50 protein-coding genes and 1 riboswitch (1 of these 51 running past the window's edge) are annotated in these 57671 nt (G+C 60.9%); of the genes, 26 read left to right on the forward strand and 24 right to left on the reverse strand.

Features of this window, described 5'->3' with window-relative positions; all coding sequences use genetic code 11:
* Nucleotides 1-798: 798 nt before the first annotated feature.
* Genes RF641_RS04875 through RF641_RS04885 form a run of 3 tightly spaced genes read right to left on the reverse strand, consistent with a single transcriptional unit; the run spans nt 799 to nt 5837 of the window.
* Complete coding sequence (locus RF641_RS04875) at nt 799-2427, reverse strand: HsdM family class I SAM-dependent methyltransferase (RefSeq protein ID WP_424572666.1); 1629 nt, start codon at nt 2425-2427, stop codon at nt 799-801.
* 17 nt (nt 2428-2444) lie between these two features.
* Complete coding sequence (locus tag RF641_RS04880; RefSeq protein WP_424572857.1) at nt 2445-5612, reverse strand: type I restriction endonuclease subunit R; 3168 nt, start codon at nt 5610-5612, stop codon at nt 2445-2447.
* A gap of 12 nt (nt 5613-5624) precedes the next feature.
* Nucleotides 5625-5837, reverse strand: a complete 213-nt coding sequence (locus RF641_RS04885; protein WP_424572667.1) for a helix-turn-helix domain-containing protein — start codon at nt 5835-5837, stop codon at nt 5625-5627.
* An 806-nt stretch (nt 5838-6643) separates the two neighbouring features.
* Between RF641_RS04885 and RF641_RS04890 the strand changes: the two genes are divergently transcribed.
* From RF641_RS04890 to RF641_RS04905, 4 genes are all read left to right on the forward strand, one after another.
* Nucleotides 6644-7900: a hypothetical protein gene (locus RF641_RS04890; protein ID WP_424572668.1), complete on the forward strand. Its 1257-nt coding sequence runs from the start codon at nt 6644-6646 to the stop codon at nt 7898-7900.
* A 1725-nt stretch (nt 7901-9625) separates the two neighbouring features.
* Nucleotides 9626-9805, forward strand: a complete 180-nt coding sequence (locus tag RF641_RS04895; protein WP_424572669.1) for a hypothetical protein — start codon at nt 9626-9628, stop codon at nt 9803-9805.
* A gap of 620 nt (nt 9806-10425) precedes the next feature.
* Nucleotides 10426-10659 (forward strand): helicase associated domain-containing protein, encoded by a 234-nt coding sequence (locus RF641_RS04900; protein ID WP_424572858.1) that lies wholly within the window; start codon nt 10426-10428, stop codon nt 10657-10659.
* 305 nt (nt 10660-10964) lie between these two features.
* Nucleotides 10965-11675 (forward strand): transposase, encoded by a 711-nt coding sequence (locus RF641_RS04905; protein ID WP_424572670.1) that lies wholly within the window; start codon nt 10965-10967, stop codon nt 11673-11675.
* A gap of 223 nt (nt 11676-11898) precedes the next feature.
* Here the strand turns inward: RF641_RS04905 and RF641_RS04910 are convergent, their stop codons facing one another.
* From RF641_RS04910 to RF641_RS04925, 4 genes are all read right to left on the reverse strand, one after another.
* Entirely contained in the window at nt 11899-12843 is a 945-nt protein-coding gene (locus RF641_RS04910) for an HNH endonuclease (protein WP_424572671.1), read from the reverse strand.
* A 490-nt stretch (nt 12844-13333) separates the two neighbouring features.
* Nucleotides 13334-14695, reverse strand: a complete 1362-nt coding sequence (locus RF641_RS04915; protein WP_424572672.1) for a purine-cytosine permease family protein — start codon at nt 14693-14695, stop codon at nt 13334-13336.
* Between the two features lie 284 nt (nt 14696-14979).
* Entirely contained in the window at nt 14980-16971 is a 1992-nt protein-coding gene (locus RF641_RS04920) for a hydantoinase B/oxoprolinase family protein (protein ID WP_424572673.1), read from the reverse strand.
* A 1-nt stretch (nt 16972) separates the two neighbouring features.
* Nucleotides 16973-19027, reverse strand: a complete 2055-nt coding sequence (locus RF641_RS04925; RefSeq protein ID WP_047120312.1) for a hydantoinase/oxoprolinase family protein — start codon at nt 19025-19027, stop codon at nt 16973-16975.
* Nucleotides 19028-19237: 210 nt separating this feature from the next.
* On the opposite strand from RF641_RS04925, the gene RF641_RS04930 reads away from it, so the two are divergent.
* A complete protein-coding gene (locus tag RF641_RS04930) occupies nt 19238-20782 on the forward strand; it encodes a helix-turn-helix domain-containing protein (RefSeq protein ID WP_424572674.1) in 1545 nt (514 codons plus the stop codon).
* A gap of 888 nt (nt 20783-21670) precedes the next feature.
* Here RF641_RS04930 and RF641_RS04935 read toward each other — a convergent pair.
* Nucleotides 21671-22999 carry an MFS transporter gene (locus tag RF641_RS04935; protein WP_047120309.1) on the reverse strand — a complete coding sequence of 443 codons (1329 nt, stop codon included), beginning with the start codon at nt 22997-22999 and terminating at the stop codon, nt 21671-21673.
* 185 nt (nt 23000-23184) lie between these two features.
* Here RF641_RS04935 and RF641_RS04940 point away from each other — a divergent pair, with 185 nt between their 5' ends.
* From RF641_RS04940 to RF641_RS04955, 4 genes are all read left to right on the forward strand, one after another.
* Nucleotides 23185-24105 (forward strand): LysR family transcriptional regulator, encoded by a 921-nt coding sequence (locus RF641_RS04940; RefSeq protein ID WP_160309106.1) that lies wholly within the window; start codon nt 23185-23187, stop codon nt 24103-24105.
* 52 nt (nt 24106-24157) lie between these two features.
* Complete coding sequence (locus RF641_RS04945) at nt 24158-25846, forward strand: amidohydrolase (RefSeq protein ID WP_424572675.1); 1689 nt, start codon at nt 24158-24160, stop codon at nt 25844-25846.
* 85 nt (nt 25847-25931) lie between these two features.
* On the forward strand, nt 25932-27590 hold the full coding sequence (locus RF641_RS04950) for a thiamine pyrophosphate-dependent enzyme (RefSeq protein WP_424572676.1): 1659 nt from the start codon (nt 25932-25934) through the stop codon (nt 27588-27590).
* Nucleotides 27591-27639: 49 nt separating this feature from the next.
* Nucleotides 27640-29013: an NAD-dependent succinate-semialdehyde dehydrogenase gene (locus tag RF641_RS04955; protein ID WP_424572677.1), complete on the forward strand. Its 1374-nt coding sequence runs from the start codon at nt 27640-27642 to the stop codon at nt 29011-29013.
* 314 nt (nt 29014-29327) lie between these two features.
* Here the strand turns inward: RF641_RS04955 and RF641_RS04960 are convergent, their stop codons facing one another.
* Nucleotides 29328-29804, reverse strand: coding sequence for a pyridoxamine 5'-phosphate oxidase family protein (locus RF641_RS04960; protein WP_113607136.1), 477 nt, complete (start codon nt 29802-29804; stop codon nt 29328-29330).
* Nucleotides 29805-29961: 157 nt separating this feature from the next.
* On the opposite strand from RF641_RS04960, the gene RF641_RS04965 reads away from it, so the two are divergent.
* Nucleotides 29962-30207 carry a hypothetical protein gene (locus tag RF641_RS04965; RefSeq protein ID WP_146955976.1) on the forward strand — a complete coding sequence of 82 codons (246 nt, stop codon included), beginning with the start codon at nt 29962-29964 and terminating at the stop codon, nt 30205-30207.
* 165 nt (nt 30208-30372) lie between these two features.
* Here the strand turns inward: RF641_RS04965 and RF641_RS04970 are convergent, their stop codons facing one another.
* Nucleotides 30373-30702 (reverse strand): hypothetical protein, encoded by a 330-nt coding sequence (locus tag RF641_RS04970; protein ID WP_231735887.1) that lies wholly within the window; start codon nt 30700-30702, stop codon nt 30373-30375.
* 693 nt (nt 30703-31395) lie between these two features.
* Between RF641_RS04970 and RF641_RS04975 the strand changes: the two genes are divergently transcribed.
* Nucleotides 31396-32052 (forward strand): cyclodeaminase/cyclohydrolase family protein, encoded by a 657-nt coding sequence (locus tag RF641_RS04975; RefSeq protein ID WP_424572678.1) that lies wholly within the window; start codon nt 31396-31398, stop codon nt 32050-32052.
* Here the strand turns inward: RF641_RS04975 and RF641_RS04980 are convergent.
* Together RF641_RS04980 and bcp are read right to left on the reverse strand one after the other, a co-directional pair.
* Entirely contained in the window at nt 32049-33434 is a 1386-nt protein-coding gene (locus RF641_RS04980; protein WP_424572679.1) for a cryptochrome/photolyase family protein, read from the reverse strand. The genes RF641_RS04975 and RF641_RS04980 overlap by 4 nt on opposite strands.
* A gap of 178 nt (nt 33435-33612) precedes the next feature.
* Nucleotides 33613-34125: a thioredoxin-dependent thiol peroxidase gene (bcp, locus tag RF641_RS04985; RefSeq protein ID WP_424572680.1), complete on the reverse strand. Its 513-nt coding sequence runs from the start codon at nt 34123-34125 to the stop codon at nt 33613-33615.
* 190 nt (nt 34126-34315) lie between these two features.
* On the opposite strand from bcp, the gene RF641_RS04990 reads away from it, so the two are divergent.
* The 4 genes from RF641_RS04990 to RF641_RS05005 all read left to right on the forward strand — a co-directional run bounded on the left by RF641_RS04990 (nt 34316) and on the right by RF641_RS05005 (nt 39012).
* Nucleotides 34316-35371 (forward strand): acyl-CoA dehydrogenase, encoded by a 1056-nt coding sequence (locus RF641_RS04990; protein WP_424572681.1) that lies wholly within the window; start codon nt 34316-34318, stop codon nt 35369-35371.
* The gene (locus RF641_RS04995; protein ID WP_047120298.1) at nt 35365-36738 is read left to right on the forward strand and encodes a PIG-L family deacetylase; all 1374 of its coding nucleotides are present in this window, start codon (nt 35365-35367) and stop codon (nt 36736-36738) included. The genes RF641_RS04990 and RF641_RS04995 overlap by 7 nt, the downstream gene beginning before the upstream one ends.
* Nucleotides 36731-37495 carry a glycosyltransferase gene (locus tag RF641_RS05000; protein ID WP_181728082.1) on the forward strand — a complete coding sequence of 255 codons (765 nt, stop codon included), beginning with the start codon at nt 36731-36733 and terminating at the stop codon, nt 37493-37495. The genes RF641_RS04995 and RF641_RS05000 overlap by 8 nt, the downstream gene beginning before the upstream one ends.
* Before the next feature lie 140 nt (nt 37496-37635).
* Nucleotides 37636-39012, forward strand: a complete 1377-nt coding sequence (locus RF641_RS05005; protein WP_047120296.1) for an NAD-dependent succinate-semialdehyde dehydrogenase — start codon at nt 37636-37638, stop codon at nt 39010-39012.
* Between the two features lie 68 nt (nt 39013-39080).
* Here the strand turns inward: RF641_RS05005 and RF641_RS05010 are convergent, their stop codons facing one another.
* Both RF641_RS05010 and RF641_RS05015 read right to left on the reverse strand, forming a co-directional pair.
* Nucleotides 39081-39338 carry a DUF4235 domain-containing protein gene (locus RF641_RS05010; protein WP_047120295.1) on the reverse strand — a complete coding sequence of 86 codons (258 nt, stop codon included), beginning with the start codon at nt 39336-39338 and terminating at the stop codon, nt 39081-39083.
* 37 nt (nt 39339-39375) lie between these two features.
* A complete protein-coding gene (locus RF641_RS05015) occupies nt 39376-41892 on the reverse strand; it encodes an ATP-dependent DNA ligase (RefSeq protein WP_424572682.1) in 2517 nt (838 codons plus the stop codon).
* Between the two features lie 115 nt (nt 41893-42007).
* Between RF641_RS05015 and RF641_RS05020 the strand changes: the two genes are divergently transcribed.
* The gene (locus tag RF641_RS05020; RefSeq protein ID WP_424572683.1) at nt 42008-42970 is read left to right on the forward strand and encodes a non-homologous end joining protein Ku; all 963 of its coding nucleotides are present in this window, start codon (nt 42008-42010) and stop codon (nt 42968-42970) included.
* Nucleotides 42971-42977: 7 nt separating this feature from the next.
* On the opposite strand, the gene RF641_RS05025 is transcribed toward RF641_RS05020, so the two are convergent.
* Both RF641_RS05025 and RF641_RS05030 read right to left on the reverse strand, forming a co-directional pair.
* Nucleotides 42978-44150, reverse strand: a complete 1173-nt coding sequence (locus RF641_RS05025; protein WP_047120292.1) for a zinc-dependent alcohol dehydrogenase — start codon at nt 44148-44150, stop codon at nt 42978-42980.
* 55 nt (nt 44151-44205) lie between these two features.
* Nucleotides 44206-44370, reverse strand: a complete 165-nt coding sequence (locus RF641_RS05030; protein ID WP_424572684.1) for a hypothetical protein — start codon at nt 44368-44370, stop codon at nt 44206-44208.
* A 148-nt stretch (nt 44371-44518) separates the two neighbouring features.
* Here RF641_RS05030 and RF641_RS05035 point away from each other — a divergent pair, with 148 nt between their 5' ends.
* On the forward strand, nt 44519-45718 hold the full coding sequence (locus RF641_RS05035) for a hypothetical protein (protein WP_424572685.1): 1200 nt from the start codon (nt 44519-44521) through the stop codon (nt 45716-45718).
* 68 nt (nt 45719-45786) lie between these two features.
* Here the strand turns inward: RF641_RS05035 and RF641_RS05040 are convergent, their stop codons facing one another.
* Entirely contained in the window at nt 45787-46683 is an 897-nt protein-coding gene (locus tag RF641_RS05040) for an SDR family oxidoreductase (RefSeq protein ID WP_424572686.1), read from the reverse strand.
* A gap of 317 nt (nt 46684-47000) precedes the next feature.
* Here RF641_RS05040 and RF641_RS05045 point away from each other — a divergent pair, with 317 nt between their 5' ends.
* From RF641_RS05045 to RF641_RS05055, 3 genes are read left to right on the forward strand one after another with little or no spacing between them, the layout of a single operon-like run.
* On the forward strand, nt 47001-47267 hold the full coding sequence (locus RF641_RS05045; RefSeq protein ID WP_047120290.1) for a Rho termination factor N-terminal domain-containing protein: 267 nt from the start codon (nt 47001-47003) through the stop codon (nt 47265-47267).
* 18 nt (nt 47268-47285) lie between these two features.
* The gene (locus RF641_RS05050) at nt 47286-47459 is read left to right on the forward strand and encodes a hypothetical protein (RefSeq protein ID WP_424572687.1); all 174 of its coding nucleotides are present in this window, start codon (nt 47286-47288) and stop codon (nt 47457-47459) included.
* 34 nt (nt 47460-47493) lie between these two features.
* Nucleotides 47494-47739 carry a hypothetical protein gene (locus RF641_RS05055; protein WP_152666901.1) on the forward strand — a complete coding sequence of 82 codons (246 nt, stop codon included), beginning with the start codon at nt 47494-47496 and terminating at the stop codon, nt 47737-47739.
* Nucleotides 47740-47815: 76 nt separating this feature from the next.
* Here RF641_RS05055 and RF641_RS05060 read toward each other — a convergent pair whose 3' ends face one another.
* A complete protein-coding gene (locus RF641_RS05060) occupies nt 47816-48115 on the reverse strand; it encodes a CBS domain-containing protein (protein WP_424572688.1) in 300 nt (99 codons plus the stop codon).
* A 141-nt stretch (nt 48116-48256) separates the two neighbouring features.
* Here RF641_RS05060 and RF641_RS05065 point away from each other — a divergent pair, with 141 nt between their 5' ends.
* The 3 genes from RF641_RS05065 to RF641_RS05075 all read left to right on the forward strand — a co-directional run bounded on the left by RF641_RS05065 (nt 48257) and on the right by RF641_RS05075 (nt 49678).
* Nucleotides 48257-48481: a hypothetical protein gene (locus RF641_RS05065; protein ID WP_047120287.1), complete on the forward strand. Its 225-nt coding sequence runs from the start codon at nt 48257-48259 to the stop codon at nt 48479-48481.
* A gap of 257 nt (nt 48482-48738) precedes the next feature.
* Nucleotides 48739-49335 (forward strand): cysteine hydrolase family protein, encoded by a 597-nt coding sequence (locus RF641_RS05070; RefSeq protein ID WP_424572689.1) that lies wholly within the window; start codon nt 48739-48741, stop codon nt 49333-49335.
* A 10-nt stretch (nt 49336-49345) separates the two neighbouring features.
* A complete protein-coding gene (locus RF641_RS05075) occupies nt 49346-49678 on the forward strand; it encodes a hypothetical protein (protein WP_053798956.1) in 333 nt (110 codons plus the stop codon).
* Nucleotides 49679-49784: 106 nt separating this feature from the next.
* On the opposite strand, the gene RF641_RS05080 is transcribed toward RF641_RS05075, so the two are convergent.
* The 3 genes from RF641_RS05080 to RF641_RS05090 are packed head-to-tail and all read right to left on the reverse strand — an operon-like array spanning nt 49785 to nt 52089.
* On the reverse strand, nt 49785-51101 hold the full coding sequence (locus RF641_RS05080; protein WP_424572690.1) for an APC family permease: 1317 nt from the start codon (nt 51099-51101) through the stop codon (nt 49785-49787).
* Nucleotides 51098-51553 carry a DUF421 domain-containing protein gene (locus RF641_RS05085; protein ID WP_424572691.1) on the reverse strand — a complete coding sequence of 152 codons (456 nt, stop codon included), beginning with the start codon at nt 51551-51553 and terminating at the stop codon, nt 51098-51100. Before RF641_RS05085 ends, RF641_RS05080 begins: the two co-directional genes overlap by 4 nt.
* On the reverse strand, nt 51553-52089 hold the full coding sequence (locus RF641_RS05090; RefSeq protein WP_047120282.1) for a hypothetical protein: 537 nt from the start codon (nt 52087-52089) through the stop codon (nt 51553-51555). The genes RF641_RS05085 and RF641_RS05090 overlap by 1 nt, the downstream gene beginning before the upstream one ends.
* A 181-nt stretch (nt 52090-52270) precedes the next feature.
* Here RF641_RS05090 and RF641_RS05095 point away from each other — a divergent pair, with 181 nt between their 5' ends.
* The 3 genes from RF641_RS05095 (at nt 52271) to RF641_RS05105 (ending at nt 53797) form a co-directional block, all read left to right on the forward strand.
* Nucleotides 52271-52921: a 4a-hydroxytetrahydrobiopterin dehydratase gene (locus RF641_RS05095; protein WP_424572692.1), complete on the forward strand. Its 651-nt coding sequence runs from the start codon at nt 52271-52273 to the stop codon at nt 52919-52921.
* A 149-nt stretch (nt 52922-53070) separates the two neighbouring features.
* Nucleotides 53071-53184: riboswitch (SAM riboswitch) on the forward strand.
* A 53-nt stretch (nt 53185-53237) separates the two neighbouring features.
* Nucleotides 53238-53564 carry a hypothetical protein gene (locus RF641_RS05100; protein WP_424572693.1) on the forward strand — a complete coding sequence of 109 codons (327 nt, stop codon included), beginning with the start codon at nt 53238-53240 and terminating at the stop codon, nt 53562-53564.
* A 14-nt stretch (nt 53565-53578) separates the two neighbouring features.
* The gene (locus tag RF641_RS05105) at nt 53579-53797 is read left to right on the forward strand and encodes a hypothetical protein (RefSeq protein WP_424572694.1); all 219 of its coding nucleotides are present in this window, start codon (nt 53579-53581) and stop codon (nt 53795-53797) included.
* Nucleotides 53798-53891: 94 nt separating this feature from the next.
* Here the strand turns inward: RF641_RS05105 and RF641_RS05110 are convergent, their stop codons facing one another.
* The 3 genes from RF641_RS05110 to RF641_RS05120 form a co-directional block, all read right to left on the reverse strand.
* Complete coding sequence (locus tag RF641_RS05110) at nt 53892-55397, reverse strand: AAA family ATPase (RefSeq protein WP_424572695.1); 1506 nt, start codon at nt 55395-55397, stop codon at nt 53892-53894.
* A gap of 97 nt (nt 55398-55494) precedes the next feature.
* On the reverse strand, nt 55495-56736 hold the full coding sequence (locus RF641_RS05115) for a Fic family protein (protein WP_113607123.1): 1242 nt from the start codon (nt 56734-56736) through the stop codon (nt 55495-55497).
* 114 nt (nt 56737-56850) lie between these two features.
* A protein-coding gene (locus RF641_RS05120; protein ID WP_424572696.1) for an alkaline phosphatase family protein crosses the window boundary here: on the reverse strand, nt 56851-57671 show its 3' portion. It continues 730 nt past the right edge of the window; only the last 821 of its 1551 coding nucleotides appear in the window; the start codon falls outside the window, past its right edge; its stop codon occupies nt 56851-56853.

The raw sequence follows: 57671 nt of genomic DNA on the forward strand, positions 1-57671 counted from the left end.
CGCTTGCATTCCTCGCTGGGCCACCAGACGCCGGAGGAATTCGAGCAAACCTACTATGATGAAAATTCCGGCTCGTTACCCGACGCTGCCGCACACAAGACGGCGGCATGATTTCCGGGACGGTTCAGTGATGCCGGCGCCGAATATACCTCGCAGTGGTACACCCGGACGCTGGCTGAGGAAGGGCTGGTCCCGTCGATCGGGTCGATCGGGGATGCATTCGATAATGCGGCTGCCGAGACCGTGATGGGGTTGTTTAAGAATGAGGACGTGGCCGGGGATTCCCCGTTCCATGCAGGGGCTTTGTCCACCAAGGCGGACGTGGATGATCTGGTGATGGAATGGGTGCAGTGGTAAAACAATACCCGGTTGCACTCGACCCTCGGCTATCGGACTCCGGTGGAGTTCGAGGAACTCTACTATGATGAAATCACCGGCACGTTACCCGATGTTGCCGCTTGTAAAATAGCGGCATGATTTCCTGGACGGTTCTTTGTGCTCTCGCGGAGTTCTGCGGGATATTTCGAGAGAGCCATGATTGGTGTGGTACACGCTTACTCCCTATCTATCCAAGGACACATCATTACATCCGTCGCTCTGGCAGCATAAACCATCATGTCAAGCAAACCTTCAGCAGACCCCTGATCTTGGCACTAAGATCGCGTTTGTGGGAACCAGTACGAATCCACAGAAAGTGGGTATTCTGCAAAGGTGAAGAACGGATAGGATCCGCCCACATCAACTGCGCTTGTGTTAAGTTTACCGGTCGTCTTCAGCGCTTTATGAGCAAGGCCGAGGTTATTCATATCGCACCCTACCGAGTTGATTCATGATTTCATCTTGTAAGTTCGTGCTTTTAGCGAAGAGCTCCTGAAGAGTATCTTGGTATTTGCCCATCTGAGCATGGAACTCCTCGGCCGTCAGATCTACGTACTTAATCTTAACGTCGAAGTACTGCCCAGCCGCCAGAGAGTAGTTTTTTGCTTTGATGTCGTCGTAGCTGACTGCAACTGAGAAATCGTCAATCACTTCCTGATTAGTGAAAGTCTCAACGATTTGGTCGATCTCTGGCGCCCGGAGACGACGCTTCTGAGTGTTACCTTCTTTGTACAGTTCACCTAACTTAGAGGCGTCGATTAGGATTACCCGGTCTGCAGCGCACGACTTATCGAAGAACAGCACAGATACATTTGTACCGGTGTTAGCAAAAACGTTTGATGGCATGCTTACGGCACCGTATACGATACGTTCATTGACCAGATGGTGCAACACATTCTTCTCTATACCAGTTTTCGCTGTCAGAAACCCGGTCGGTACAACGATTGCGCCTTTCCCCGCTGCTTTGAGCGAATTGATTACGTGCTGAATGAAGAGAGTGTAGATCGCCATAGACTCCTTCTTCTTCGCAGGCACTTTTGGTACGCCACCCCAGAAACGTTCGGGCATAGCGGAAAGTTTCTCTTGTGTGTCAGAGAAATCCATTTTGAAGGGAGGGTTCGACACGACATAGTCAAATTGACGAAGCTCGGAGCCGTCATCACTTTTGTGGTAAGGCTGGGCAAGCGTGTCACCCTGTACCGCGTGATCGAGCGAGGAGACCAACGAGTTGAGGATCAGGTTCAGCTTGAGCATCTTGTTGCTGCGTTGTGAGATGTCTTGGGCAAAGATTGTGCATCTGTCTTCACCGATGGCGTGACTGAGTGCCATGAGCAACGTCCCGGTTCCGGCTGATGGGTCGTAGCATTCTACGTTGTAGAGGTCGTGGTCATCACCAACAAGTAACCTGGCCATGATGGTCGCGATAGCGTGTGGTGTATAGTATTCGGCGTATTTGCCGCCTCCAGCAGTGTTGTAGTCTTTGATCAGGTACTCAAAAACTGCGGCGAAGAAGTCGTAGTGCTCGTTGAAAGATTTTTCGAACGAGAAATTTACGAGTTTATCCACGAGCGCTCGAGCGAAAGCGGCTCGTTGCGCATCATCGGTTACATAGATAGTGAGCCTCTCAAACAAGGGGATCTTAGTGCGTTCAGTCGTTTGAGTAGAGAAGATGTCAATGTTGTCGTTCGCGATATCCAACATGATCGCATCGAAGATCGCATCGAACTCACCCTTGGCTTGCTGGTTCCACAGGTTTGCGATGAGGTGTTCAGGTGATAGCCGCGGCACGTCAGGGGAAAGGAGATCAAGCAGGTCGAGACGGTCGTCCTCGTTCATCTGCGCATAGCTGACTTCCCAATGTTCAGCGTCGGCAAGCAGAGGGCTGAGCTTTTTAATTTCGTAGCCGAACTTGTCGTTGAGGAACTTGTATAGGAAGACTTGCGTGATGATCTTGTACTCGTTGCCGTCGTTGCCTAGCCCGTAGGTTTGGCAGGTGGCTTTGAGTGCGTCGATCAGTTCAGCGGTGTCGCGTTTAATGTCTTGGCTCATGGTGGTTGATCCTTTCATCATGAAAGCGTTTGTGCGCCGATGTACTGATCTCGGTACTGGCGTGTGATGCGCTCTTGCATGAATGTCTTATCGGCTCGAGTGCTGCTGAAGCTCAGCTTGGCTAGACCTAGAGCTAGTGTCTGCATGACGACCTGGGAGAAGTACCCATCCGTTCTCAGAATGTCTGCTCGTTCGTAGATCTTGAAGTCAATCTCGTTCTTCACGACGGTGAGGAACTCGACGAGCTCTTCATCGTACTCGAACTCCACTGGGGGCTGACCTAACTTTCGGCGCCGTTCGCCTTCTTCACGGATACGTTTGTGTACACGAACGAACTTGGGATCGCCCTTGTATCTACGCAGTAATGCGTCATTGCGTCGTTTAATTTCAATGAGGCGGTCCATTACCTGGTCGAGGGCGCGGTTTTCCTCGTCGAACGCACTCATTGAGTCGATGACGAAGCCACGCTCTTTGAACCGTTGCATGAAGGCATCGCGAAGGGTAACGAACTCGGGGTCTTCTTTGTCAACGTTCGCCGTGAATTCACGTATGGCACGTTTCCACTTTGATTGGAACTTGTCGCCTGCACCAGCGAGGATGTTCAGTTCCTCTTCGTTCTTCAGCCGGAATTTAAACTCAATATCGAGCATCGCCTCATTGATGACCCGCCGGGTTTCATCGGAGCTGCTGAAAGCTTCTTTCTGGTTGAGTATGCCAATGGCGTTCTCGACCTCAGAGAGCAGTGAAGGAAGCTTCTCAATGTTCATCCGTTCCATCGCGGCCTTGAGCTCGTCATCGCCGAAGGTACGCGCGAGGTTCATACCTTCACGGATTGCCTGCAATGCTTTCCTGAGTTTAAGGAGTGTCTCCTTGTCATCGATCCCTGCGAGCTGGCGACTGAACACTTCAGCGTTATTGAGGTCATAGGTGAAGAGTGTATTCCTGGCCTCGCGCACCTGCGCCACGAGAGCGGCAGGATCTTCGATGACCTGTTCAATCGCTGCGCGCCCGTCCTCCCCCGTTTCTTCTGGATCGTTGAACTTGTTGAGCTCTTTCAGATACGCCGCGTTGGTTTCGTCGAAGTTTTGCTTAATGTCAGCGAAGTCCACCACGTACCCGTACTTGTTATCTTTATAGGGGCGATTTACGCGGGTAAGAGCCTGTAGTAGGTTGTGGTCTTTGAGTTTTCGTCCGAGGTATAGGCGTTTGAGCCGTGGTGCGTCGAAGCCGGTGAGCAGCATGTTGAAGACGATCAGTATGTCTACGGTGTAGTTCTTCTTGAAATCTTTGATGATCTGCTTTTGGGTGTCCTTGTCATCGCTGTCGAAAAGGATCAAGCCAGCTCGAAGTTTTAGGCGGCTACCGCTCATCTCGTTGAGTTCGGTTTGGATTTCATCAAAATAAGCGTAGAGGTTCCGAGCTTGTTGGCTGGTTTCGCAGATCAACATGCCACCGAGACTGCCATCACCGTTGATGGTTCGGAATCGCTTGAAGTCAGTGATGACGTAGCGCAGGAGCTCTTTCACGTAGTGCTCGTGCTCGACGATTTCCTTCTTGCTGACCTCCTTCTTGAGAATCAGATGGTCGAGGCTGTCAAATATTTCGGAAAGCTTGTCCCTATAGGCGGTTTCAATGTCTTCACGGATGATCTTGAGGGTGTAGCCATCTTGTATTGACTTGTCGTAGTAGTACGTGTGTATGTAGTCGCCGAAGACTTTCCAGGATGCTCGCTCATCTTTGAGCAGGGGTGTACCGGTCAGAGCAATCTTGATTGAGCTCGGGTCAGATTCGAGCAAGTTGGCCAGGAAGCTACCTGTTGGGTTGTAGCCTCGGTGCGCCTCATCGATGATAAATATTCGTTGAAGGTTTGTTGCATACGCGGATGAATCGATTCTGGCTTTGTCTTCATCGAACCGTTGGATATTGACGACAGTTACTTCACGGCGGCCTGAGTCGCCCTCAAGTGATTGATTCGTTCGGAACTGTTCCATCAATTCTGTACGCGAGTTCGCGGTCTTCACTTCCAAACCGCGGGCCTCGAACTCTTGTGAAGCTTGCTCCAGGAGGTCAAGGCGGTCAACAATGAAGTAGAATTTGGCAACCTTGTTATGTGCGGCGTAATAGTCGGTCAGTACGTTATTAAGGTAGTACGACAAGGCGGTCTTGCCGCTACCTTGGGTGTGCCAAATGACCCCAGAAGTGACGCCCTCATTAAGCTTCTGACACACTGCGAGAGAGGCGAAAACCTGCTGGTAGCGCATGATGTGCTTCTGATCGGTGGATTCGATCTTCCCGTCAATCTCACGGTCGATCCGTACATAAGCGATCCCGTATTTGATGAGGAAGAGCAGACGCTCTGCGGACACCATCGAAGTCAAGGCGCGGTTCGTTGGCGTGAATTTATCCAAATTGGTGGCGTACTCAGGCGTGGTGCGGATAACTTGAACGTTATAGTCGTTCAGTATCTGTAGCTCGACGGCATTATCGATCTGCATGTAGGGGAACTGGGCGTGAAATGGCGCTTGACCGGATCCTGCTGGGTTGTCCTCCCGGAAAGCAGAGAACTTTGTGTCTTCGCGCGCGCCAGTGCAGTAGAAGACGCCCTGAATTGGGGTGATGCCGCCCTCTGCATCATAGTCCATGTTGTTGGAGAAGATCATCAACTGGGTGATGTTGATGAATCGACGGAATTTACGGTTTGGGAAACGCCCACGGTTCATGCGCGTGCTCTCTGCAACCATTCCGCCGCGATTATTCGGTTTCTTCACTTCTACGAAAGACAGGGGAAGGCCATTCACAAATAGTGTTATGTCCGGACGGAACTCGTCCTGCCCATTCTTGCACGTAAACTCTGCCGTGAAATGAAACGCGTTATTCGCTGGATTGTCGAAGTCAATCAGCCTCAGAGGACTTGAACTGGTCAGACGGTTGTGAAAGCTGCGTCCAAGGTCGTCATTGTCGAGTTCTTGGCGGACGCTACGGAGTACCTCGTCAGCGCGGCCACTGTGTTCGGGATTGAGTTTCTCGAACTGAGCTTTGAACACTTCGAGAAGGATGTTCGTAGTCGGGTCATAGACGGTGCCAGCCATGTCCTCTGTGAGCTTGCCGAAATATGTATATCCCAGCCGGGTCAGATGAATCAACGCAGGCATCTGCACTCTGGTCGCCTCGTTAAAGGTCCGCATTCTCGCCACAGTCTAGACTCCTTCGTTTTTAACAACCACGACGATATTTTGAATGTCACAACCCAGGGTTTCGCGGATACGCATGAGGACCTTGGTTTGCACAATTCCGCCTCGCCCAATTTTGCCCATGGTCGATGATGAGATCCTGGCCTCTGTCTGGAGCTGGTTTTTGCTCGTGTCCTTGTCAAAAAACAGTTTCCAGAGCTTATCGTAACTGATTCTCATCACTCGCCCCTCGTCCTTGGTGTTCCATATTCAGTAAACCGTCCCGGAATTCGTACCGCTAATCCACTAGGGATAAAATCGGGTAACAGGCCGTTGATTTCATCATAGTAGAGTAGCCCAAACTCCATCGGTGTCTGATAGGTCAAGGTCGAATGCAACCGAGTATGGGCGTACCAACGAGCCAGTCCATGACCGTGTCTTGTACATCCGACTTAGCGGACAAAGTCCAGGCATGGAACGGGGGTCCTAGCTAAGGCTTCACATTTACAACAAATCTCATGACGGTCACCGAGACCGCACTATTGAACGTACCGCCTATCGAACTGGTCTAGAGAACCAGCCCTTCTTTTCGACATCCGGAATCGCAGGGGACTGTGAGAAGTCACCGTCGGAGCAACACTGTGATGGGTCACACCCTGGTACGTGGACATTCTTCTGATCGGGCTACCGAGGTGGGTAGGGTAGGCGCCGGCCGGCCTATAACGTAGACAGACGATTCTCGCAAACGACACCTATCCGGTCAGCCTTACTTTGAGTCATGCCCACATCGGTGGGAAGCCTGGCATCTACCCTGCCAGCTGGTCCCAGACCAGCCACTACAAAACTCACAGCCATACTTATTCTGGGGACGCCACGCCAAAATCGAATAGCCCTAATAGTTCACTAGCCCTCGGAATCTCTAGAGTATCGACCAGCTCGATCTGTCACCGCGTTCGGTTTCCGACCTTACAGAGGTCGATTCTAAAGAATGGAGCAAGCGCAATGATCGATGCATTGAGAATCTTCAGATGTGGTTAACTGGGCCAGTGATTGAAATAACCCCTGATGCCCTCATGAAGGCGGTAATAGACCGGTATCTGAAGTCCGGCGACTATAACGGACTCCACCTGCGTTTGAATGTCGAGCCAGCGTTGCTTGACGAAGCAAAGAAGCTAGTAATAGATGGCAAACTTCAGGTGATGGTGTCAGACGTTGACTATCCCAATCCCCACATCCGGCCATGGCCTTCACAGAGAACCGTCGAGTCGCAAGTCGAGTCGCTCGATGAGTTGACAAGGGGAGGCTATGGTGCGGTGTTATATCCGACCCCGCTTGCTCTGAGAGGCGTGCGCGTTCCGGCACGCCTCCAGGAACAGCCCTTCGGCAAGGCAATGGCAAAAGGCCGTGGAACGTTAGAACTCGCATATTTCAGCTTGGACGTGCTCGAGCCCTATCGGAACGACCCGCGGTATCACTTCCGATACGGTGACTTCGGTGTTGACATGGGTATCAGCGACGAGGCCTACCTTGACGAGACCGAGCTTGATCGCGACAAGGTGTCGTTGAGTCATCTTGGGTTTGCCTACGATCTTTCCAACTACGATAGTTCTAACGTGACGTCACAGATCGTCCGACGTGTCGCTGCGTTCTATGGCGATCTCGAGAAGCTGACCCCGGAACACCAACAACGTTGGCGGTCATATCAGGTGCCAGACGCAGGTCTAGAACCTCATCCCGCATGGTGGGCGGCCAAGATGGGTCACTGGACCAACGACGTTGGGCCGTTCGAATACCTCTTCCTCAAACTAACCGACCTCGACGCGCTTTGGATGGGAGCCTTCGGAGAAGAGCTTTTCAAGCACACCAAGCGACCGCACGAGTTCGGTTGGCTGTTACGTCCATCGCAACGAGAATGGGACGAGTTCATTGTGCAGCTCGATAAGGTGCTTTCGGACAACATCCGGCATGACGGTCTAACCTCAGCAGGTGCACCCCGCAAGGACAAGAGTGGCCAGAATTTAGGCACTCTAACTCGCCTTGCTACTTTCCTTGAAGGCAGGGGCATCGATGTGGCAGTAGTCAAAGAACTGATGCGGCCTCTACGCGAGATACGTCATGCTAGGCAGAAGCCGGCTCATGCGCTCCGTGCAAACTTAACGGATAAGACATTCGTGCATCGTCAGGTTGCGCTACTTGCGGAGCTCAACGATACACTCCGGGAGTTGGTACGGTGGATGTCCACACACCCAAAAAATCGAGAGTGGTTGGCTGACTTTGAGCCGGACACGTACTACAGGATGTAGGGCTACCATGTCGTGAAAGCCTCGACGAGATACTTGTGCAACAAGTGCCGCTGACGCTTATGACGGGGAAACAATAGATTGTCCCCTAGAGCTGTGGTGCTCTTGGCTGCTGTGGGAACGGACGAGACCCTTGGTTGCATATCATCCATATCTCATCGCAGGTCAGCATGAGCCCATCTAATCGCGCGAAGTGATTCGTCACTAATCGGTTGTACTCGTGTCAAGCGAACTACCCGGTTCCTTCTAACAAGTAAGAGACTAACGTGCCCCGAGCTGATCGTTGCAAACCGGACATTATCTGAATCCACCAAATTATTTCGAGGTGCATACGTGAGTCGCCAGGCTCAGGTGAAAGCTGTTCAGCTAACCAGGGGCTCCGACCCGCAGAGAGAATGGACAATTAGCGTACTCCTGCCGAGGCTTCCACCGCTCGTGATCCCCGAGGGCGAAGAACGCAGCCTGATGGTGATGGCGGCTCATGTCATATCGGTCCTAATATGGTGCTTCGAGCCCGATGTTTGGTCTGACGTGTGAGTCTCCACGGGAACCGTGGATTGTTGTCAAGAGCACGAGTACTAGAATTATCTGCTTTACTCCTTGAACCGCCACAAATCGCCAACACCAGAAATGGTCGCAGATCACCGACCGAGAAAGAAGAAGGCGAAACGATCATGGACGTGCTGCATCAGCGCGCCGCAGGGATGGACATCTCCAAACGAGACGTCAAGGTCGCAGTGCGCAAACCGGCAAGCGTCGAGGAACCTATACGACCACGGTCCTCACCTTCGGTGCAACGACCAAGCAGGTCCTCGCGCTGGTTGAATACCTGAAGGAGGTGCAAGTTATCAACGGCGGTCATGGAAGCGACGAGCAACTACCGGAAGCCCTTCTATTACCTGATGGAAGGCCAATTGCAGGTGATGCCGGTCATCGCGAAACAAGCCAGGAACATCCCGAGACAAAATCCGGCGTGAACGAGAGTGACCCGGTTGGCCCAGCTGGCCGCGCACAACTTGTTGCATAGTTCTTTCATCCCTCTCAAATCGATCAGGCAATTGCGGGACCTGACCCGCACACGTTCCTCGTTGGTGCATGACCGCACCAAGGTCTACCAGCGGATGGAAAAGTTCCTCGAATCCTTGAAGGACCAAGTTTTCCGCGATAGTTTCCACCTTGACCGGCGTATCGGCCCGGCACATGCTCGACGCCCTGGTGGACGGGGAAGGTGGCCCTCAGGTGCTGGCCTACATGGCTCAGGACTGGGCTGCGCCAGAAAATCCCGGACCTCATAGACGCGCGGCAAGGCCGCTTCGCGCAGCATCATGAATTCATGATGTGTTGTTCCTGAAGCAAACCGACGGCTTGGAGGAAATGATCAGCGAACTCGAGGCACAGATCGAGGAAGCAATGACCCCTTTTCGGGAAGCGGCTTCGGCGATCTCCACGATCCCGGGCTTTCGGACACGTCATCCGAGGCGGTCATTGCTGAGATCGGAATGGACATGAGCGTGTTTCCCGATGCGGCGCACCTGGCCTCCTGGGCGGGGTCTGCTCGGGGCAGAACGAATCGGCCTGACGCAGTAAGTCATCGCACCCCGGGGCGGAGATTCCTCTGTGAAGGCTGCGCTGGGCACCGCGGCCCTGAGCGCGACCCGGTAGAAGAACACGTTCCTGGCCGCAGGGTTTAGACGGCTCTATCCACGCCGCGGCGGCAGCCGCGCGCTGGTGGCTATCGAGCACACGATCTTCAACGCGATTTGGCACATGTTGGCCTACGGCGAGGTATTCAACGAGCTGGGACCTGATTACTACCAGCAGTGCAACCGGAGCAAAGCGAAGAGTGGCGCGGTGAAGGAGCTGGAGCGTTTGGGCTTCGACGTTCATTTGGGAGTCGTTGGGGCTTAAATGACTTCATGAGTTATATCGGTGGATTCGTCAGCGATGATAGAAGTGGTGCTGAAGTTCTTGGTAGCGCCTGCGCCTCGGGGTCGGGTATGTGCGGGCTAGCTTCAGTATTCTCGCATTAGACAGCGGCTGTATTTATTCAGGATGTAGTGGATTCAATGTGCGAGGGGCTGTGGGAAATACTTCAAGCGATGCTGCCAGGAATTTCGTCATGAGGTAGCGTTGCTTCCATGGTGGGATGGGAAGTATCGAGACACCCCGAATGGGACCAAATGTACATTGCTGGTTTATCTGCAAGGGAAATCGCAGACAAATGCCATCAGAACGTGTCAACTGTACATTCACATCTCAGCAAGCGTGAGAAATACGAGCCTGGATTCAATGCAAAGCATGAAATTGCTTTCAACGCCAGAGGCGCCAACCGACCTTCGACTCAATGGCGGCAACGTGTCAAGATGGCTCTCGAGTTCCAGTCAGCATATGGGAGACTTCCACAATATCGCGGCAACTCTGAAGAACGCGCATTATATATTTGGATCGCACGGCAGCGACGGCTTTTCGAGAAGGGCCTACTCCCGAGGACTAAATTCGTGTTGCTTGAGAACTTGGTAGGTTGGCAGATGAATCCGCAGCAACTTCTGAACGAAGCATGGCTCCAAAGACTTGAATCAATATGCGAGTTTGTTGCGCTGAACGGCCGAATGCCACGTTACAAGCATCATTCTTCCGAGTATGAAAGAACTCTAGGGGTCTGGTTGCACAATCAGCATCAGAAGCGGGCTAGAGGTAATCTTTCGAGTTCAAGGCATAAAGCGCTTGATGCTGCACTGCCGGGGTGGAAAAGTCGGCAATGAATCTCGCCCATGGGTATAATCTGGTCAAGTTTCTTAAACGCGGTCCTTGGATTTATCAGATTCACTCAGGCTGTAAGGCCCAAAACATTCTTCGCCTCAATATGTATTATTAGTCTTCTGAGCGCCGAGCTGAGCCCATCGTAATCTGGATGCGTGCGCGTCCTGCTGTACCAATTCTCACTGATGGCCGTCACCGTAGACCTGGCGCTCGCTCGACGGGTGCATGCCCGGTGATGACGGTGAGTCGCACCGGGATCAAGCTCTCAGCCGTCGTATCGTCCCTTACCGGTGTATCGGCGCGGAACATGCTCGATGCCCTCGTTGCCGGAGAACGAGACCCGCAGTTCTTGGCCAATCTGGCCCACCGGCGGTTGAGGGCCAAGATCCCGGAACTCGTCGATGCGATGGAGGGGCGTTTCACCGAGCATCATGCGTTCATGATGCGCCTGTTCCTGAAGCAAATTGACGGACTGGGCGAAATGCTTGACGAGCTTGATGAACAGATCAATAACGCGATGCTTCCGTTCCAGGAAGCGGCCACAGCTATCAGCACTGTTCCGGGGTTGTCTGAATTGACAGCGCAGGCGATCATCGCGGAGATCGGTGTGGACATGAGCGTTTTTCCCGATGCGGCGCATCTGGCATCCTGGGCAGGCGTTTGTCCTGGTCAGAATGAATCGGCCGGTCGTAGCAAATCGTCGCGTACGCGAGGCGGTGATTCCTACCTGAAAGCCGCGCTGGGCGCGGCAGCATTGAGCGTCACCCATCCGAAGGATACGTTCCTTGCGGCACGGTTCCGACGGCTCTATCCGCGCAGAGGAGGAAGCCGTGCGTTGGTCGCGATCGAGCACACGTTGATCGTGGCTGTGTGGCATATTCTTGCCAATGGGGAGGGCTTCAAGGAGCTGGGAGCTGATTACTACCAGCAACGTAACCAGTCGCGTTCGAAGATTCGTGCTGTGAAGGACTTGGAACGCATGGGTTTTGACGTGCAGTTGACTCCGTCTGCCGCGTAGATTCTCCACTTGGCTCACGGGTCCATCAACCTAGGGTGCATTTTCAAGCTCAGCATTCCCGAGATGAGTAGCATCTCGGGAACGATAGGCCATGCAGACTTAAGGAGTGAAATGTAGGAGCGTAGGCTGAGGTATTCACGTATTAGATGTTGCGAGATTTTACACCCAGGCGCAAGAACAGGATTACCTTCAATCGCTATTCAGCACGCTGGGCCTGAAGGAATTAAGCCGACTGCTTCTCGAGGAACTCTTTATAGGTGACAGCAAGTAGTTCGCGATCAGGACGTTCTTTTATGGCGCTGGGCAGCATCATCAACTTTTGCTTGTGTCGCTGTTTTAAACCGTGCTCAAGCATCGGGCCATCGATTTCTTCGAGAAGATCCTGTCGGATCTCAACTGTGTAGTCAGGCGTGATTCCAAGGATCGAGGTGTCATACGCAGCGTGGTGGATCTTACATAGAGCGAGACCGTTCGTAACCGAAGGGATTCCATTTTCATGCGAGTCACGAATGATATGTGCTGCATCAAGTAGCTGCTCATGGCCCAGGTTGCATACGGCGCATCTAACGTTGTAGGCGCGAATGACTGATGCTCTGAAAACTGGCTGATGCAAACGCACTTTGGTTTCTCGGACTAGATACTTCTTGACGATTGTGCCCGGCCCGCTCGGAGAAGCTAACTCGGCAAGGGCTAGTCCCTCTTCCGAAGCGATTTCTAATACGAATCGCTGATGTTCGAGTTCTTCACCGACGATATTGACAGGGCAAAGAACATGAAACCGCATCGGCGAACCACCGACACCGATGAACCAGATGATAGGGAGTTTGCGTTCTTGGGCAAGTCGGAGCCCAGCATTCGTATTCTTATAGGGATCATTGCCTTCCCACATGTACCGGGGCAGACCGTCGTTTCCAACCTCATCGGCGTATGGCCGTTCTTCGCCAGGCTTTCTGAAGGAAGTCATGATGCTCAAAGCAGTATCTAGTACTTGTGGCTTCCGGATCCCTTTCATTGGATCTATGAGCTTGAAAGGTTCTCCATCGAAAAAGAAGTCGTTGATTTCTTCGCGGGTCAGTGAGTATTTACCATCATCCGTTCGAACTCTAAGCCACGCGATCGCTTCTTGGCGCAGACGCAAGTCATCAAAATGCGACCATTTACGAACCATTGGGCTTAGCTCCTCATCAGACGATATGCCTGAACATTATCAGTTTGAGAAGACAGGATATGTGAACGCGTGAACTGCCAAGAAGTTAGGTGGCGCGCTTTGACTGCCAAATACGTTTAGTCGTTACCACGAGTCAGGTTAGTCGGTGTGTAATCTCAGCACTTCGTGGACGCTGAATCTCACTACTTCGTTCACAACCGAACTCATGAGATTTCACACCAGGTAGTTGGAACCGGGGTACCGTTTCGCGCTATTCGGCAGCTACTGAACATTCGGAGGTTTGCGAGCCACCAAAATTGCCGATTGGGTCCACTTAATATCATCGTTCAGAGCCACCTGCGCGATTGCTGCACCGGTAAACGACTCGGCCTATATCGCTGCAAACGCTGTTCGCATTGATGCCTGGGGTATTTCGTCATACCAATTTGGTGCTGTTGGGCGCATTCAATGAATGCACCCAACAGCACCGCTAATCTTTCCCATGTGGGTACTACAACTGCTTCACCGATGCCAATGCATCGTGGTGTCGCTTGGCGCGGGCGCCAGGGTTCCAGATCGCGTAGATCGTGGCGGCTAGGACCGGAGTGATGAAGACACCCAGGTTTGCGCCCCATGCGCTTCCCGACTGGACCATGGCGATGCCCACCGCTGCTGAGATGACCCAGGCGCTGACGCCAGCTGCGTTGAATGCCGGGAACGTGCGGTCGGGCAGGTTCGGGCTGTCTGGCTGGAGCGAGAACTTCTTCTCGTAGCGGATGTGCACCAGGGCGATGGCGACCCAGCCGGTGACCAATGCGCCCTGCCAGGACAGCGCCAGCAGCAGGTACTGCACCACTGGCAACAGCATGAGCAGGTAGATGATGACTGCGCCGATGAACACCCAGGCCAGGCTCGGCAGCTTCAGACCCAATGCCCGAGCACCGAATTCCTTTAGGTTGGAAATGCCCAAGGCGTAGTTCGCGGTGTTGATGCGGGTCTGTGAAACGAAGATAACCAGCAGGCCCAGCGGGCCCATGAGCTGCACCAGTGCACCGGCGACGCCGGTTTCGGTGGCTTCGGCACCTGGGATGGTGAAGGTCAGGTAGATGCCGATCAGCGAGTTGGCGCCGAAGGCCAGGGTGTAGAACAGCCAGCCGAAGGTGTAGCGCTCGTGGACCTTGATGTCCTTGGCACGTCCCAGCGAGGCGAAGTCCACGGTGTACATCATCAGGATCCACACACCCATGAAGGCTGCGCAGGTGGCCAGCCAGCCGGGGCCGCCGGCAGTGAAGGGCAGGGGACCGGTGGAGTGGGTCAACCAGGAGCTGCCGCCCGGGTGGGCGATGGATGCCCAGATGACCGCGGTGAGCAGGCCGCCCCAATAGATCGGCAGCAGCCAGCCGTTGATCTTGTCCAGCCAGCGCTGGATGCCTCCGGCAATCAGCGGCAAGGTGTAGAGCACCACCAGCGCGTACCAAAGCTGGATCGGTCCGCCGAACTGCATCTGGAAGGCGTAGCCCAGGATGGCTCCTTCGAAGACCGCATAGTAGATGGCGGTGGCGGCGAAGATCAGGGTGGCCAGGACCGCGCCCTTGCGGCCCAGCAGCGTGCGGGAGAACTGGGCGACCGTCAGCCCGCTGCGCAGCGCGTAGCCTGCGAGGATGCGGTTGATGGCGCCGTAGATGACAATCGTGATGGCCAGGCCGATGAGCGTATCGATGGTGCCGTAGGCCTGGGCGAGCGATGCCCCGATGTAAATGAAGAACATGGCCGAAACCAGTCCGTACCAGGCCATGGACAGCGAGCCTGCGCTCATCTTCGCCGAGGTGGATTGCTCCATCTCGGGAAGATCCGTGGACGAGTTTGCTGACATAGAACTTCTCCTTTGAATATGGCGTGAGCCATCACATCCCGTAGCGAGTGCGCGAGTATGGCCGGGGCCTGATGTGGGTGGTGCAAGGAAAAACTGCCGGGGCCGGCGGGGAGCAGGGAATGTCCGGGCGGGCTTGCCGGGTGAAGCGTGTCCAACAATAGCCGCAGGTGGCGGCGGGTGAAACAGGGCGGTGCGGGAAATGATCTTCGTGGGATCTTCCCCGCACCGCCCGGGCTGCACCTAATGGTGCAATGGGTGGTGCAATAGTGCGTGCTCTGCCGGGACTAGGCGTCCCAGTGGGCTGCCGAGCGGCGCTGCATCAGCTGGCGGTACTCGGTGGTGGAGTTCTCCAGCAGTTCGCCGGTGCCCCAGTGCAGGATCACGCCGTGGCGGCGGATGACGTCCAGCATTCCGACCTTGCCTTCGCGGTAGCGTGCCGCCACCGCTTCGGCGTCCTCTTCCAGCCAGCCGCGGCGGTTGGCGCGGATCTGGGTGCGCAGTGCCTCGGTGTCCTCGGCCAGGATGCGGTAGTCGTCCAGTTCGGCGTCGACTTCCTCGATGACCACGCCGTAGTCGGCCGCGGCGCGGTCGATGGAGACATAGCCGTCAATGACGTCCTCCAGCACCTCTTCCGCGGTGCGCTGAAGCGGGTCGCCGAAACCGCCGCCGCCGGCGGATGGGCGGGTGAAGACATCGCCTGGCTGGATCGGAACCGAGGAGAAGATGGAGCCCAGGAAGCGCTCGTCCTCGGTGCCCTGGTTCAGCCACACGCCGTGCGGGATGGAGGGCAGGCCGCCCTCGATGCCCCAGGTGATGGAACGCGAGCGGTCGCAGCAGTAGCTCATGACGGTGGAGTGCGCATCGGTGAGCATGCCGCCCTTTTCGATGCCCAGGCCGCCGCGGAAGCGTCCCGGCCCTGCCGAGTCAATGGCGATCTCGTGCTTGGTGGTCAGCACGGGGGACAGGCGTTCCTGGCCTTCGACCGGCTGCACCGCCAGGCCCGGACCGAAGACCGGTGCAGTGGCCGAAGCACCGTCCTTGGAGGAGCGTCCGCCCCAGCCGCCGGCCATCCAGTCGTACCACATGAAGTAGTTGTCCTCGCTGGTGCGGGCATCGCGGCCGCCCACCAGCAGGTACTCCAGGTTGAAGGCGCAGGCCATGGCGCGCTCCGGCATGATCTGGCTCCACAGCTCGAAGATGCCGTTCATGATCTTCTCGTACGGGCCGGAGCAGAAGCCGGTCACCGCGTGCGGCCAGCCGGCGTTCACCACCGAGCCCTCCTCGCCGATCTCCGCCTGCACCGCGGCGTAGAAGCCGGAGTTCAGCGGCACCTCGGGGAAGAAGGTCTTGGTTCCCGCATAGATGGCCGAGTGGCTGGTGCCGTAGCCGGAGTTCAGGAAGGTCGCCACCGCCGGGGCGGATTCGGACAGGTCGTAGTGGATGCCCGTGCCGTCCAGGGTCAGCTTGATCTTGATCGGCACCAGGCCTTCGCCCTTGCCCGGGTCCACGTCCAGGTAGTCGGTGGTCTCCCAGGTGCCGCGCGGCAGGTCCTCCAGCTGGCGCAGCACGATGCGCTCCACGTAGTCCTGGGTTTCCTGCATCGCGGTGACCACGGTGTCCTTGCCGTACTTCTCCACCAGGCGCAGGATCTCGCGCTCGCAGACCGCGGTGGCCTCCGACTGCGCGTGCAGGTCTCCCATGGCCTGTTCCGGGGCGCGGGTGTTGGAGACCAGCAGCTGCGCCACGTCGTGCAGGAACACGTGCTTGGAGTAGACGCGCACCGGGGTGATGCGCAGGCCCTCGCCGAAGTGCTCCTTGGCGTTCACATCGAAGGAACCCGGCACGTTGCCGCCGATATCAGCCCAGTGCCCCTTGTTCTGGGCGAAGCCGATGATTTCCCCCTGGGAGAAGATCGGGCGGATAAAGGAGACGTCGTTGAAGTGGGTGCCGCCGCGGTACGGGTCGTTGATCGCGAAGACGTCCCCGTCGTGGATGTCGGTGCCGAACTGTTCCAGCACCGCCTTGCACTGGAAGTGCAAGGTGCCCACGTGCACCGCGATGTCGCCCGAGCCCTGCATCACCGTGTTGCCCGCCGCGTCGCACAGGGCGGAGGAGAAATCGCGGGAGTAGATGACGAACGAGTAGCAGGTGCGCAGGATCTGTTCGCTCATCAGGTCCACGGAGGTGGCGAACGCGTTCTTCAGCACCTCGAAGGTGACCGGGTCCAGCGCTGGGCCGGAACTGCGGACAGCTGGGGTCTGGATAATCTGAGTCACTTTAACCCTCCGAAGAATTCTCTAGGTTGTGCAGGTGGATGCGGATGTTGCCCCAGCCGTCGATTTCGGCGGTGGTGTGCGGCGGGACCACGGTGGTGGAGTCCAGCTGGTCGATGATCGCAGGGCCTTCGAAGGTGGCGCCGGCCGGAAGCAGGCTGCGCTCGTAGACCGGGGTGTCCACCCAGCCGTCGGCGCCGAAGTACACCTCGCGGCGGGAGGCCGGTGCGCCCGGATCCGCGGTGAGCTCGGTGGCAGGCACGAAGCCCGGCTTCGGGGTCTTGCCGATGGCGCTCAGGCCCAGCTGGTAGATCTCCACCGGCTGGTCTTCCTGGCTGAAGGCGAATTCCTTCTCATGCTGCTGGTGGAAGGTCTGAACCGCCTGCTGCAGGGCGCCCGGGCCCTGGCCCATCGGCACCGCCAGCGAACGCCACTGGCCGGCGTAGCGCATGGAGATCTCGCGCTGCAGCATGGCGTCCTCGTCCGCCACGCCCTCGTGGCGCAGGCGGGCGGTGGCTTCCTTTTCCAGGGCGGCGAATTCGGCTTCCACGTCCTTCGGGTCGACCTGGTTGGCCGGGGCGTTGTACATCAGCGAGAGGTCGTGGCGGATGTCCACCAGCAGGCAGCCCAGCGCCGAGGTGACACCCGGGTTGGCGGGGACCACCACGGTCGGGATGGACAGCTCGCGGGCCACTTCCGCGCCGTGCAGGGCTCCGGCGCCGCCGAAGGCGATCAGGGCGAAGTCGCGCGGGTCGTAGCCGCGGCGGATGGAGACCAGGCGGACAGCGTCGGCCATGTTGGCGTTGGCGACCTGGACGATTGCGTGCGCCGCCTGCTCGGTGCTCATGCCCAGCGGCTTGCCGATGACCCGGTCGATGGCTTCCAGCGACAGCGAGCGGTCCAGCTCGCGGGCGCCGCCGGCCAGGGTGGTGCCCAGGCGGTTCATCGCGACGTTGGCGTCGCAGTTGGTCGGCGCCTCGCCACCGGTGTTGTAGCAGGCGGGGCCCGGGGCCGCGCCCGCGGACTGGGGTCCGTTGCGCAGCGAGCCGGCGATGTCCAGGTGGGCCAGCGAGCCGCCGCCGGCGCCGATGGTCAGCACCTCGATGGATGGGAAGACGATCGGGTGGCCGTATTCGACCTGCCATTCCTTGGTGATGCGCAGCTCGCCGCCGGAGACCAGGCAGATGTCGGTGGAGGTGCCTCCCATGTCCAGGCCCACCGCGTTCTCGAAGCCGCACTGGGCGGCGACGTGCTTGGCGGCGATGGCGCCGGCCGCGATGCCGGAGGCCGCCAGGCGGACCGGGTAGCGCTTGACCATGCGCGGGGTCATGGAGCCGCCGCCGGAGTGCAGCAGCAGCAGGTCGCCGGCGTAGCCGCCGGCCTTCAGCTCAGTGGCCAGGCGGTCCACGTAGCCGGTGACCAGCGGGGCGAGCACCGCGTTGGAGACGGTGGTGTTGAAGCGGTCGTGCTCGAAGATCTCGGGCAGGATTTCCGCGGAGGCGGAGATCGCGGTGTCCGGCAGCTCCTCCTCGAGGATCTCGCGCATGCGGATCTCGTTGGCCGGGTTGGCGTAGGAGTTCAGGAAGCAGACCGCCACGGTGGTGACCCCGCGCTTGCGCAGCAAGGCGGCGAGCTGGCGGGCCTCGGTCTCATCCAGTTCGGTAATGATATTGCCGGCGTAGTCGGTGCGCTCGGTGACCTCGAAGCGGTCGCGGCGGCGGATGTACGGGCCGGAGACGTCATTGTAGGCGTCCCACAAATCGTCCTTGGTGCCGTCGCCGATTTCAATGGCGTCGCGGAAGCCGCGGGTGGTGACCATGGCGGCCTTCGGGAAGCGGCGGGTGATCAGCGCGTTGGTGGCAACGGTGGTGCCGTGCGAGAACAGCGAGACGTCGGCCAGGTTGACCTCGGCGCGGCGCACGCCGCTCATCACCGCTTCCATCGGATCATGCGGGGTGGAGGGAACCTTGGTGACGCGCATGCTCTGGGTTTCATCATCAAAGATGCAGACGTCGGTGAAGGTTCCTCCAACATCTACGGCGACTCTTAGGTTGGCCATGATCTCTCCTCGTGGTGACGCTTGGAACTTGTGGTATCCACTGTGATGTGTGACCCACATCTCTGTCATTGGTGGAATTCAAAGCTCGGCGCGCGTAGATTGTAGTTTCTACAACGGCCCCGGAGTTCCGCGGGAATCAGGGCCGGCCGGGACAAGAAAGTTGGTGCGGTGGGCGAGCGCGAGCCATTGACGGTGCAGGAATTGCTTCACGTGAGGTCACTGGGATTGCACGCGGAAGTGCTGCCGCACCCCGAAATCGAGGTCAGCGGGGCGCACACCTCCGAGATCCACGACCCCGGGCGCTGGTTCGATCCGGGAAACATCATGCTCACCACCGGGCTGCGCCTGCAAGGCGAGCAGGACCTGGAGGCGGCCGCCGCGGGCCTGGCCGCCGCGCTGCGCCGGGCGCGGGTCTCCGCGTTGTGCTTCGGGCTGGGCATCTACTTCGAGGCGGTTCCCGTGGAACTCATCGAGGCCTGCCAGCGGGCGGACGTGAACCTGCTGACCGTGGCCCGGGACGTGCCGTTCAGCCACGTGGAGAAGTACGTCAATGCGCTGGGCCCGGTGGCCGAGGACTACGGCATGAAGCGCGCCATGTGGTTGACCAACGACCTGCTCGATTCCATCGCCTCCGACCAGCCGATCGCCTCGCTGATCCAGCGCGTGGCGGCCAACTGCCGCGGCGCGGCGATGCTCTACGAGGACACCGGCAAGCTGGTCGAGTCCAGCGGCGACGGCCCGGTGCACCTGGTGCTGCAGGCCATCACCAACCACGGGGTGCACTACGAGAAGATCAGCATCGGCCGCTGGCAGGTCATGTACCGCACCATCGTGATGCGCGGGCGCGGCTACCACCTGGCCATTGCCAGCCGGAACGAGCAGGTGCTGGGCGAGGTGGGGGACATCCTGCTGGACACCACGCAGAAGATGCTCGGCGCCATCAAGGGGCTGCAGCACCTGGATGCCTCGCGGCGCCGCCACGAGAATTCGCAGCTGCTCACCAGCCTGCAGGACGGCATCGAGGTCTCCCGCGAACTGCGCTACTGGGAGCTGCTGCAGCCCTTCGGCTTCGAGGCCTACCAGCCGGTGCGCAGCGTCGCGGCCGTGGTGCTGCATGAGGGCAGCCTGGGCCCGCGCCGGGTGGAAACCCTGCTCAGCTCCGCGCAACGCGCCGGGGTGCCGCTGCTGTTCGCGGAAAACGGGCGCAGCAATGACATCCGCGCGGGATTCAACGCGCTGATCCCTGACACCAAACAGGCGGTCGGGTGGCTGGCGGAGCAGCGGGAGAACTTGGCCATCGGCCTGGGCGAGGCCTCCGGGTCGCTCTCGCGGATCCCGGAGCTGCTGCGCGGGGCGGAGCTCGCGGCCAAGGTGGCGCTGCGCGACACCGAGCACGAACCGGGCACCGAAGGCCTGCTGCTGCGAGCGGACGACCTGGACCCGGCCACCTGGATGCTGGCCCGCGTGGACAGCCCGCTGGATCGGCAGCGGCTGGTGCGTTTCATCGCCCCGCTGCGCGAAGAGCCGGAGCTGGAGGAGACGCTTATCGCCTATCTGGCGCTGGACCAGGACATTTCACGGGCGGCGGCGGCGCTCTTCGTGCACCAGAACACCGTGCGCTACCGGATCAAGAAGGCCGCCGAGCTGCTCGGCGGCAGCATGGCCGAGGTGCGCTTGGTGGCAAGCCTGTACCTGTCCTATGAGCGGCAGATTACCGAGACCCGCAATCGGCAGCGCACGGACAAGTATAAGTAAACCTGCAAGTTGGTTCCTTCCGACCGGCTCCTAATCCTTGGAGGTTATGGGCGGATTCCCTGAAGCAAGGGAAGTAATGAAGGGTTGTGAAGGTACGCCAGCGATCATTGGGCCCCTGCATGCGTAGCTTAGAGACAATTCTGGTACTAGGTCATCTGAGGGTGCGAACCATATTGCTGAAGGTAGATATTCCTGTAGGACTATCCGGCATCGCACAGGGAGCGCTGCCGCCGTGCGAGCCTTGTGACGATGGGTGAAAGTTCATGCGAACTAAAGATCCGCAGGGTCCGTCCAGACCGGGGTGTTGGACAGTTGAAGGATCACGATTAGTGCGCAAGTTAGAAGTGCTCGGAAAGCCATTTGGGTGTGGGTGCATCCCAGGGTGGCCGTCTAGCAGATCCATGCCATGGCCCTCTCCGATTTCGTGGCCCGCTACCGAAATCGGAGTTAGGGATTTCGCAGCGCCAGAAGCAGATCACCTCGGCATGCTGCCAGCTCCAGAAACCTGTTGTTCCCACCAAAGCCCGCAATTCCGCGGCCACTCGCTCGTTTTCTGGATGTCCACATCACGCGTCTACCAAGTACGCGTTGTGTTCGAGGAACTTCTTGATGTCTTTCAAAACCCCAAGGTTGGCAGTGGTCGTGCCGGTTCGAGCACCACGGCCATGGTGCGCTTTCGCCACCGTCCTTTGCCCTCGGGTCGGTGCGTTCATGGTCCTGTTTATGGGGCGGCCACTCGACGCGTTCGGGTGAGCTTGCAGGGTGTTGGCCCACATCTATCCAGTTGTCACAACTTCCAGCGAGCATTGGCAAAGGACGGCTCTACCACGACGCGGATGTGGTGGTGGAGCCGCCCTGATTTTTTGACAGGTCCCGGATTCCCCGGGACTAGGAGGAGGTTGGCACCTGTGCGGCGCGGGCATCGCGCGCACTCATCTTGCGGTGCAGGCCCCAGACGCCGCCAATGGTGACCAGCGCGATGATCGCGTAGAACCCGGCCACGCCCCACGGACCCAGCGAGCCGAGGACCGCCTGGGCGATCAGCGGGGTCGAGCCGCCGATCAGCGAAGCGCACAGGCCGTTGGCCAAGGCCACGCCGGTGAAGCGCACGTTGACCGGGAAGGCCTGGGACAGGAAGGAGGAGAGCATGGCGTAGTAGCCGGTGCCGCCGAGGATCGAGACGCCCAGCACCAGGGAGATGGCCACGGCGTTGGCGCTCATGATGGCCAGGAACAGCGGCACGATGATCAGCAGGTTCAGGAAGAGGCCCCAGAGCATGACCGGCACCCCGCCGATGCGTTCGGCGATCTTGGCCGCAATGGGCTGCCAGATGAACTGCAAGATGGCCATGGCCAGCAGGATGTTCAGGATGACCTGGCGGTTCATGCCCATGCCGCCGTTTTCCACGGACGTGGTGGTCCAGGACAGCAGGAAGGTGTTGTTGAAGAAGGCAATCGCGATGCCCAGTACCGAGGCGGCCACGCCCAACCAGACGTAGGAGGAAGCGGTCTTGAAGACCTGCACCAGCGGCACCTTGACCACTTCGTGGGCGGCGCGGGACTCGGTGAAGTCGGCGGACTCCTCGACCTTGGCGCGGATCACCAGGCCCACGATGACCAGCACCGCGGAGAAGAGGAACGGCACGCGCCAGCCCCAGGACAGGAAGGCCGCGTCATCGAGCGTACCCACCAGCAGGAACATCAGCGTGGCCATGATGGCGCCGGCGGGGGAGCCCTGCTGGACCCAGGCGCCGGCCATGCCGCGCTTCTTCTCGCTGGCGGACTCCGTGGCCATCAGCGTGGCACCGGCCCATTCGCCGCCCACCGCCAGGCCCTGCAGCGCACGCAGCACGACCAGGGCGACTGGGGCGAAGACCCCGATGGTTGCATAGCCCGGAAGCAGGCCGATCAGCGTAGTGGCGCTGCCCATGAGGAACAGGGTGGCCACCAAGACGTTCTTGCGCCCAAAACGGTCGCCCAGGTGTCCGAAGAGCACCCCGCCCAGCGGACGGGCCAGGAAGCCGACCCAGAAGGTCGCGAAGGAGGCCATGATGCCGGCGCCCGGGGCGATGTCCGGGTAGAACACCTTTCCGAAGACCAGTGCTGCGGCGGTGCCGAAAATGAAGAAGTCGTACCACTCGATGGCGGTGCCCACGAAGGCGCCGGCGGTGGCCCGGGTTTGACGCTGTTGGGGCGTCAGGGAGCGAGATGTTTTCATGCGGTTGTCCTTGGGTGATGCGCGTTCTTGTTCAAGTGAGCCGCGCCATAGATTTGCGTCACTTTCAGTATTGCCGGGCCGTGCTGTCTGCGTCTAAGACCAGATAGGAAGTGAAATCATGCCGTTTGGTTATGGATTGTCGGATTCTCGATTGCACTGGTCGCCATGTTGCTATCTTCTTAAGCATGAACATTCGCCGACTGCAGTATTTCATCGCCGTTGTCGAGCACGGTACCGTGACGGCCGCCGCGGAGGTCCTCCATATCGCCCAACCGGCCCTGAGCCGACAGCTGAAGACCCTGGAGCGCGAATTGCGCATCGAGCTTTTCCAGTCTGCGGGCAACCGGCTCGTGCTGACCAACAGCGGGAGGGCCTTCGTCCCCATGGCGCGCAAGCTGCTGGCCGAATCCCGTGACTTGGACGCGGCCGTTCAGGTTCTGCGTACGGGCCAGGTTCAGCGTCTCTCTTGCGCGGCAACGACGGCCTCTCTGCGTGGATTCTTGTCGAACTTCATTGCCGAGCTCGGGCCGGACCAGCCGACAATTGTGGCCCGGGAAACGGGGCACTTCGAGCTGGAATCGGCCCTGCTCGACGACCTCGACTTCATCATCACCCCGACTATTCCCACTGGCGATCTGGCAACCGTCATGCTGGGAGATGTGCCGATCCGCGCCCAAGTGCCAGCAGGGCACCGCTGGCTGGGGGAAAGCCGCCGAGGGATCGAACTCTCGGAGCTGGTTGACCAGCCGCTGATCCTCTCTCCGGAACACTCGGTCAGTCGCCGGATTTTTTCTGAAGCGCTCGAACGCCAAGGGCTGCGGATTGAGCGCGCAGAGGTGTGCGACGACGGGTTGGTTTCCCACGCCTTGGTCGCCTCCGGCCGCGGCATCGCGGTCAATACCGAATATCCTGCCTTCGGGGTGCGCGGAATACCCCTTTTCGAGCAACTAGGCGTGCCAGATGCCAGTCCGTTGACGCTTCACATGTACATGGCCTGGCGTCGAGGCCACTACGCGGAAGCGAAGCTTCGCGAACTGGCCTCAGGGCTGATGGAAATGGTGGGAGGGCGGCAGGAGTCCTGGGATGTTCCAGGGCGCGATGCATAACTTTTGAGCATGTTAAATAGATCTTTTATGCATTAGACAGCATGGACTTTGCGTGCGGATACTTGAGGCAGATCACTTCAAGCTCGACGCAGGAGGACCCATGTTCGACGTGCTCTACACCAACGGAACCATCCACACTCAAGACCCGCGACGTCCGATGGCAAAGGCACTGGGGGTGCATCAAGGACGCATCATCTGCCTGGATGACCAAGTGGAGACCCGCCACTTCGCGCAGGTGGTCGACCTCGGCGGCGCGTCAGTCGTTCCCGGCTTCAACGACGCCCACCTGCATCTGACCTTCATCGGGGATGCCCTGCGCCAGGTCGACCTTCGTCCGCAGGCAGTGAAGACCATGGACGAGTTGCTGGCCGCTGTGGATTCCGCGGCTCGTGAGGCCTCCGATGGTGCCTGGGTCATCGGCACTGGCTACGACCAGAACTTCCTTGGCGATGCACACCCCACCGCGCTGGCGCTGGACGCGGTCAGCCACGGCCACCCGGTCTTCCTCTGGCATGTTTCGCGCCACATGGCCGTGGCCAACACCCTCGCCTTCGAGCGCTCCGGCTACCCGGAACGCCGCAACGTGCCGGTGCCCGACGGCGGCGCGGTGCCCAAGGATTCCGCCGGCCTGGCCCTGGGCCTGCTCCAGGAAACCGCCCGCAGCCTGGTGCTGGACCACATCCCGGCCAAAACGATTGAGGACGTGGCCGAGCTGGTTGCGGCCGGCTCGCAGGAAATGCTCAAGCTGGGCGTCACCTCCATCACCGAGCCCGGCGTGGGTGCCCCGGACCACATCGGGCAGAGCACCGTGGATTTGGCCGGCTACCAGCTGGCCCGCGAGCGCGGCCAGCTGGGCGTGCGCGCCACCCTGATGCCCTACCTGACCACCCTGCACCCGCTGGACACCGACAAGGTTGACGGACACACCCGTTACGGCCTGGATTTGGGCCTGCGCAGTGGCTTGGGCGACGACTTCTTGCGACTGGGCCCCACCAAGGTGCTCTCCGACGGTTCGCTGATCGGGCGCAGCGCATTCATGTGCTGCGACTACGCCATCGACGAAGGCAACCGCGGGCTGCTGCAGTTTCCCGAGGACACGCTGCGCGAAAAGCTGATCGGCGCCCACCTGGCCGGCTGGCAGCTGGCCGTGCACGCCATCGGCGACGCCGCGCTGGACGTGGTGATGGACATTGTCGCCGAGGCGCAGTCGCTGCTTCCGCGCACCGACGCCCGCCACCGCATCGAGCACGCCTCGATGGCCTCCGACGCGCAGATCGCCCGCATGGTCCAGCTGGGACTGGTCCCGGTCCCGCAGGGCCGGTTCATCCACGAGCTGGGCGACGGGGTGGCCACCGCGCTGGGAGCCGAACGCCAGCCGCTGGCCTACCGAGTGAAGTCCTTCCTGGACGCCGGCCTGGTCATCCCCGGCTCCACCGACGCCCCGGTGGTCAGCGCGGATCCGATCCTGAACATCGCCTCGCTGGTGCAGCGCACCACGCAGGGCGGTGCCCCCTTCACCGATTCAGAGAAGCTCACCGTGGCCCAGGCGGTGCATGCCTACACCGTGGGCAGCGCCTACGCGGTGCACGAGGAGCACTACAAGGGCAAGCTGGTCCCCGGACAGCTGGCAGACTTCGTAGTGCTCTCCCAGGACCTCTACGAGATCGACGCCGAGCAGATTGCCGAAACCCGCGTGCAAGCCACCGTGGTGGGCGGGGCGCTGGTTTATGGCGACCTCTAGCTCGGCCGCGGCCGCACCGGCCGCCCCCGCACATCCCACCGATTCCATCCCCGCACACCGCACAGCAGCACACAGGAGCAACCCCATGAGCAACTCCCCGAGCAACCCCACCCACGCCGGACAGGCCATCGTCGACTCGCTGGCCCTCCACGGGGTCGACCGCGTCTTCACCGTCCCGGGCGAGTCCTACCTGGCCGTGCTCGACGGCCTGCACGGGGCGAACATCGAGAACGTGATCGCCCGCCAGGAAGGCGGCGCCTCCTACATGGCCGAGGCCTACGGCAAGTTCACCGGACGTCCCGGCGTGGCCATGGTCACCCGCGGCCCCGGCGCCTCCAACGCCTACGTGGGCATCCACACCGCCTGGCAGGACGGCACCCCGATGGTGCTGTTCGTGGGCCTGATCCCGGTGGCGGACCGCATGCGCGAATCCTTCCAGGAATTCGACCCCTACGCCTGGTTCGGCACCCAAACCAAGCGCGTCTTCGTGCTCGACGAGCCGAACCGCGCCTCCGATGTCGTGGCCGAGGCCTTCTTCGCCGCCTCCTCGGGGCGCCCCGGCCCGGTGGTCGTGGGCCTGCCCGAAGACGTAATCACCAAGGAATTCACCGCCGCGCTCACCGCGCCGATCCCGGTTGCCGAGGGCGCAGTGGACGCCGCGCAGCTCGAGGCGATCACCCAGGCGCTGTACGGCGCGCAGCGTCCGCTGCTGATGGTCGGCGGGCAGCGCTGGAGCGCACAGGCCGCCGCCCAGGTCACCGCCTTCGCCGAGAAGAACAACATCCCGGTGGTGCAGGACTGGCACGCCGCGGACCGCATCCCGTTCGGCTCCCCGGTCAACATGGGCTCGCTGGGCTACGGACGCTCGGCCGCCGCGGCCACCATGCTCGCCGACGCCGACGTGCTGGTAAGCATCGGTTGCGTGCTGGGTGATGTCTCCTCCGACGGCTACACCCTGCGCCAGGACCCGGACGCCGTGAACTACGTGATCAGCCCGGACACCACGCTGCGCGGACGCTCGGGCAACCTCAGCGCCCACGTGCTGGCCTCCCCGGTGGCCTTCGCCGCCGCGCTGGAAGGCATCGAGCTGGGCGCCGGTGAACGCTGGGAGGATTGGCGCGCCGCCGGCCGCGAGGCCCAGGTGAAGGTTTCCACCATCCCGGGCGACGAGCAGCTTCCGGCCACCGCCCCGGGCACCGCCCGCATGTCCGTGGTGATGCGCGAACTGATCTCGCGCCTGCCCGATGACGTGGTGAACTCCGTGGGCGCCGGCAACCACACCGCCTGGGCCCAGTGGTACATGCCGACCAACGTCTTCCCTTCGGCGCTGTCCACCCGCAACGGCTCCATGGGCTACTCCATCCCGGCCGCCGTGGTGGCCGCCAAGCAGGCCCCGGCGCGCCTGTCGGTGGCCGTGTGCGGCGACGGCGAGTTCCTGATGAACGGCCAGGAGTTCGCCACCGCGGCGCAGTTCGGCGCCCCGATCCTGGCCGTGGTCATGGACAACCGCCAGTTTGCCACGATCCGCGACCACCAGGAGCACCACTTCCCGGGCCGCGTCTCCGGCACCCAGCTGCAGAACCCTGACTTCGCCGCCTTTGCCCGTGCCTTCGGCGGGCATGGCGAATACGTTGACGACGATGCCCAGGCCGCCGAGGCCGTGCAGCGTGCGCTGGCCGCCGTGGCCGAAGGCCGCCCGGCCCTGATCCACGTGGTCACCGACCAGGCCATCGCCCTGCCCTAGCGCAGTCCGGTCCGTCGAGAACATCCCAACTTTTCCAAGGAGCACGTCAATGAGCACCTATGCAGTCACCAATCCCGCCACCGGGCGCGTGGAGGCCAGCTACGATACGGCCACCGATGCGCAGGTCGCCCAGGCCGTCGCGCAGGCCGATGCGGCCTTCCGCACCTGGTCGAAGTCCGCCATCCAGGACCGCGTGGACCTGCTGAACCGCGTCGCGGACCTGTATGCCGAACGCCGCGAGCAGCTGGCCGCGATCATCACCCGCGAGATGGGCAAGCCGATCTTCCAGTCTGGAATTGAGATCGATATCGTTGTCTCGATCTACCGCTACTACGCGGCGAACGGCCCGAAATTCCTGGAAGACGAGGAACTGGAGGTCGCCAGCGGCGGCACCGCAGTAGTCCGCAAGGAAGCGGTCGGCGCGCTGCTGGGCATCATGCCGTGGAACTTCCCGTACTACCAGGTGGCCCGCTTCGCCGCGCCGAACCTGATGAACGGCAACACCATCGTGCTCAAGCATGCCCCGCAGTGCCCGGAATCCGCGCTGGCCATGGAACAGATCTTCCTGGACGCAGGAGCCCCACAGGGCGCTTACGTCAACATCTTCGCGACCAACGAGCAGGTCGCGGACGTCATAGCCGACGCCCGCATCCAGGGTGTCTCGCTGACCGGCTCGGAGCGTGCCGGTTCCGCGGTGGCGGAGATCGCCGGACGCAACCTGAAGAAGGTGGTGCTGGAACTGGGCGGCTCGGATCCGTTCCTGGTGCTGGATGACGCCGACGTGCCGGCCGCCGCGAAGCAGGGCCTATTCGGCCGCTTCGGCAACACCGGCCAGGCCTGCAACGCGGCCAAGCGCTTCATCGTCGACGAGTCGGTGTACTCCGAGTTCGCCGCGAACTTCGCCGACGCGGTGGCCGGGATCATCGTGGGCGACCCCACCGACCCGAACACCTTCATGGGCCCGCTGTCCTCGATTGCGGCCCGTGACGGCCTGGCCGCGCAGGTGCAGGATGCCATCGACAAAGGCGCTACGGTTCTCGCCGGCGGAGCCAAGATCGAAAGCACAGGCGCATACTACGCTCCGACTATCTTGGCCGACGTCACCCCGGACATGCGTGCGTATTCGGAAGAGCTGTTCGGCCCGGTGGCAGTGCTCTACAAGGTCTCCGGCGACGACGCCGCGGTTCAGTTGGCCAACAGCTCGGACTACGGGCTGGGCGCCTCGGTGCAGACCCAGGATCCTGCGCGTGCGCAGGCCATTGCCGCCCGCCTGGAAACCGGCATGGTTTCCATCAACGAGCCGTCCGGCACCGCCGCGGAGCTGCCCTTCGGCGGCGTGAAGCGCTCTGGAGTGGGTCGTGAGCTGGGCAAGTTCGGGATGGCCGAATTCGTGAACCACAAGCTGGTGAAATTTCCAGGCTAGCGCGCACGATCATGCGCCCGCGGTTGCCTAGAGATAGTTCCGCTCCCGCCTACTTCCCGAATTCCTTGGAAGTAGGCGGGGGTCTGCAGTAGAGAGGCATGTGGCACGTTCCCTTGCTATACATGCTCGTTGGCGTAGGCTCATATATGTCCTTTCTGAACTTGAGGTCTAGCTGGGCCACTCCTAAACTTGGTACGTTCCCGACTGTGCAGTGTTGAACGCTCCAACAGACGTGACTCTTATTGCTTCATGTCGAGGTTGCATTCAATCTCTTGACTAGTTGACTCACGCGTCACTAGTCGGCGCGCGCGAATTTAAAGGTCAACCACCCCAGAATCGCCGGGGTGCGCCTGCTCTCCGGTCAGCTTGTGCTTGACCCAGCTGGCGGCCAGGCTGACCGGCCCTCCCGGATTTTCCCAGTACTCGGCGGATTCGGAACTCACATGCAGCAGCGCGACATTCGGCGATTTGGCTCCGCCGCGGGCGAATGCCTCGACCGCAGGGTTCCAAAGTTCCTCCTTCTTGCCGACATCGCGCACGATCTCAGCGGTGCCGCGGACGGAGACCCAGCTCGTCTTGTCGGAGAACGAGATGTTGATGTTGCGATCCTTCGCCACTTCCTGGGCGATTTCGGATTCTGTCGCGATGAAGAACCAGAGGTCGCCGTCGTCGGTGACTTGAACTGCTGTCAAGGGCCGGCTGAGCAGGTTCTCTCCCGACCGGGTGGTCAGCATGCCCACCTTGATGTCCTCGATGATCTTGACGACTTTTTCTACGTCATTGGTGCTCATGTGTTCCTCCAAAAAGAAGTATTGGATTTGCTTGGGCTGTTTTAGTTGGTTGGGATGCGCTTTGAGACGAGATGCCAACTTGTGAGTTTCAGTTAAAACCCCGGCAACCCCCTTACGGCAGGAGCGGCAGGCGTAAGGTCGAACCCACGTGGAGCCAATGAACCTACAGAAATTGCCGATGAACCGCCGACCTCGCAAGCACCTGCATCTGAATCTCAACGATGACCAATTCGACGATCTCATCAGCGCCTTGGAGAGCCACCGGGATTGTCTCCGACGCTTGAGCGAGGAAGCGGCGAACGGTTTTGGCCTTGGCATCCCCTATTGGGATGGACGGGTGAATGAGATCCAAGAGCTGATCGACGCGGTCCGGCATTGTGCTCGTGGCGATGGGGCGGAATAACCCGTTGCGGGTGTTCCTCCGTCCCTGCGGGATTCCAGGCTCCCGATGACATCACTTGTATGCCTGCCCCACAGAACGTTCTTCGGCGGCCCGGCCGCTGGGCGACCGATTACTGGTCATTGCCCAGCAGCCAAGCGCCGGAATACGTACCGTGCAAAATCCTCGTCAACTATTGAAATGCTGGGCGTAGCTCTTCACTTCGGGTGCACCGTGGAAAACGGGGACTGGGTGCGTGACCGTGCTGCATTCCCAGTACTTCGAGCGAAAAGTCACCAAGCCCTGCAACTCGGCGCGCTCGAAGAGATCCGAAATCGGGGTTGAATCTTTTTCGCATCCCACGGTCTCCAAGGCCGGATTAGGCGTAGCCACATAGAGGAATTTCAGCTCGTCCGTCCGGGGATCGAGCATTGCGACCAGAACTGAGCGGCCATGCATGCTTACTAGTCCCATCACGTCGTTGACGGATTCCGTTGACACCGTCATCACGATTGGCATGCCCTGGGCCCATCCGTACTCGGACAAGTGCTTGCGGCCTTCACGTGACCCGAGAAGTTCCGAGACTCGCTCGGCCGTTTTCGTCCTGACTATACGTCCTGGCATCTGTTTGACCTCCACCTTGTTCGTAACTGTCCGGGTGATCCCGTTGTTCTTGGAACTTCGTGCAGCTCTGGCTTGAGCTTGCGAACTGCACGAAATCCACTGCATTTACGTCACTTAAGGAGTTCTATCTTAATTGGACTTGGTTGTCTCGAAACATGAAGGAAAGTTCAGTTCGCCAGGGAGTGAGCTCAGAAATTTCCATGTCAGATTGCGTTTTAGATGAATTATTATCACCGTGGATAGTTAAAAACGGCCTAGTCAATTAATGAAATATGGTTATATTTCAGCAAGCGACCACCTGAATTACCAAGTGCCCAGCAAAGCAAGACTTCTCGGGGAACTTTGAGGTTTTGTGTAGCCGGGGTCACTTTAGTTGCACTTGCATGTTTTGCCGCCCGGGGATTCGATGGCATCGAATCGCGCCGTGTGCGGCTGCCTGACCCGATGTCGCCATGCAGGTCATTCCGGCAGTTACGGAACTGCCGCGCGCGGCGGTCAATGGGGTTTCGGGGCGGGAAGGCAGTTGGCGGAACTCAGGGGCCACTCAGGAAGCGCTGGCCTGCGGCGGTCTGCGCGCACACTGGTGGCATGGAAAAACCGGAATCCGTATCCACGCAGCAGCTGACGGTCGCGCAATGGACCGAGAAGCTTTCGCAGACCACCGGAGTGCCTGGCGGGGGAGCGGGAAGCGGAGTGATGCTGTCCGTGGCAGCGGCGTTGATCTGCATGGCCGCCGGCTACAGCGAGGATGCCGAGGCTGAGGGAGAAGCGGGGCGCATTAGGCGACGAGGACAAATCTTGCGCAACGAATCCCTCCAGCTGGCGGATGAGGACGCTGCTTGCTCTGCATCCTTCGGTGCGGCTTTCCACGCTCCGGCAGGCGCCGCCCGGTCGGCGGCGATTTGTGGTGCGGCACTGCAAGCTGCCCGGTCCTCTGCCGCCATTGGGAGGCGGGCCGCGGCGGCGGTTGATGACATCCGATGGCTGGCCGAATATGGAAACCAGGCCCTGGTTGCCGACGTGGTCGTCGCCTTGGGAGCGCTGCGGGCCTCGATCTCCGGGTGCCGCGCCAACGTCTGCTTTGATTTGTCGACGCTGCAAGCGCACCGGGACTCTGGGCAACCCGAGGGCGAAGCCGCAGGCCTGTATGGCACCATTGAACAGCTGGACCGCGCGCTGGCGAGCATCGATAAACTGTCCGCCGACATCGATGCCCGGATCAGGGAGCGCCTGTCAGACGACTAGCCCTTGTGGCGGGCTTTCATATGGTCGTAGGATTCAAGGGCCTGGGCTCGCGAGGATTTGAGATCCACAATGGGCTCGTGGGCCACCGGGGCGAACCGCGCCACGTAGGATCCCTGCGGATCAAATTTCTTCGCCTGAAGCTCGGGGTTGAACACCCGGAAATATGGGGCAGCATCTGCGCCGCTGCCGGCAACCCACTGCCAATTGGCGCTGTTGCTGGCCAGATCGGCGTCCACCAGGGTGTCCCAGAACCACTGCTCGCCGACCTTCCAGTGCACTCCCAGATTCTTGACCAGCAGGCTGGCCGTCACCATGCGGACGCGGTTATGCATCCAGCCGGTTTCCCAGAGCTGCCGCATGCCCGCGTCGACCAGGCGGAAGCCTGTCTCGCCGTGCTGCCAGGCGGCAACGTGGGCCGCGGCCTGCGGATCGTCCTCCGGCCACGCCCAGTCGAAGGCGTCGAATTCGCCGCGCAGGTTCTGCGTGGGCAGCGAAGGGTGGTGGTAGAGCAAATGCCAGCAGAAATCGCGCCACGCCAGCTGGCGCCGGACCGCGGCGACGCCCTCGGACGCGCCAGGATTCGACGCTGACTGCCGGCCCAGAGCTTCCCAGACCTGGTGCGGACTGAGGTGCCCCCAGCGCAGGGCGGGGGACAGCGCGCTGGTCCCGTCCAGATCCGGTCGGTCATGATGCTGCGGGTAGTCGGCGGCGATGGATTCGGCGACCTCCTCCAATCTTGAGTGCGCCTCGGCTTCTCCAGGGACCCACCTTGCGGCCAGCCCACCGGACCAGTCGGGGTTGGTGGGAAGCAGGTCCCAGCTCTCCAGGTCCTCGCTGGCTGGAAGGCTGTTCACGGTTTCCTGCGGTTCAGGGGCCGGCAGGACCGGACGCAGCTCGGCATCGCGCAGCTTGTTGTAGAACGGGGTGAAGACCTTGTAGGAGTTGCCCTCCTGGGTCTGGAGTTCCCAGGGCTCGTGCAGCAATGAGCCTGCGTAGCTGTGCGCTTCGCGTCCCGCGCCGCGAAGCTTCGCCTTGGCCAGCGCATCGACTTCCCGTTCGGCTTCCGAGTATCGGCGGGTCCAATGGATGCCCTGCGCTCCGCAGTCCTCGGCCAGCGTGTTGATGATTTCCGCTGCCTGTCCGCTACGCAGAACCAGTGGAACACCCAGCTCGGCCAGTGATTCGCGGAGGCTGAGCAAAGCGTGGTGGAGCCACCAGCGCGCGGCGCCGCCAAGCGCCCGCAGTCCGGGGGATTGCTCGTCGAAGACGTAGACGGCGATGGCCGGACCTGCAGCCATGGCGGCGGTCAGCGCCGGATGGTCTGCGGTGCGCAGGTCGTCGCGGAACCAGACAAGCTGGAGCGGGGCGGTTGTGCGGGGCATGCAGTTCCTTTGGCTTGGGAATAATGCTAGCTTAGCTAACTTTTAGCCCGGCAAAAGTCCACTATGGTGCGGAGTATCAGATGGCGACTGTGCGGACGCAAAAGGATGGGTGCGGGAACCTTCGGCCCCTGCGCCCATCCTCGGCCGAATTCAGGAGGGCCGCCTGGTCTTAGGGACTTTAGATACCCAGCTCATCACGCAGGCGGGCCACGTGGCCCTTGGCATCCACGCTGTACTCCACATGACTGATCTTCCCTTCAGGGTCCACCACTGCCGTTGAGCGCAGCGTGCCCACGAAAGTCTTGTCCCCAAAGGTCTTTTCGCCGAAAGATCCGTAGGCTTTCGCCACGGCATTGTCCGGATCGGAGAGCAACGGGAAGTTCAAGGACTCATCCGAAGCGAACTGGCTATTGGCTTCCGGCTCGTCGGGAGAGATGCCCAAAACCGAATAACCAGCAGCGTGCAGCGAATTCAGGTTGTCGCGGAAGTCGCAGGCTTCGGTCGTGCAGCCCGGGGTTGCCGCCTTTGGGTAGAAGTAGACGATGACATTCTTGCCAGAGTAGTCGGAAAGCGAAACAACCTCGGATTCGGTGTTGCGCAGGGAGAATGCGGGGGCCTGCTGGCCCACGGCCAGGGGAGCGGAATGTTCAGCCACGATCTCAACTTTCGTATTACGGTAATTTCTTTTCATTCTAGGTGTTTCCGGTCTCCCCTGCTAGGGGGAAGCCCGAAAAGAACTCGAGCGCTTCAGCAATAGTGCACAGCACCTCAAGGGCATGTAGGGACTGCCGCACCGAGTTCGTTTTGTGGAAATTTTCAGATTGCCTGGGGGCTCCATGCCGCTGACTTACACTGAGTGGCAACGACAGAGAGGAGCCCCGGTGGAATCGACACCAGTTCTGTTTTCGCGTGGCGATAGGGCTGATGCCGCAGATCAAGAGGGCACATGGTGGGCCAGCGCGCCTCATCTGCTGCATGTGGCCGCCGGGTGCAAAGGCCACGCCACCCCCATCCTGCATGCGCTGAAACAGATCGAAGGAGAGCTGCCGGTGCCGGGCAACGGCTCGACGCGGCAGTTGTGGGAATTTTTCGCCTCGGTCGCGGCCCTGGACCTCGTCGCCGCGCGCACGCTCGAACCGCACTTTGATGCCGCCGCCATACTGCACCAGGCCGACATGCCGTGGCCCCAAGCGACCACGTGGGGTGTTTTTGCCGCGGAGGCACCTGGCCAGCGGCTCGAAGCCAGCCGATTCTCAGGGCAATGGACACTGACTGGAATCAAGCCTTGGTGTTCCCTGGCGGGAGAATTGACTCACGCCTTGATCAGCGCGCACACCTCGCAGGGCCGGCAATTGTTCATGATCGAGCTGGGTGGGCCGGAAACAGAACTTGCCGATAGCAGCTGGGTCAGCCGGGGATTGCAAGAAGTCCCGAGCGGATCACTTCGGTGCATGGACACTCCGGCGCAACCGGTGGGGGAAGCCGGCTGGTATCTTGAACGCTCCGGCTTCGCCGTGGGAGGCGTTGGCGTCGCGGCGTGCTGGTTCGGCGGGGCCGTCGGGTTGTTCCGGCACCTGCTGGGCACGGCGCGCACGCGCGAACCAGACCAGCTGGCCTTGGCTTGGCTGGGGGAGGCCGACAGGCTCCTCGCCTCCGGGGCCGCCATGCTCGAACGCGCTGCGGAGCTTGCGGATCGAGAACAGCTCGGCCCGCGTCAAGCCGCGCAGACCAGAGGAGAAATCGCCCGGATCTGTGAACGCATGATCCACATCAGCGGCCATGCCACTGGGCCCGGGCCGTTGGCCTTGGATGAAGAGCATGCCCGCCGGGTTGCAGATCTCTCGATCTACATTCGCCAGCACCATGCCACACGCGATGATGCCGCGCTGGGACGGATGCTTCTGGAGGACCGGAGTAAGGAACAAGAACCATGGTGACGTTCAGCCATCTGCAGCAAGGAACCTCTGCCCAAGCTTGGCGTGACTGCGGAATCGAGGATCTGGAGGTTCTGCCGTTGGACCAGGTCTTCGAATCAGCGCAACGGCTGCTGGTTCTCGCAGCCCACCCCGACGACGAAACGCTCGGCGCCAGCGGTTTGATGCAGGAAGCCCTGCGGCGCAACATCACCGTGGAGGTGCTCCTCTGCACCGACGGGGAAGCTTCCCATCCTGGCTCCTCGACCCACTCCGCACAGCAGCTGGCCCGCTTGCGTGCAGGGGAAGTCTCCCAAGCCATGATGCAGCTTGGCCGGGACAGCGGCACCGGCCCCGGGATCACGGTTCGCAGGCTGGGTCTTCCCGACGGACAGCTGGCCGCACATCGCGCAGAACTCCACGAAGCCCTGCTTGACCGTGCACAGGAAGCACCGTGCGTGCTGGCCAGCACCTACCGGGCAGATGCCCATACGGATCATGATGTCCTCGGACTCGTCGCCGCGGGCATCGCGCAGCAACTGTCGCTCTTCCACCTGGAGTTCCCCATTTGGTACTGGCATTGGGCCTCACCGCTCGAGGACGGCCGATGGTGGCATTGGAACAGGCTCGAACTGGATTCGGCAGCGCTGGATGCCAAGCGAAAAGCCTTATCCGCGCACCAGTCGCAAACGCAGCCCCTGTCCGACCAGCCCGGGGACGAGGCAATGCTCAGTGCCGAAGTCATGGAGCACTTCCTGCAGTCCCAGGAGATCTTCCGGCTGACCCGTTCCGGAGAGAAAGATACCGCCATGACCTCTTCGGTTTTCGAAGATCTCTATCTGGATCAACCTGATCCGTGGAACTACAGGGACAGCGGGTACGAGGAAAGGAAGCGCGGAATACTGCTCAGCTCCCTGCCCCGGAAGCACTACGGCACGGTGCTGGAACTTGGGTGCTCCATTGGAATCCAAACCTCGGCATTGGCTGAACGCTGTACGTCTCTGGTGGCGATTGACTCAAGCCGAACCGCGCTGGAGCAAGCGCAGCGCGAAACCGCGCGCTTCGAGCACGTGCGATTGGAACAGCGTCTGCTTCCCGAGCAATGGCCGGAACTCGCCCATGGCACGGTCGATCTGGTCGTCATCAGCGAGATCGGCTACTTCTTGGCCGCCGACGAGCTTGAAGAACTCCTAGGCCTGTGCGAATCTGTCTTGGCCCCCGGCGGTGAACTGCTGCTCTGCCACTGGCTCCACCCCATCGAGGGATGGCCTCTGGACGGGCAGGCTGTTCACCGGATTGCCCACCGCCGGCGGTGGGACCGTCTGGTGATGCATGAAGAGCGGGACTTCTTGCTGGAAATCCTTCGCAAACCCGGGCAGTTGGATGGCTAGAAGACTGCGGACAATACTGGTTGTCATTCCCGCCCATAACGAAGAGCGGTACATCCTCGACTGCCTGGAAGCCGTGGACCGGTCGAAGTTGAACCTGCAAGCGGTTTGCCCAGGCATCGCCGTGCACACCATGGTGGTGCTGGACACCTGCACGGACAGCACTGCGCAGCGTGCCAGCGACTTCGCGGCCACACACCCGGGCTATTTTGCCCACCACGTGAACTTCGGTAATGTCGGAGCGACCCGCGCCTTCGGTATTGCCCAAGGGCTCAACCGACTGCCGGGGCCGCACGGGACATCAGAAACCTGGATTGCCTGCACCGATGCCGACACGAGGGTTCCAGAGAACTGGCTGAAGGAATTCGCCGTGGCCTATCTCGGGGGGGCTGATGCGGTGACCGGCACTGTGGAACCCGACCGGGTCGAATTGGCCCCGCAACTGTACCGGCAGTGGCGGGAACGCTACGTGCTGGCGCCCCACCATCCGCATATCCACGGGGCAAACCTCGGGGTCAGCGCCACGGCGTACTTGCAGGTCGGGGGTTTCAAGACCTTGGCAGCCCATGAGGACGTTGAGCTCGTGGCCAGACTCAGGCGTCGCGGATACCGCGTGGTCGCCACGGACCAATTGCATGCGGTCACCTCAGGCCGCTTGGAAGGGCGGCTGAAATCCGGTTTCGCGGATTATCTTTCCGCGCTCGCCGGCGAAACTGGAACCTGCGCTGACAACTCCTTGGATACCATCAGAGCCGGTTGAAGCGGCAGCGGGATTTCATTGGCTGCGAACAGAGATGATGATTTGCTTCAAGCGCTGTCTCTTCCTGCCCGAACATGGAACGCTGGATGTGGAACATCGCGCAGAAATCCGAGCGCAGCCGAACGTCAGCAAGGAGCATCATGAGCCAGTACGCAGTGACCAACCCCGCGACCGGAGTTGTCGAGGCAACCTACCCTACTGCCACCGATGAACAGATCCAAGAAGCGCTGGCCACCGCAGATGCCGCCTATGCGGACTGGTCCCGCACCACGCTGGACGAACGCGTGGCGCTGCTGGAGAAAGTCGCGGACATCTACGAGGAGCGCGCCGAGGAGCTGGCCGCCATCATCACCCGTGAAATGGGCAAGCCCATCAGCCAGTCCCTGGGCGAGATCGGGCTGGTCGTTTCCATCTACCGCTATTACGCCAAGAACGGGCCGAAGTTCCTGGAAGACGAGGAACTGGAGGTCGCCAGCGGCGGCACCGCAGTAGTCCGCAAGGAAGCGGTGGGCGTGCTGCTGGGCATCATGCCGTGGAACTTCCCGTACTACCAGGTGGCCCGGCTCGCGGCTCCGAACCTGATGATCGGCAACACGATCCTGCTCAAGCACGCCCCGCAGTGCCCGGAATCGGCCCTGGCCATGGAGCAGATCTTCAAGGACGCAGGTGCCGCCCAGGGGCTGTACGTGAACATTTTCGCCACGAATGACCAGGTTGCAGACGTCATTGCCGACCGCCGCGTCCAGGGCGTCTCGCTGACCGGCTCCGAGCGTGCAGGCTCTGCGGTGGCGGAAATTGCCGGCCGCAACCTGAAGAAAGTCGTGCTGGAGCTCGGCGGCTCCGATCCCTTCGTGGTGCTTCCGGACGCGGACATCAACCGCACCGCGAAGCTCGGGATGCGGGCGCGCTTCGGCAATACCGGCCAAGCCTGCAACGCGGCCAAGCGCTTCATTGTTGATTCCTCGGTCTACGACCAGTTCGCCCAGGCCCTGACCGAGCAGGTCGCCGGCATCAAGTCCGGGGACCCCACGCAGAAGGAAACCTTCCTCGGCCCGCTGTCCTCGGCCTCTGCGCAGTCGGGGCTGGCTTCCCAGGTGGAAGACGCCATTTCCAAGGGTGCGACAGTGCTGGCTGGCGGCAAGCCGGTGGCTGGCGACGGCGCCTACTTCGAACCGACCATCCTTGCCGATGTGACCCCGGATATGCGTGCGTTCTCCGAGGAGCTGTTCGGCCCGGTGGCAGTGCTGTACAAGGTGGACGGGGAAGAAGAAGCCATCGCCTTGGCCAACAACAGCGACTACGGGCTGGGTGCGTCCGTCCACACCCAGGATCTGGAGCGTGCGCACCGCATCGCCGCGCAGCTGCAGGCGGGCATGGTTTCCATCAATGAGCCCTCCGGCTCGGCCGCAGAGCTGCCGTTCGGCGGCGTGAAGCGCTCGGGCATCGGACGCGAGCTAGGCAAGTACGGCATGGAAGAATTCATCAACCGCAAGCTCGTGAAGGTCTCCAGCCGCTGACCCGGACTGTGCATCTTAAGCGCATGGCGGCGCTCCCGGAGGGGAACGCCGCCATGAGTCTGCCGCCGCTAGTGCGAGCGGACCTTGGCTTCCAAGCCGCGCGTCCAGCGCTTGGTGACTGCCTGGATTACCGCAGCGCTGGCTCCGGAGATCACGGCAAAGGAGAGCACCTTGCCCAGCTTTTCCTGTTGTTGCTGCTCGGGGTTGGTCAGCGTGGGAGGGAGGTCGCCGGTAGTTTTCTTCCACACCGTGCTGACCAGCTTGGTTCCGACCCACCCGGCAGCCAGGGAAACCACCGTACCGAAGAGCTTGACCAGAATTTTCATTGTTCATACCTTCCGTTGACGTGCATTGCTCGTTGGATTACTTCATGAGGCTGCCGGGGTGTTCCCAGCGCACCTCAGCGGGCTCCTTGTCATCTCGCCAACCGCGCCAGACCGGATGCCGCAGCCGCCCGTCCTTTGTCAGTTCGCTGTAACGGACCTCCGCCACATATTTCGGGGTTACCCAGTGCGCATCGCGCTGGAACTGCGCCGGGATGTGCTTGACCGGTGGGGTCTTGCGCGCGATCTTCTCCAGACGTTCGCGGATCTCCTTCAACTGCAGATCCGAGAACCCCGTGCCGACCCGACCGATGAACTCCAACTCATCGCCGGCGGGGACGGCCAGCAGCAGCGAGCCGATACTTGACGCGCGGTTTCCCTGTCCCTTGGTCCATCCGATAACCAGGGCCTCCTGATCCAGCAGGTGCTTGATCTTCACCCAGCTGCCGCTGCGCCGGCCCGGTTCATAGTCGCCGGTGCATTCCTTGGCCAGCACCCCTTCCAATCCCAGCTCGAGGCTTGTCTTCAACGCGGCCTTCAAGGTGGGTCCGGTATGAGCAGGAGGTACCTTAATGTACTGTCCGTCGGAGACCGCATGTTCAAGGTATTTGCGGCGATCCACATATTGTTCACCGATCAGGTTCTCGGGCTTTCCGCCCTTGCTCCGGGGAAGCTGCAGGGCATCGAAAAGCATGAAGTTGAGCTTAATGGCCTGCGCTTGCCGGAGCCGGTTCTTGCGCCGATGCGAGATGCGCTGCTGCAACAGGGAAAAGCTCGGGCGCGCTGAACCGTCCAGGGCGACGATTTCGCCGTCCACGATCGCGCCCTCGGGTGCAAGCACCGCAAGTTCCTGTAGCTCGGGAAAATCTTCGGTCATGTCGTTGCCGTTGCGGCTGAGCAGTTTCACCTTCCCGTTCTCGACCTTGGCCAGGGCGCGGTACCCGTCCCATTTCATTTCGAAGCACCAGTCGTCGCCTTCGATGATGTCCTCCGGCACCCCGGAGCTGGCCAGCATGGGTTTGGGAACCTCGTCCAGCAGGCTGGATTCAGGGATGTCTTCCGGAACCGTCGAATCCTCGGAAGGCTGCTCCTTGGTGAGCTGCAGCAGCCAATTGTCCTGGTCTCCCATGCCGCGAGCCTGGATCAGCACGAAGCGGCGCGGAATGCCGCCGAGCCCTCCGTCTTCGCGTCCGGACAGCACCGCGATGATCTCCTGGCCATCCCGCCATTTCTCAATGGTGCATTCACCGGCATCCCAGATCGACACCTCTCCGGCGCCATACTGGCCCTTGGGAATCGTTCCTTCGAAGGTTCCGTAGTCCAAGGGATGGTCTTCGGTCATCACAGCCAGCCGCTGGATCCCCCTCTGGAGCGGGGGCCCCTTCGGGACGGCCCAGGAGACCAGGACCCCCTCGTGCTCCAGCCTGAAATCCCAGTGCAGCCTGCGGGCATGGTGCTCCTGGATCACGAAAGACACGGGTTTTTCCGAATCCGTAGCCGCAGCCCGCGCGGTTTTCCGGGTCGCGGGCGGTTGTGGCACGGGTTCAGGAGTGAGCTTTGCATCACGCTTGGAGCGGTAGACCGCGAGCCGGTCTGTTCCCTGTTCCGCCAGAGGCGCCAGAGCCGCCAGGGGATCAAGGCCGTCGGACAGCCGGTCCAATACTTCGTGGAAGTCCAGGTGCTCCAGGCCGGGAGACTCGATTTCTTCCCATGTGCGAGGCGCGGCCACCATGGGACGCGAACGCCCGCGCAGCGAATACGGGCATACCGTGGTTTTCGCGGCGTTATTCTGGCTCCAATCCACCAGCACCTTGTTCTCGCGCAGGGATTTCTTCATATTTGCCACCACAAGCCGGGGGTGCTTGCGTTCCAGCGAGGCGGCGAGTTCCTTGGCCACCTCATTGACCTGGTCGGAGGTTGCCGTGCCGTCAAGACCGGCGTAAAGGTGGATTCCCTTGGATCCGGAGGTCACCGGAAAAGGCCGCAGGTCCATGCCCTCAAGGATTTCGCGGCATAGCAAAGCCACTTCGGCGCACTGGGCCAAGTCTGCGCCGGGACCGGGATCCAGATCCAGCACGAGCCGGTCGGGATGCTGTTGTTCCAGGCTCGCATTGAAACGCCATTGGGGAACGTGGATCTCCAACGCTGCGACTTGCCCGAACCATGCCAGTACTGCCGCATCGTTGGCCAAGGGATATGTATTGGAATGGGTTTTGTGCTCCAGACGGGCTGTGGGAATCCAGCTTGGGGCCGAATCCTCCAGATCCTTGCGGAAGAACACGGTTCCCGGGTTCTGTGCCGTGCCGATCCCGTCCACCCAGCGTTTTCTGGTTGCCGGGCGCCATGCCGCATGCGGCAGCAGGGCCGGGGCCACCCGCTGCAGGTAGTCGATGACTTCGCCCTTGGTCGTCCCGGTTTCCGGGTACAGCACCTTATCCAGATTGCTGACCTTCAGGGTGCGGCCATCAACGGTGACCGTTTGTTCCCTGCGAGCCATATCCACCCCTTTCCTTAGGCTTTGACCACCACTCTCCCTGCCGGTGCCCGGCAAATCCACCTTTCCTAGGGACTTTTGCGATTAGGCTGCGGGGGCACCAGCGATGACCTTGAAATGGGCTGGCAAGCATGGTGTCGCTCTATGCCCGTGGCGGCAGCGGTGCTTCACTGGGCCTATGAGAGCTATATGGACTGGATCAATAGCCTTCGGGCTGGTCAATGTACCGGTGAAAGCCTACGGCGCGACCGAGGACCACGATATTTCCCTGCACCAGGTCCACTCCGCGGACGGCGGCCGGATCAAATACGAACGCCGCTGCGAGATCTGCGGTAAGAAGATCAAATACAAGGACATCGACAAGGCCTACGATGACGGCGAGCGCACCGTGGTGCTGACGGACGAAGACATGGACGCGTTGCCCGCGGAGAGAAGCCGCGAGATCGAGGTAGTGCAGTTCATCCCGGCTGACCAATTGGACCCGCTGATGCTGGAGAAAAGCTACTATCTTCAGCCCGATTCCAAATCGCCCAAAGCCTATGAGCTGCTGCGGCGGACCTTGGAAGATACCGACAAGTTGGCCGTGGTGCGTTTCGCCTTGCGCCAGAAGACCCGGCTGGGCGTGCTGCGGGTGCGGTCGAAGGCCATGGTGCTCCAGTCGATCATGTGGGCCGATGAATTGCGGGATGCCGGGTTTGCCGAACCGGAGAAGACCGCCCGGATCAGCGCGCAGGAGTTGAAGATGTCCGCCACGCTGGTGGAATCCTACAGCGGGGACTTCACGCCCGAGGACTTCAGCGACGACTACCAGATCCAGCTGCAGCAGCTGATCGATGCCAAAATCGAGCAGGGTGAAGACCTTGATACCGAAGCGACTTTCGGAGCGGCCTCCTCGCAGGATGGCGAGGAAGGTGTCCTTGATCTGATGGAAGCGCTCAAGCGCAGCATTGCAGGCAACGGCAAGTCCGCCGGCAAGGGATCTGCGGGCAAGCCATCCGGGCGTGCTTCCGGGACCAGGACACCCAAGAAATCCACGGGTTCCTCCAGCAAAGCCGGGAAATCCGGGACAGCGAAAAAGAAGAAAGCCTCCTCCTCGGCGAGCAAGAAGAAGGCTTCCTCGGACTCCGAGAAGTCCGCCTGAGTCGGCTTTAGGGCTGCAGGACCACCTTGATGCAGCCGTCCTGCTTCTTCTGGAAGGTGCTGTACATCTCGGGCCCTTCGGACAGGGGCTTGGTATGCGTTACCAAGTCATCCAGTCCGATCGGATCCTTGGAGTCCTCGGTCAGCGGCAGCAGCTCATCGGTCCACGACCTCACGTTGCACTGTCCCTGGCGGATCTGGATCTGCTTGTCGAACAGCTTGACCATCGGCATCGGGGTCGCCGCACCGGCGTAGACGCCGCTGATGGAGATCGTGCCTCCGCGCCGCACCGCGTCCGTGGCGGCGGTCAGCACGATATTGCGATCCATGGAGGCTGTTTGCATGACCTGCTGGGCGGCAGGATCCGGCAGCAGGCCGGTGGCTTGCTGGAGCAAGGCCGCGGTAGGGGAGCCATGCGCTTCCATCCCCACGGCATCGAGCACCGCGTCCGGGCCGCGGGAGGTCAGATCCCGCAGGGCAGTGGCTGTCTCCTTGGTGAAGTCCAGGGTCTCAATGCCATGGCGGGCGGCCATGGCGCGGCGCTCGGGGACCGGATCGATGCCGAGGACGCGATACCCCAGGTGCCTGCCGATGCGTGCCGCGAGCTGGCCTACCGGGCCCAAGCCGAAAACGGCCAACGATCCTTCCTCGGGGACGTCGGCATACCGTACACCTTGCCATGCGGTAGGCAGGATGTCGGAGAGGAACAGATAGCGGTGGTCCGGCAGGTCCGAGCCCACCTTGATCGCACCGTAGTCCCCATGCGGGACCCGGAGGTATTCAGCCTGCCCGCCGGGAACCTGGCCATACAGTTCCGAGTAGCCGAGGAACGCCGCGCCTTTGCCATGGCTGCGCACCTGGGTGGTTTCGCACTGTGATTGCAGCCCGCGCGTGCACATCCAGCAGTGCCCGCAGGAGATGTTGAACGGGATGACAACCCGGTCTCCGGGTTGCACGGAGGTGACTGCGGAGCCGACCTCCTGGACGATGCCCATGGTTTCATGCCCCAGGACGTCGCCTGCGTGCATGAAAGGACCCAAGAGCTCATACAAATGCAGGTCGGAACCGCAGATCGCGGTTGAGGTGACCTTGATGACGATGTCGGTCGGTTCCTGGATCCGGGGATCCGGGACCTCGCTGACCTCGACTTTCCGCTTGCCCTGCCAAGTGAGTGCCTTCATTTTCCCTCCAGTCTTCGTTGTTTCCGAGCGCGTCCCAATGGTTGGTGCGCTGATGTCAGTCCGTGTTGAACTGGGCGGTCTCTTCCTGGTCCGGATCCTGCTCCTTGGCTTTTTCCTTCCGGGAGCGCTGCTGCGATGCGGACTGCGCATCCTCCTGCTCGGGCATCTGCTGATCCTGCGATGATTCGTTGGCATCTTGCGAAGGCTCTGAGTGGTTCATAGATGTATTCCTTACCTGGAAATGGGGCGGGGAGCATTGCGATCCTGACCATTCCACATGCGTTGCGGGTCTTCAAGAGATTGCGCATAGGCGTTTGCTGGGAATGCCGAACCCCGGAATTCCGCGGATTTCCAGCATTTGTTGGTCCATGAACCTGCAAGCAAGCTGGACACAGCTTGGAAGGGCTTTCGTGACTGCCTACGGTGATGCGAAAGGCCGGATTCCAAGTGATAGGGAGGGATTTTGCGTGGAAGATCATCGGGAGGCGCAGCCCAGACCTTCCAGGGTGGTTGGACTTATTGCCGACCCGGGGATCGCCCAGGGCATGGCGAACAAGGTCCACCAGAAGCTGGAGAAGAAGCTCAACAGCGACGCGGAGCGGCAGTTCAACTGGGAAATCATGATCGATCCGCTCAGCCTTCCCCTGAGCGAGTCGGGAAGCGTGATCTTGAACGAGAATGTCCCTCGATTGAGGGAGAAATACACGTGGGACTACATCATCTACCTCACCGACGCACCCCACTACGAACAGGGGCGGCCGGTGCGATCGGTGCTCAGCCCGGAACAGGGCACGGCGACGCTGAGCCTGCCCAGTCTCGGACTGGTGACCGCGGGGAGCGTTGCCCGAGCGCTTGAGGAGGTTCTGGCCGAGCTTGCCACCGGGAATCTGCCGGAGCCGTCCCCGTCTCCCCTCGGTAAAGCCCTGAGCGTGCGCGGCAGCATGCGCAGCGACGAGGACACCCCCTCGCGCATCGACAGCATCGAGGGTTTTCGCGGCCGGGTGCTGCTGACCATGGGGATGATCCGCATCAACCGGCCGTGGCGCTTGGTGCCGCAATTGTCTTCCGCGATGGCCGGCGCAGCGGCGACCGGTGCCTTCGGCGTCTTCTACACGAGCATTTGGTCGATGGCCGACTACCTGGCCAGTTCGAGGCTTGCGTTCATCACGCTGGCCAGCATCCTCATGCTTTCGCTGTGGTTGCTTTTCCATAACAGGCTGTGGGAAAAACCGCGCGGACACCGGCGCAAGGAGCGCTTGCTCATTTACAACGTAGCTACGGTGCTCACGGTGGCCTCGGCCGCAGCCGCCATGTACCTCCTGCTGTTCCTGGCGCTGCTCGTGGCGTCGCTGGTGGTTATCGACCAGGAGTTCCTCGCCTCCCAGCTGGGCCACGAGGTGTCGATGTCCGAATACCTGAACCTTGCCTGGCTCGCGGCGTCGCTCGGCACGTTGGGCGGTGCCATCGGTTCGAGCTTCGATGACGTGCAATCTGTGCAGCGAGCGACCTTCAGCCAACGTGAATACGAGCGTCGCAATCTCAGCTTGGATGACGCGGACGAGTTGTAGGACGCGCAAAACGGTGCGGGTGCCAGCTCATTGGCTGGCACCCGCACCTTGTCTTCAGCCGGTATGGCCTACGGCTGGTTCTTGCCGCCGTTGACATGCACGGTGGACCCGACCACGTAGGAGGCGTCGTCGCTGGCGAGGAAAACGTACGCCGGGGCGACCTCGACCGGCTGGCCAGCGCGCCCCAGCCAGGTGTCGTGCCCGAACTCGGGCAGCGCCTCGATGGGCTGGCCGTCCGAAGGCTGCAAAGGGGTCCAGATGGGCCCGGGAGCTACTGCGTTAACCCTGATGCCGCGCGATGCGGCCTGTTCGGCCAGCGACTTCGTGAAGTTGCTGATGGCCGCCTTGGTGGCCGCGTAGTCCATGAGGTGCGCCGAGGGATCGAACGCCTGGATGGAGGTCGTGTTAATGATCGCGCCTCCCTCTCCGATCACCTGCAGCGCGGCCCGGCTGAGGGCGAACATCGCAAAGATATTCACGTCGAAGGTGGCCTCGACCTGGTCATCGCTCAATTCCTCCAGCGAGTCCACGCTGATCTGCTTGCCCGCATTGTTCACCAGGATGTCCAGGCCGCCCAGCGCGGAGGCGGCTTCGTGGACCAGCTTGTCGCGGTATTCGCGGTCGCGCAGGTCGCCGGGCAGATGATACACCTGGACCCCGGCGTCCTCCAGAACCGAGGCAATGGTCACGGCATCGCTTTTCTCTGCCGGCAAATAAGCCAGGGCCACATCGGCGCCTTCACGGGCGAAGGCGATGGCCACGGCGGCGCCGATCCCGGAATCGCCGCCGGTGATCAGCGCGCGCTTGCCCTCCAGCCGGCCGCGACCCTGATAGCTGCGCTCACCGTGATCGGCCTGCGGCTTCAGCTCGCTGTCCAGCCCCGGCTCGGGCTGGCGCTGCTCGGGAGGACTGATGCGCTCCTTGTTCACGGGTTCAGTGTGTTCTGGCTGAGATTTCTCGGTCATGAAGATTCCTTCCAGAGTTCCAAGACACCCGGACCGGTCTAGGTCGGGCGTCGCGCGGTACAAGCCCAGTGTTCGACCAGGCGCACCGTCGATAAACCTTTGCAGAGGGTTTAGCGGTGGGAACCAGCATTTTCACGGATTCGACTCAGCAACCGCCGATGCTGGCGGGATATGTGCTAGGGGTCGAAGTCTGGGTTTTCCCGCAAAGCGGGAACCAGTTCCTTTCGGTCCTCGGCCCAGGCGGCTAGCGTGGGCTGAACAGCCGGATGCCATCCGCAACGCATCCGGGGATCGAGGCTCGGAAACGGAGGATTTTCATGGCCGAGAAATCTAGCAGTCGTATCAAGGACGAAGAACTGTACGAAGAGCTCCGCGAAGAAGGCAATTCCAAGCAGAAGTCCGCACGGATCGCCAACGCGGCAGCCAGGGATGGACGCAAGGCTGTTGGAAAGCGCGGCGGCAAGTCGGGCAGCTATGAGGACTGGAGCGTCAGCGAACTGATGGAAAAAGCCCGTGAAGTCGGTATCAATGGGCGCTCCAAGATGCGCAAGAGCGAGCTGATCGAAGCCCTGCGCAATTCATAGTCTCTCGAGGAGATCAAGATGACCCAGAAACGAAGCCGGGACGAATCGGCACGCACTACTCAACCGGACCAGAAAACGGAGCCCCGGGAGCACACCGAGGACGAGCAGGTAGCCCAGCGGGGCCGGATTTCGCAGACCACCTCGACCTCGGAAAGCCACGACGAGGATGACGAACGATTCGACGCAGGGTAACTAGCAGGTATCAAGGATCAACAAGGAGGTCCCCATGTCCTACGGTCAAGCAGCACCACGCAAGAAACGGCCAGGAATCTGGCTGATGCTCATCGGCGGATTGCTAGCGGTGGGATTCGCCATCTTCGCACTTCTGGCCTCTCCCGACAGTTCACCCGGTCCCTTGTGGATCGTTGTGGGCTGGGGTGTCCTGGTTTTCCTTTACGGACTGTATCGGGCCGTGAAGGGACCCAGCAGCCTGGACCACCGGCGCGGTGGAACGGACGCCAACGGGCGCTAGCAAGGTTTTCAGCGCGAAGTGCGCAGTGGCCGTCTCCGGCAAGGAGGCGGCCATCTGCTGGGTGCGCGGCAAGCAGTTAGGGCTCGGAAATTTCCGAGACCATCTCGCCGGTGCGGTGCTCGTCGGCGTGCCGGGCGGTGTCGGACTGCGACAGCATTCCCAAGAGCTCGTGGCTGTCGGTCACGGGCAGGCGGCGAACCTGATGCCGCTGCATAATTCGGATTGCCTCTTTGAGGGTATCGTCCGCGCCGATGGTGATCGGCTTGCCTTGGGCATGCTCCGCGACCTTGGCCTTGGACGTTTCCACGCCGCTGGCCACCGCGCCCACGACGATTCGGGCCCTTTCCCCGCTGTCTGCGTTGGCGCTGGCGCTCAAGCGTTCCCAGCGACCTCAAAGGCCCGGTGGCAAGCATCCTGACAGGTCCCGATTAATCCTGTACTCACGTTGGCGCCAAGTGATAATCGGTAGAGACAAGGCCGTTGCCAACTGGCGACGGCAACCGAAAGGAGCAGCACCATGGGTTTTCTGGACAAGGCCAAGGATGCCATCAGCCACGCCGCCGAGCGTATCAAGGACCCGGACAAGGACGTAGTTGAGAACAACTGGCCGGCAGGTGAAACACCCGAGGACCTGGGGATCGGAGAAGAGGCTGTCACCGATCCAGAGCTGGATCTCGATCCCATCCAGGGCACCGATCCGGAGCTGGATAACTCAACCGACGACCAATACGACAAGGACTAGGCAGCACAACTTAGCGCGCAGGCCATCGAGCGGAAGGAAGTCGAACAATGCAGAACTGCAATACTTGCGGAGCACCGGCGCAACGCCCTATCAGCGTGGACTTCGAAGGCAAGTCGGGAATCTATGACAGCTTCGAGTGCGCCATTCATGATGTGGCCGAGCGTTGCTCGCACTGCGACTGCGTGATCCTGGGCCATGCCGTATATGCGGGAGAAGCGCCGTACTGCTGCGAACACTGCTCGGGACGCAGCTGAGCCATGGACGCGACGGGATCCCTTCAAAGCCCGGCGCTGTTGCTGATCGACATGCAGGAGGGATTTTTTGAAACCGAGGACTTGGCGCAGCACCGCGCTCGGCTGGCGTCCGCGTGCAACAAGCTCGCCGCCGCGGCGCGAAAGGCCGGGATGCCGGTCATTGCGGTGCGCACCGTGCACAAGAAAGACAAGTCCACCTGGACGTTGAAGATGCTGGAGGACGACCAGGGTTACCTTTTCGAGGGGACCGGCCAAGCGCGGATCCTTCCAGAGCTGGATCTGGCGGGAAGCATCGAGCTGATCAAGCGGCGCGACAGCGCCTTCTGGGCCACGGAGCTGCTGACGCTGCTCTTGCAGCACCGGGTTGCCTCCCTCATCCTGGCCGGGGTCTCCTCGGAAACCTGCATTGCCGCCACCGCGACCGACGCCTTCAGCGCCAATTTGCCGGTGTTTCTTGCCCGAGACGCCCTGGCTTCCACGGACCCGGACTTCGAGGATGTGACCTTGAAGTTTCTGGAGGAGCACTACCGCCAGCGGATCCTCAGCAGTGAACAACTGATAGCACAGCTTCCTGGCGGTGCCGCCGCCACGAAGAATTAAGGAGAAGGACATGACCTTGAATAATGCCGAATTCGACGATGTGCGACGCGACGAGGACGCGGATGAGCCATTCGACGGCCGCGACAGCCAGCCTGCCGCAGGTTCCTCGGACGCCCCGCAGTCGCTGGACGCCGAGGATCCGTTGCGCGGGCCGGACCGGATCCTGGATGAAAGCGACGCTGATCCCCTACAGCTGAACCCGGAAACGCTGCTTCCCGAGCCGCTGGATGAAGATCGCGCGGTCGAGCCCGACGACGAAGCCGATGATGCAGCGGATATCGGTCTCGACGACGAGCGCCGGGTGAACCTCCCCGACCAGCGTGAGAGTCCCGACCAGCTCTGAACATTGACCTCAAGCGGCCGCGGGCCTTGCGGATGGCAATCCATCCGCAAGGCCCGCGGCTTTCCTCGACGTTCCGCGAGGCCGCCGCCCGTGGCTGCGACGCGGCCTAAGAGGGGCGCTTCGTAGACCGGGAGGTGATCCAGCGGGTTGCGAAATACAGGACCGCACCCAAGGCGAGCAACGCGAGCCCGCGTAGCCAGATCCCGCCATCCTGCTGGACGAGCAGCACAGCGCAGGAAGCCAGCGCGAGATACGGAATGATGATCGGAGCCCGGAAATGCCGGTGCTCCACGCGGTCCCGCCGCAGCACGATGACGGCAAGATTGGTGCTGGTGAACACGAAGAGCAGCAGCAGCACGACGGTCTTGGCCAAGGTCGCCAGATCACCGGTCAGCGTCAATAGCATGGCGATCGCCGTGGTTCCGATGATCGCCACCCACGGGGTGCGGCGATGCGGCAGGACGCGCCCCAGGACAGGCGGCAGCAGCCCCTGCTCCGCCATCCCGAACGCCAGCCGGCTGGACATGATCATGGTCAACAAAGCGCCATTGGCCACCGCCACCAGGGCTACCAGGCTGAACAGCCAGCTGGGGATCCCGACCCCGGTGGCCTGCACGACATCCAGCAGGGGGCTGGAAGATCCTGCCAGCTCCTTGGGATCCATGGCGATCGAGGTGAGCACGCCAAGCGCCAAGTAGACCACTCCGGCGGTGAGCAGTGCGGCGAACAGCGCCCGGGGGTAGACCCGCGGCACGTCCACGACTTCCTCCGCGACGTTGGCGGAGACCTCGAATCCGACAAAAGAGTAGTAGGCCAACAGCGAGCCCGCGAAGATCGCGGCAACCGGCGTGGTGTCTTCGGGGAACTGGGCCAGACGTGACGCGTCCCCGTTGCCGTCGCCCAGGAATATGGCCGCCACGACGATCACCAGCAGCAATCCCGACAGTTCGATTGCCGTCATCCCGACATTCGCCCGCACCGATTCCTTGATGCCGCGTGCATTCAATAGCGCGACCAAACCCAGGAAGGCTATTGCGACAGGAATGGCGGGTGCATCGAAGAACACCGAAAGATAGTCCCCGGCAAATGCAATGCTCAAGCCCGCCGCACTGGTGACGCCGGCCGCCAGCATGGAGAAGCCCACAAGGAAGGACACCACAGGTTTTTTGAAGGCCCGCTCTGCGAAAATGGCCGCACCGCCTGCCCTGGGATATTTCGTGACCAGCTCCGCATAGGAGGTGGCCGTGAGCAGCGCCAGGATCAAGGCGACGAGCAACGGGGCCCAAATGGCTCCGCCTGCTTCCGCGGCCACCTCGCCCACCAGCGCGTACACGCCGGCTCCCAGGATGTCGCCGAGGATGAACAGGTACAGCAGGGGGCCGGTGATGCCCTTCTTCAACTTGCTTTCGGTATTGACGCTCATGGCTTGGCCTCCGCTTCCTTGGTGAAGAAGGAGACCTTTCCGCTGGACTCCAGGATGGCGAGCCTGATCGAGCTGTATTCCTCGATCCCCGCCTGGCGTGCCAGCATGCTCAGCTCGTCGAGGCCGATGCGTTCGCCGCTCAATGCCCGCCGGTCGATCACGCCGTCACGCACGAGCACGATGGGCCGGCCCAAGGTGAGTTTTCCGATCCTGGGCCAGCGCATATTGGCATAGGACAGGATCACTGCCAAGACGATCATGGTGAGCGCGGCCAATAGGCTTCCACTCAGCGACCGGTCTTCCATGGTGATGCCCTGCTGCACCAGGTCCCCGAGGACGACGAACAGGATCAACTCGAACGAGCTCAGCTCGCCCAGGGTGGAACGGCCTGCGGCGCGGGTCACCAGCCACAGGACCACGAAGGCGATGGCGGCGCGAATGACAATTTCCATTAGGGAACCCTCCAGGTGGTGAACGGTACGTTGACGGTGGAAGCGCCGACTTCGACCTCGAGGTTCCCGTCGGTGCGCAAGTCCCACTGGTCAGAGGCCCGGCCTGTGATGCGAACCAGCATTTGCGTGGCCCCGGGCTGGGGAGCAACCTCGAATTCCACAGCACCGGCCGCGTCGGAACTTTGTGATTCCGGGTCCGGGAAGACCGCCAAGTCCTCGAAGAACAACAGGTAGTCCTCGGCGAGGCGCAGCTTACAGGTATCGGGCAGCGGTTCGTCGGAACTGACAAGTATTTCCAGCTCGACCTCATTGCCTGCCCGCGCCACCAACGGGTGGCGCACGTGGACTTGCATACGGTCCTCGGACTGGTCGGTGCTGGATTCCACATCGAACGCTCCAAGCGCCGCGGCCGCGACGATGGCTGCGACGATGAGGATGATGATCCGGCTCACGATGCGTCGCGTGCGGTGAGCAGTCTCGTCAATGACATCGTCCAACGTTGAATCAGAGACCTTGGCGTTGTGAATATTAGTCATCAAAACTCCTTGTGCCCATATTTGCCGAGATTAGCCGCGGCCGGTGCCGCTCTCCACGGAAGACCGATGTTCACAGCAGTTATCCAGTACGCCGCAACCGTCCGTTGTTTCTGGCAGTCTGCGCAGGTCCATTGAACTTCGCCCCCTCGGGTGGGAAGGTTGCCGGAGAAAGGAGAAACGCATGCCTGCACAGGACGTAATTGCCCAAGACCAGCTCAACGAATACCTCCAGGGGATGCCGCAGTGGCGCCAGATCCCCGGAGCCATTGCCGCGGTTTTCGAGACCAAGACCTCCGCGGCCGCGATCGAGCTTTTCAGCGATATCGCAAGCGCCGCAGAGATGGACAACCACCACCCCGACGTGGACTGGCGCTACAACCGCGTGTTCGTGACAACCACCTCCCATGACGCCGGCGGCCAGGTCACCACCCGCGACATTGCGCTGGCCAGCAAGATCTCCGAGCGGGCCGCGGCCCTCGGGGCCAAACCCCGCGTCGACCTGATCCGCGCAGTGGAGATTGCCATCGACACCGACAAGCCCCAGGAGATCGCGGAGCAATGGGCCGCCGGGCTTGGGTACAAGTCGCTGGAGGACGGCAGCATCGCCGATCCCCACGGTCGCGGCCCGGCGATCTGGTTCCAGAAAACCGACACTCCCAATACGAACCGGCTGCACTTGGACGTGTGGGTTCCGTATTCGGAAAGCGGTCCGGTGCTCACGAAGCTGGGAGAAGTTGGCGCCCACTCCGACGGCGATGCCGCGCCGTCCTTCACCGTCATCACCGACGCCCAGGGCAATCGCTTCTGCATCTGCACCGAGGCCGACCGCTAGCACCGAGCGAACTGCAGTCAAGGGTGGACTTGTCCACCAGAGTCGATGGCTGATCCGGTGTCCGTACCTGTGAAGGCATGGGCACCGGATCTGCTGTATCCGGCGCCGCGGCCATACTGTCGGTAGCTGCGGGTTAGGCTGGATTCCAAGTTCAAGAGCTGCGACGCAAAGTACCTGGCTGGTCGCACGGCAACCCTCCTCATCGAGCGGGGTGCCCCAGGGGAAGAACCGACCCGGACAAAAGTCCCGGGTAAGTCGGTGGGCCAGTCCGGCACAATAGGTGCTCGGCCGGCTCCCTGAGCAGGAGCGAACAACAATGCAGAACCCAGAATTCTCGATCAATCACCCAGAAGGCACCCTGCAGGAACGGCTGTGGAACAGCGTGGTCATGGACTACCCATTTTTCGGAGAACGTCCGGTCGAGCAGTCGGCTTACCGGCAGGCAACCCGCAGCGGGGAATTCGCCAGCGGCAAGCTCAGCGAGACGCCGGAACACCTGCAGAACTACATCCTCCGCTGGATCGCCGCAGGCTTCACACCTGAACTGTATTGGGCCGTCAGTTGGGAATCAGGGAAGCAGCAGCGCACGCACGTCGGCGTTGCAAGAGTCCGGAGGACCTGCTTCGCCTCGAAGATCGGATGAGACGGCTGGGCATCTTGGCGCCCAACCCGAGGGCAGGGCAGCTCTACAAGGAACTGCAACGCGATGAGCGGGGTGGGGCGGTTCTGGTGGACCGCTGCTACCCGGCGCATGTTGTGCAGCTGGAACCGGAGGAATGGGCGGAGTTTCCGCAACGGTTGCTCTTCGGCCGGCCATCTGCCGCGCTTCAGCAGTTTATTTACGGTGACCCGCTCCATCAAGGGATCACCAACTGAATCGCCCCACGGCAGGAACGCCTTCAAGCGGCAACGATGCGGTGCGCTGGCGCAGCAGGGGGATATTCCTCCCCGGCAAGGAGGAAGGCGCGGCCTACAACCCCTTGCTGCCGCCGTCCTGTTCAGCTTCCGGATCTTGTCCAAATCCGCTGGGCGCTTCGTAGCTCCCTGCCACCCCGGGGAACCATCCGAAGGATGCGTCTTCGCTGAATTCTTCCGGCTCGTCAAGATCCGGGTCGTTGGTTCCCCCGAGGAAGTTTCGCGTGAGAGTGGCCGCATCGCCCATAAGCTCCGCGGCGGCTTCGAGCAGATGGGCGTCACCCGGAGCCTGGTTCGCGACTGCCGCGTTGAGGATGGATCGGCGAACCAATTCCCTGGTGAACGAGGCAGTCGTTCCATCGACAAGGTGCGCAAGCTGTTGCACGGTGTCGGAGCTGGGCTTCAGCTTGGCTGCATATAGTTCGAGCAGGGCAATACGTCCTTCGAGATCCGGGCGTGGAATCTCCACTGCAAGATCGATGCGCCCGGGGCGCTGCACCAAGGCGCGCTCCAGGGAATCCACGCGGTTCGTGGTCAGCAGGAAGGTGACGTCCGCGTCCGGTTCCAGGCCGTCCATGGTGTCGAGGACTTCGAAAAGCAGCGGCTGGGGGCCGTGGCTGAAGCTGCGGTCTTCGGCGATCAGGTCACAATCTTCCAGTACGACGATCGATGGCTGCAGCGCCCGCGCCATGGCGGCGGCTTGGGAGATGTAGGCCAACGAATCGCCGTTGAGCAGGATGACAGTGTGGTCTTCAGCCGCCGAGGCCAGATACCTGACGGTGTGGGTTTTCCCGGTGCCCGGCGGGCCGTAGAGCAGGACACCGCGTTTGAGATGCGCACCGAGCGCAGTCAGGACATCGCGGTGGGTTCCGACGCCGAGGACTTGTTCCTCAATGCGTTCACGCAGGCCGTCGGGCAGCACGAGCTGTTCGCGCGGGAAGGGTTCGCGCCGGTGGAAGGCGACTCCGGCGTTCGATTCCTGGTACTCGTTGCCCTTGAACGAGATGACCTGGCCCTTGAAGATGCTCGAGGTGCGCAACCCGTTGCGAAATTCCTTGAGGAATGCGTCGGTCACCTGTTCGTCGGGGGACAGGATCTCCAATGCAGCTTCGGGCTTCCCGTACTCCGGATTGGCCTTCCGGATCAAAACTGCCAGCGGGCTGGAGTGGTAATGGAAGAGGTGGATTCCCAGTGTCAGGAATCGACGCTGCTGGTCCGGGCCCACGGCAAGTGAAGCGTAGGAAGGCTCACCCACAATACCCATGTGGTTCTCCGGCATCAGCAGATCGGCCAGATCCGCATGGTACCTTTGCTGCCCGGCGATACCGACGATCTTGGCGGAGGGATCACTGCCGGCAATGCGGTCGAGAACGATATTCGCATCCGCGAGCCGGTGGGAGCCGAAAGCCTCGGTGATCAGCGGAAGCGAGCTAGGCGAAACTTTCAGATGTTTTTCCAACACGGGTGCCAGCTGAGCACCATTGGGCTTCTGGCGGAATTCTTCAGCGAGGTCCGCCAGCTTGTTGAAGGACATCATAAAGGCACGTAATTCTGCATCCATGAGCAGAGCCTAGCAGTGAAAGTCTCCTAGTGGGTACGAAAATTACAGGCAGTCAGCCAGCCTGCTCGGAGTGCTTGGCCAGAGCGGGTGCCTGCGCCTAGCGCACCGAGTCCCGGCGAATCGTGGCCCCATAGTCATCCAGAATCTTCAGGATTCGGTCGTGCTGCCAGACGCGGTTTCTGCGCAAACCAGACTTCTCTTTCAGGACCCCGCGATCGCTCAAGGTTGCGATGGCGCGATGAGCGACTGCGTCGGTAACGCTCAGGGCGTTCTTCAAGTAGCTGGCGTTGACGACGGGTTGCGCTATCAGCAGCGGTAGTACCTTGAACGCAGTCGAATTCGACCGGAGTCCATCCAGCTGCCTGCGTGAATCTTCCAATGCATCTGCCAGAGCCAGCAACAGCACTTGCCCCGTTGTCGCTGCGTAGATCGAAGCATCGATGAAGATCTTGATGATTCCGTAGGCGTTTCCCTGCCGATAGGCGGTGAGTGCATCGAAATAACCGGTGGTATCCCGCAGGATGCCTGCTGAAATGGGCGCGGTCGAATGAGTGGTTACCTTGCGATGGCGGAGCATTGCGTGGGCAAGGGCCCGTCCAGTTCTGCCGTTCCCGTCGACAAAGGGATGGATGCTCTCGAAATGGGCGTGCGCGATGGCAACCTGGATGAGGGCAGGCAGGTCTTGACGGTGAATGAACGTTTCAAGATCAGCCAATGCCCCCGCGATCAGTTCATGCTGGGGCGCGATATAGCTGGCGCCACGGGGGCCGGCGGAATCTTTGCCACCGATCCATACGAGTTCTTGCCGGAATTTTCCTGCTTCTTCGACAAGGTCGTCTTGATGCCGCAACAATTCGTGATGCATGGACAAGATGCTGGTGACGTTGAGTTCTTCCGAGAGCTGTAATGCGGCTTCCATTGCGCGTACGTTGCCGATTACCGTGCGAGCATTGGATTTTTCACTTTCGTTGATTTCCCAGAGCGCAAGTTGCCGGGCGGAGGTGGAAAGCTGCTCGATCTGGCTGCTGGAGGCACTTTCCGTGCGCAAGAGAATGCTCGACATGGGTCCGAGCGCAGGGTTCTCTTGCCCCAGCAATAAGAACGCATAGGCATCGAAGAGACGCAATGCATCGTTTGCTTCCTCGAGTTCGGACATCAGGGATGATGAAAAATCGGGTGACCAGTTGGCGATCGATGGAACCACTGCCGATTGGTATTCGCCTGTCTGCCTGGAGACTTGTGCATTTGAAAAGATTTGGGGTTGTTGCGGCCGCCAGTGATGTGTTTCCGAGCCAAGCGCAGGAATCTCCACGAAGCTGTTGCTCTCTTTGGACTCCATGGTTTCGCACTTCCTAAGTGATAGTTACTGATCCACCTTACTATCACTTAACCGCTAAGTGATAGTAAGGAAATTCCTTACTATCACTTAGCGCCATGCGTTCGCGGCCGCTGGCTACTTCTTCAGCGAGACCTGGTCGATGGACCAGAATGCCGAATTGGTGCCGGAGTAGCGGAAGGAGACCTGTGCTTTCTTTGCTTTCTTCGGAACATCGATGGCGATGCGCTCCACGCCGTTGTAGTTCTTGTCGTAGGACTTCACCAATACCGGCTCGCCCCCGTCGAAGCTGACGAAGACCTCGCCGGACTGCGGGCCGTCGATCCTGTAGTTCGAGGCGAAGCTCAGGGTGGCGCTCTGGCCGCCCTTGACCTTGTACTCCGGACTGATCAGGGTGGAGTCGAACTGGCCGGGATCGTGCGCCTTGTCGTCCCACTCGTCCGAGTCGGCAACGGCGAAGACGTTGCGGTTGTGGACGCTGGTTTCGCGGCCCTGGTTCAGATCCGTGTTGGTCCAGAACTCGTCGGTGGTGAAGGACCAGCCGCGCCACTCGCGCACGCCGCCCTTGGGCATGGCCGAGTTGTCGATGGTCCATCCGCTCGGAGCGGTGGTGGTCCAGCCCTTGGTCTTGGCGCTGAGCTTTGACTCGTCCTTGGCCTTCTTCAGGTGCGGGCGCAGGGTGTCGAAGTCGTCGGCCTTGATGGAGTTGATGTTCTTGCCGTCGAGGTTCCACTCGTCCTCGACGCGCACGCCCTGGTGCTTCAGCACGGTAGGGGCGATGTCGGTGATCTTGACATCGTGGCGCTCGGTGCCGGCCTTGAACTGCTTGCCGTTGGCAATGACGAAGGTCGCGCGCTCGCGGATGCTGCTGCCACCGTGGCCGCCGCCCGGGGTGTGGCCATGGTCGGAGGTGACCATGACGACCCAGTCTTCCTTGT

The sequence above is a fragment of the Arthrobacter sp. 'calajunan' genome, from assembly GCF_046940185.1.
Taxonomy (GTDB): domain Bacteria; phylum Actinomycetota; class Actinomycetes; order Actinomycetales; family Micrococcaceae; genus Glutamicibacter; species Glutamicibacter soli.

Coding starts and splice junctions, on each gene's coding strand:
- RF641_RS04980 (WP_424572679.1), bottom strand. CDS start 33,434: ATGCCCCGCACAACCGCCCCGCTCCAGCTTGTCTGGTTCCGCGACGAC.
- RF641_RS04935 (WP_047120309.1), bottom strand. CDS start 22,999: ATGAAAACATCTCGCTCCCTGACGCCCCAACAGCGTCAAACCCGGGCC.
- RF641_RS05045 (WP_047120290.1), top strand. CDS start 47,001: ATGGCCGAGAAATCTAGCAGTCGTATCAAGGACGAAGAACTGTACGAA.
- RF641_RS05085 (WP_424572691.1), bottom strand. CDS start 51,553: ATGGAAATTGTCATTCGCGCCGCCATCGCCTTCGTGGTCCTGTGGCTG.
- RF641_RS05035 (WP_424572685.1), top strand. CDS start 44,519: ATGAACCTGCAAGCAAGCTGGACACAGCTTGGAAGGGCTTTCGTGACT.
- RF641_RS05095 (WP_424572692.1), top strand. CDS start 52,271: ATGCCTGCACAGGACGTAATTGCCCAAGACCAGCTCAACGAATACCTC.
- RF641_RS04925 (WP_047120312.1), bottom strand. CDS start 19,027: ATGGCCAACCTAAGAGTCGCCGTAGATGTTGGAGGAACCTTCACCGAC.
- bcp (WP_424572680.1), bottom strand. CDS start 34,125: ATGAAAAGAAATTACCGTAATACGAAAGTTGAGATCGTGGCTGAACAT.
- RF641_RS04910 (WP_424572671.1), bottom strand. CDS start 12,843: ATGGTTCGTAAATGGTCGCATTTTGATGACTTGCGTCTGCGCCAAGAA.
- RF641_RS04975 (WP_424572678.1), top strand. CDS start 31,396: ATGGAAAAACCGGAATCCGTATCCACGCAGCAGCTGACGGTCGCGCAA.
- RF641_RS04950 (WP_424572676.1), top strand. CDS start 25,932: ATGAGCAACTCCCCGAGCAACCCCACCCACGCCGGACAGGCCATCGTC.
- RF641_RS05010 (WP_047120295.1), bottom strand. CDS start 39,338: ATGAAAATTCTGGTCAAGCTCTTCGGTACGGTGGTTTCCCTGGCTGCC.
- RF641_RS04915 (WP_424572672.1), bottom strand. CDS start 14,695: ATGTCAGCAAACTCGTCCACGGATCTTCCCGAGATGGAGCAATCCACC.
- RF641_RS05000 (WP_181728082.1), top strand. CDS start 36,731: ATGGCTAGAAGACTGCGGACAATACTGGTTGTCATTCCCGCCCATAAC.
- RF641_RS05070 (WP_424572689.1), top strand. CDS start 48,739: ATGGACGCGACGGGATCCCTTCAAAGCCCGGCGCTGTTGCTGATCGAC.
- RF641_RS05005 (WP_047120296.1), top strand. CDS start 37,636: ATGAGCCAGTACGCAGTGACCAACCCCGCGACCGGAGTTGTCGAGGCA.
- RF641_RS05020 (WP_424572683.1), top strand. CDS start 42,008: ATGAGAGCTATATGGACTGGATCAATAGCCTTCGGGCTGGTCAATGTA.
- RF641_RS05110 (WP_424572695.1), bottom strand. CDS start 55,397: ATGGATGCAGAATTACGTGCCTTTATGATGTCCTTCAACAAGCTGGCG.
- RF641_RS05050 (WP_424572687.1), top strand. CDS start 47,286: ATGACCCAGAAACGAAGCCGGGACGAATCGGCACGCACTACTCAACCG.
- RF641_RS05025 (WP_047120292.1), bottom strand. CDS start 44,150: ATGAAGGCACTCACTTGGCAGGGCAAGCGGAAAGTCGAGGTCAGCGAG.
- RF641_RS04995 (WP_047120298.1), top strand. CDS start 35,365: ATGGTGACGTTCAGCCATCTGCAGCAAGGAACCTCTGCCCAAGCTTGG.
- RF641_RS05090 (WP_047120282.1), bottom strand. CDS start 52,089: ATGACTAATATTCACAACGCCAAGGTCTCTGATTCAACGTTGGACGAT.
- RF641_RS05040 (WP_424572686.1), bottom strand. CDS start 46,683: ATGACCGAGAAATCTCAGCCAGAACACACTGAACCCGTGAACAAGGAG.
- RF641_RS04965 (WP_146955976.1), top strand. CDS start 29,962: ATGAACCTACAGAAATTGCCGATGAACCGCCGACCTCGCAAGCACCTG.
- RF641_RS05065 (WP_047120287.1), top strand. CDS start 48,257: ATGGGTTTTCTGGACAAGGCCAAGGATGCCATCAGCCACGCCGCCGAG.
- RF641_RS05030 (WP_424572684.1), bottom strand. CDS start 44,370: ATGAACCACTCAGAGCCTTCGCAAGATGCCAACGAATCATCGCAGGAT.
- RF641_RS05100 (WP_424572693.1), top strand. CDS start 53,238: ATGCAGAACCCAGAATTCTCGATCAATCACCCAGAAGGCACCCTGCAG.
- RF641_RS04905 (WP_424572670.1), top strand. CDS start 10,965: ATGCTCGATGCCCTCGTTGCCGGAGAACGAGACCCGCAGTTCTTGGCC.
- RF641_RS04960 (WP_113607136.1), bottom strand. CDS start 29,804: ATGAGCACCAATGACGTAGAAAAAGTCGTCAAGATCATCGAGGACATC.
- RF641_RS04875 (WP_424572666.1), bottom strand. CDS start 2,427: ATGAGCCAAGACATTAAACGCGACACCGCTGAACTGATCGACGCACTC.
- RF641_RS04880 (WP_424572857.1), bottom strand. CDS start 5,612: ATGCGGACCTTTAACGAGGCGACCAGAGTGCAGATGCCTGCGTTGATT.
- RF641_RS05115 (WP_113607123.1), bottom strand. CDS start 56,736: ATGGAGTCCAAAGAGAGCAACAGCTTCGTGGAGATTCCTGCGCTTGGC.
- RF641_RS04885 (WP_424572667.1), bottom strand. CDS start 5,837: ATGAGAATCAGTTACGATAAGCTCTGGAAACTGTTTTTTGACAAGGAC.
- RF641_RS04900 (WP_424572858.1), top strand. CDS start 10,426: ATGAATCCGCAGCAACTTCTGAACGAAGCATGGCTCCAAAGACTTGAA.
- RF641_RS04955 (WP_424572677.1), top strand. CDS start 27,640: ATGAGCACCTATGCAGTCACCAATCCCGCCACCGGGCGCGTGGAGGCC.
- RF641_RS05080 (WP_424572690.1), bottom strand. CDS start 51,101: ATGAGCGTCAATACCGAAAGCAAGTTGAAGAAGGGCATCACCGGCCCC.
- RF641_RS04940 (WP_160309106.1), top strand. CDS start 23,185: ATGAACATTCGCCGACTGCAGTATTTCATCGCCGTTGTCGAGCACGGT.
- RF641_RS04970 (WP_231735887.1), bottom strand. CDS start 30,702: ATGCCAATCGTGATGACGGTGTCAACGGAATCCGTCAACGACGTGATG.
- RF641_RS05055 (WP_152666901.1), top strand. CDS start 47,494: ATGTCCTACGGTCAAGCAGCACCACGCAAGAAACGGCCAGGAATCTGG.
- RF641_RS05075 (WP_053798956.1), top strand. CDS start 49,346: ATGACCTTGAATAATGCCGAATTCGACGATGTGCGACGCGACGAGGAC.